Source organism: Rhodopseudomonas sp. WA056, assembly GCF_010906995.1.
Taxonomy (GTDB): Bacteria; Pseudomonadota; Alphaproteobacteria; order Rhizobiales; family Xanthobacteraceae; genus Rhodopseudomonas; species Rhodopseudomonas palustris_G.
Genome location: NZ_QPFS01000016.1, coordinates 1 through 55844 on the forward strand (window position 1 = coordinate 1; position 55844 = coordinate 55844).

General features: G+C 66.0%; 49 protein-coding genes, 1 tRNA gene and 1 riboswitch. Of the genes, 31 read left to right on the top strand and 19 right to left on the bottom strand.

Features of this window, described 5'->3' with window-relative positions; all coding sequences use genetic code 11:
* A partial coding sequence (locus tag DU475_RS05430; RefSeq protein WP_246700245.1) for a stimulus-sensing domain-containing protein occupies positions 1-793 on the bottom strand: 793 nt, incomplete at its 3' end.
* A gap of 135 nt (positions 794-928) precedes the next feature.
* On the bottom strand, positions 929-1630 hold the full coding sequence (locus DU475_RS05435; protein WP_011155926.1) for a response regulator transcription factor: 702 nt from the start codon (positions 1628-1630) through the stop codon (positions 929-931).
* 233 nt (positions 1631-1863) lie between these two features.
* Between DU475_RS05435 and DU475_RS05440 the strand changes: the two genes are divergently transcribed.
* The gene (locus tag DU475_RS05440; RefSeq protein WP_164631108.1) at positions 1864-2598 is read left to right on the top strand and encodes a HugZ family pyridoxamine 5'-phosphate oxidase; all 735 of its coding nucleotides are present in this window, start codon (positions 1864-1866) and stop codon (positions 2596-2598) included.
* A 191-nt stretch (positions 2599-2789) separates the two neighbouring features.
* A complete protein-coding gene (locus DU475_RS05445) occupies positions 2790-4403 on the top strand; it encodes a phosphoenolpyruvate carboxykinase (protein ID WP_047308269.1) in 1614 nt (537 codons plus the stop codon).
* A gap of 351 nt (positions 4404-4754) precedes the next feature.
* On the opposite strand, the gene fabI is transcribed toward DU475_RS05445, so the two are convergent.
* From fabI to fabA, 3 genes are all read right to left on the bottom strand, one after another.
* Positions 4755-5567 (bottom strand): enoyl-ACP reductase FabI, encoded by an 813-nt coding sequence (gene fabI / locus DU475_RS05450; protein WP_164631110.1) that lies wholly within the window; start codon positions 5565-5567, stop codon positions 4755-4757.
* A gap of 174 nt (positions 5568-5741) precedes the next feature.
* Positions 5742-6968, bottom strand: a complete 1227-nt coding sequence (gene fabB, locus DU475_RS05455) for a beta-ketoacyl-ACP synthase I (protein ID WP_047307993.1) — start codon at positions 6966-6968, stop codon at positions 5742-5744.
* Between the two features lie 66 nt (positions 6969-7034).
* On the bottom strand, positions 7035-7562 hold the full coding sequence (gene fabA, locus DU475_RS05460) for a bifunctional 3-hydroxydecanoyl-ACP dehydratase/trans-2-decenoyl-ACP isomerase (RefSeq protein WP_013500106.1): 528 nt from the start codon (positions 7560-7562) through the stop codon (positions 7035-7037).
* 285 nt (positions 7563-7847) lie between these two features.
* Between fabA and irrA the strand changes: the two genes are divergently transcribed.
* Positions 7848-8312 carry an iron response transcriptional regulator IrrA gene (gene irrA, locus DU475_RS05465; RefSeq protein WP_283805243.1) on the top strand — a complete coding sequence of 155 codons (465 nt, stop codon included), beginning with the start codon at positions 7848-7850 and terminating at the stop codon, positions 8310-8312.
* Between the two features lie 103 nt (positions 8313-8415).
* Here irrA and DU475_RS05470 read toward each other — a convergent pair whose 3' ends face one another.
* Positions 8416-8940: an SH3 domain-containing protein gene (locus tag DU475_RS05470; RefSeq protein ID WP_164631112.1), complete on the bottom strand. Its 525-nt coding sequence runs from the start codon at positions 8938-8940 to the stop codon at positions 8416-8418.
* Between the two features lie 234 nt (positions 8941-9174).
* Here DU475_RS05470 and DU475_RS05475 point away from each other — a divergent pair, with 234 nt between their 5' ends.
* The 6 genes from DU475_RS05475 to DU475_RS05500 all read left to right on the top strand — a co-directional run bounded on the left by DU475_RS05475 (position 9175) and on the right by DU475_RS05500 (position 14803).
* A complete protein-coding gene (locus tag DU475_RS05475) occupies positions 9175-10176 on the top strand; it encodes a 2-hydroxyacid dehydrogenase (protein WP_013500103.1) in 1002 nt (333 codons plus the stop codon).
* Positions 10177-10295: 119 nt separating this feature from the next.
* Positions 10296-11681, top strand: coding sequence for a cytochrome P450 (locus DU475_RS05480; protein WP_164631114.1), 1386 nt, complete (start codon positions 10296-10298; stop codon positions 11679-11681).
* A gap of 136 nt (positions 11682-11817) precedes the next feature.
* Positions 11818-12312 carry a tellurite resistance TerB family protein gene (locus DU475_RS05485; protein ID WP_013500101.1) on the top strand — a complete coding sequence of 165 codons (495 nt, stop codon included), beginning with the start codon at positions 11818-11820 and terminating at the stop codon, positions 12310-12312.
* Between the two features lie 169 nt (positions 12313-12481).
* The gene (locus DU475_RS05490; protein ID WP_041807618.1) at positions 12482-13261 is read left to right on the top strand and encodes an SDR family NAD(P)-dependent oxidoreductase; all 780 of its coding nucleotides are present in this window, start codon (positions 12482-12484) and stop codon (positions 13259-13261) included.
* A gap of 151 nt (positions 13262-13412) precedes the next feature.
* Complete coding sequence (locus DU475_RS05495; protein WP_164631115.1) at positions 13413-13913, top strand: nuclear transport factor 2 family protein; 501 nt, start codon at positions 13413-13415, stop codon at positions 13911-13913.
* Positions 13914-13990: 77 nt separating this feature from the next.
* Positions 13991-14803 (top strand): enoyl-CoA hydratase, encoded by an 813-nt coding sequence (locus DU475_RS05500; RefSeq protein WP_164631117.1) that lies wholly within the window; start codon positions 13991-13993, stop codon positions 14801-14803.
* 309 nt (positions 14804-15112) lie between these two features.
* Here the strand turns inward: DU475_RS05500 and DU475_RS05505 are convergent.
* Positions 15113-15188: transfer RNA gene (locus DU475_RS05505), tRNA-Ala, on the bottom strand.
* Between the two features lie 202 nt (positions 15189-15390).
* Between DU475_RS05505 and DU475_RS05510 the strand changes: the two genes are divergently transcribed.
* The 3 genes from DU475_RS05510 (at position 15391) to folD (ending at position 17011) form a co-directional block, all read left to right on the top strand.
* A complete protein-coding gene (locus DU475_RS05510) occupies positions 15391-15681 on the top strand; it encodes a YggT family protein (RefSeq protein WP_041806937.1) in 291 nt (96 codons plus the stop codon).
* Positions 15682-15690: 9 nt separating this feature from the next.
* Complete coding sequence (locus DU475_RS05515) at positions 15691-16017, top strand: DUF167 domain-containing protein (protein ID WP_013500096.1); 327 nt, start codon at positions 15691-15693, stop codon at positions 16015-16017.
* A gap of 106 nt (positions 16018-16123) precedes the next feature.
* On the top strand, positions 16124-17011 hold the full coding sequence (folD, locus tag DU475_RS05520; protein WP_047307998.1) for a bifunctional methylenetetrahydrofolate dehydrogenase/methenyltetrahydrofolate cyclohydrolase FolD: 888 nt from the start codon (positions 16124-16126) through the stop codon (positions 17009-17011).
* Positions 17012-17185: 174 nt separating this feature from the next.
* Here folD and DU475_RS05525 read toward each other — a convergent pair whose 3' ends face one another.
* The 5 genes from DU475_RS05525 to typA form a co-directional block, all read right to left on the bottom strand.
* On the bottom strand, positions 17186-18706 hold the full coding sequence (locus DU475_RS05525; RefSeq protein WP_283812063.1) for a M20 family peptidase: 1521 nt from the start codon (positions 18704-18706) through the stop codon (positions 17186-17188).
* On the bottom strand, positions 18703-19239 hold the full coding sequence (gene ppa, locus DU475_RS05530) for an inorganic diphosphatase (protein WP_013500093.1): 537 nt from the start codon (positions 19237-19239) through the stop codon (positions 18703-18705). Before ppa ends, DU475_RS05525 begins: the two co-directional genes overlap by 4 nt.
* Positions 19240-19317: 78 nt before the next feature.
* Positions 19318-19827: a GNAT family N-acetyltransferase gene (locus tag DU475_RS05535; RefSeq protein WP_013500092.1), complete on the bottom strand. Its 510-nt coding sequence runs from the start codon at positions 19825-19827 to the stop codon at positions 19318-19320.
* 173 nt (positions 19828-20000) lie between these two features.
* Positions 20001-21269: a flavin monoamine oxidase family protein gene (locus DU475_RS05540; RefSeq protein ID WP_164631121.1), complete on the bottom strand. Its 1269-nt coding sequence runs from the start codon at positions 21267-21269 to the stop codon at positions 20001-20003.
* 106 nt (positions 21270-21375) lie between these two features.
* Positions 21376-23199, bottom strand: coding sequence for a translational GTPase TypA (gene typA / locus DU475_RS05545; protein WP_164631123.1), 1824 nt, complete (start codon positions 23197-23199; stop codon positions 21376-21378).
* A gap of 426 nt (positions 23200-23625) precedes the next feature.
* A riboswitch (cobalamin riboswitch) is annotated at positions 23626-23822 on the top strand.
* Between the two features lie 109 nt (positions 23823-23931).
* Between typA and DU475_RS05550 the strand changes: the two genes are divergently transcribed.
* On the top strand, positions 23932-26211 hold the full coding sequence (locus DU475_RS05550) for a TonB-dependent receptor (RefSeq protein WP_164631124.1): 2280 nt from the start codon (positions 23932-23934) through the stop codon (positions 26209-26211).
* A 4-nt stretch (positions 26212-26215) separates the two neighbouring features.
* Complete coding sequence (locus DU475_RS05555) at positions 26216-27661, top strand: PepSY domain-containing protein (RefSeq protein WP_164631126.1); 1446 nt, start codon at positions 26216-26218, stop codon at positions 27659-27661.
* Positions 27662-27670: 9 nt separating this feature from the next.
* On the opposite strand, the gene DU475_RS05560 is transcribed toward DU475_RS05555, so the two are convergent.
* Positions 27671-29116, bottom strand: coding sequence for a TAXI family TRAP transporter solute-binding subunit (locus tag DU475_RS05560; RefSeq protein WP_164631129.1), 1446 nt, complete (start codon positions 29114-29116; stop codon positions 27671-27673).
* 201 nt (positions 29117-29317) lie between these two features.
* Between DU475_RS05560 and DU475_RS05565 the strand changes: the two genes are divergently transcribed.
* Entirely contained in the window at positions 29318-29620 is a 303-nt protein-coding gene (locus DU475_RS05565; RefSeq protein WP_349644158.1) for a 4a-hydroxytetrahydrobiopterin dehydratase, read from the top strand.
* Between the two features lie 79 nt (positions 29621-29699).
* A complete protein-coding gene (locus DU475_RS05570; RefSeq protein ID WP_013500085.1) occupies positions 29700-30074 on the top strand; it encodes a YkvA family protein in 375 nt (124 codons plus the stop codon).
* Between the two features lie 15 nt (positions 30075-30089).
* Here DU475_RS05570 and DU475_RS05575 read toward each other — a convergent pair whose 3' ends face one another.
* Complete coding sequence (locus DU475_RS05575; protein ID WP_164631133.1) at positions 30090-30710, bottom strand: TetR/AcrR family transcriptional regulator; 621 nt, start codon at positions 30708-30710, stop codon at positions 30090-30092.
* A 143-nt stretch (positions 30711-30853) separates the two neighbouring features.
* Between DU475_RS05575 and DU475_RS05580 the strand changes: the two genes are divergently transcribed.
* Positions 30854-32992, top strand: a complete 2139-nt coding sequence (locus tag DU475_RS05580; RefSeq protein ID WP_164631135.1) for a phytoene desaturase family protein — start codon at positions 30854-30856, stop codon at positions 32990-32992.
* 115 nt (positions 32993-33107) lie between these two features.
* On the opposite strand, the gene DU475_RS05585 is transcribed toward DU475_RS05580, so the two are convergent.
* Positions 33108-34082: an NADPH:quinone oxidoreductase family protein gene (locus tag DU475_RS05585; RefSeq protein ID WP_164631137.1), complete on the bottom strand. Its 975-nt coding sequence runs from the start codon at positions 34080-34082 to the stop codon at positions 33108-33110.
* A gap of 231 nt (positions 34083-34313) precedes the next feature.
* Between DU475_RS05585 and DU475_RS05590 the strand changes: the two genes are divergently transcribed.
* The 10 genes from DU475_RS05590 to DU475_RS05635 all read left to right on the top strand — a co-directional run bounded on the left by DU475_RS05590 (position 34314) and on the right by DU475_RS05635 (position 46406).
* Complete coding sequence (locus tag DU475_RS05590; RefSeq protein WP_047308007.1) at positions 34314-35150, top strand: SDR family oxidoreductase; 837 nt, start codon at positions 34314-34316, stop codon at positions 35148-35150.
* A 152-nt stretch (positions 35151-35302) separates the two neighbouring features.
* Positions 35303-35878, top strand: a complete 576-nt coding sequence (locus DU475_RS05595; protein WP_041806933.1) for an invasion associated locus B family protein — start codon at positions 35303-35305, stop codon at positions 35876-35878.
* Positions 35879-36061: 183 nt separating this feature from the next.
* Positions 36062-37261 (top strand): dual-specificity RNA methyltransferase RlmN, encoded by a 1200-nt coding sequence (rlmN, locus tag DU475_RS05600; RefSeq protein WP_164631145.1) that lies wholly within the window; start codon positions 36062-36064, stop codon positions 37259-37261.
* A 3-nt stretch (positions 37262-37264) separates the two neighbouring features.
* On the top strand, positions 37265-37858 hold the full coding sequence (locus DU475_RS05605) for an HD domain-containing protein (protein WP_164631147.1): 594 nt from the start codon (positions 37265-37267) through the stop codon (positions 37856-37858).
* A complete protein-coding gene (locus tag DU475_RS05610) occupies positions 37858-38358 on the top strand; it encodes a hypothetical protein (RefSeq protein ID WP_164631149.1) in 501 nt (166 codons plus the stop codon). The genes DU475_RS05605 and DU475_RS05610 overlap by 1 nt, the downstream gene beginning before the upstream one ends.
* Positions 38355-39134 (top strand): phosphatase PAP2 family protein, encoded by a 780-nt coding sequence (locus DU475_RS05615; RefSeq protein ID WP_013500076.1) that lies wholly within the window; start codon positions 38355-38357, stop codon positions 39132-39134. The genes DU475_RS05610 and DU475_RS05615 overlap by 4 nt, the downstream gene beginning before the upstream one ends.
* A gap of 96 nt (positions 39135-39230) precedes the next feature.
* Positions 39231-40568 (top strand): argininosuccinate synthase, encoded by a 1338-nt coding sequence (argG, locus tag DU475_RS05620; RefSeq protein ID WP_164631151.1) that lies wholly within the window; start codon positions 39231-39233, stop codon positions 40566-40568.
* A 141-nt stretch (positions 40569-40709) separates the two neighbouring features.
* Positions 40710-41897 carry a hypothetical protein gene (locus tag DU475_RS05625; protein ID WP_164631154.1) on the top strand — a complete coding sequence of 396 codons (1188 nt, stop codon included), beginning with the start codon at positions 40710-40712 and terminating at the stop codon, positions 41895-41897.
* Between the two features lie 4 nt (positions 41898-41901).
* Positions 41902-44487 (top strand): hypothetical protein, encoded by a 2586-nt coding sequence (locus tag DU475_RS05630; protein WP_164631156.1) that lies wholly within the window; start codon positions 41902-41904, stop codon positions 44485-44487.
* 161 nt (positions 44488-44648) lie between these two features.
* Positions 44649-46406, top strand: coding sequence for an alkaline phosphatase (locus tag DU475_RS05635; protein ID WP_164631158.1), 1758 nt, complete (start codon positions 44649-44651; stop codon positions 46404-46406).
* 24 nt (positions 46407-46430) lie between these two features.
* Here the strand turns inward: DU475_RS05635 and DU475_RS05640 are convergent, their stop codons facing one another.
* Positions 46431-48668, bottom strand: a complete 2238-nt coding sequence (locus tag DU475_RS05640) for a putative bifunctional diguanylate cyclase/phosphodiesterase (protein WP_164631160.1) — start codon at positions 48666-48668, stop codon at positions 46431-46433.
* A 365-nt stretch (positions 48669-49033) separates the two neighbouring features.
* On the opposite strand from DU475_RS05640, the gene mepA reads away from it, so the two are divergent.
* The gene (gene mepA, locus DU475_RS05645) at positions 49034-49996 is read left to right on the top strand and encodes a penicillin-insensitive murein endopeptidase (protein WP_047308178.1); all 963 of its coding nucleotides are present in this window, start codon (positions 49034-49036) and stop codon (positions 49994-49996) included.
* Between the two features lie 21 nt (positions 49997-50017).
* Here the strand turns inward: mepA and DU475_RS05650 are convergent, their stop codons facing one another.
* On the bottom strand, positions 50018-51814 hold the full coding sequence (locus DU475_RS05650; protein ID WP_142883983.1) for a potassium/proton antiporter: 1797 nt from the start codon (positions 51812-51814) through the stop codon (positions 50018-50020).
* A 204-nt stretch (positions 51815-52018) separates the two neighbouring features.
* On the opposite strand from DU475_RS05650, the gene map reads away from it, so the two are divergent.
* Positions 52019-52843 carry a type I methionyl aminopeptidase gene (gene map / locus DU475_RS05655; protein ID WP_047308176.1) on the top strand — a complete coding sequence of 275 codons (825 nt, stop codon included), beginning with the start codon at positions 52019-52021 and terminating at the stop codon, positions 52841-52843.
* Positions 52844-53067: 224 nt separating this feature from the next.
* Here the strand turns inward: map and ku are convergent, their stop codons facing one another.
* Positions 53068-54060 carry a non-homologous end joining protein Ku gene (ku, locus tag DU475_RS05660; protein ID WP_013500067.1) on the bottom strand — a complete coding sequence of 331 codons (993 nt, stop codon included), beginning with the start codon at positions 54058-54060 and terminating at the stop codon, positions 53068-53070.
* Between the two features lie 106 nt (positions 54061-54166).
* On the opposite strand from ku, the gene DU475_RS05665 reads away from it, so the two are divergent.
* Both DU475_RS05665 and radC read left to right on the top strand, forming a co-directional pair.
* Positions 54167-54409, top strand: a complete 243-nt coding sequence (locus DU475_RS05665) for a hypothetical protein (protein ID WP_142883985.1) — start codon at positions 54167-54169, stop codon at positions 54407-54409.
* 111 nt (positions 54410-54520) lie between these two features.
* Positions 54521-55234, top strand: a complete 714-nt coding sequence (radC, locus tag DU475_RS05670) for a RadC family protein (protein WP_164631162.1) — start codon at positions 54521-54523, stop codon at positions 55232-55234.
* Positions 55235-55416: 182 nt separating this feature from the next.
* Here radC and DU475_RS05675 read toward each other — a convergent pair.
* Positions 55417-55844: enoyl-CoA hydratase-related protein (locus DU475_RS05675; protein WP_246700246.1), on the bottom strand; the 428-nt coding region annotated here is incomplete at its 5' end.

A 55844-nucleotide genomic window follows, 5' to 3' on the forward strand; every position in this document is an offset into this window, starting at 1 on the left:
GGGTCGACAGCATCAGCGAGCCGTAGATCGCCCGGAAGCGCTGCACCGGCACCGACACCGAGACGATCACCTCGCCGCGGTCGTTGATCCGCACCATGCTGCTCTTGTGGCCTTTGAGCGATTGCGCGACCTCCTGATAGCCGTTGCCGTTCTCCGGCCCGAGCTCGCGATACAGCGGCAGGTCGCCGCGATTGAACCAGGTTCGGATCGCGATCATCGCCCGCTCGACGATGCCGGGCTTCTCCGCCGTCGGCGGCGGCAAATCGAACCGCATCACGTCGCCGCGGCCGTACAGGCTGCGGCTGTCGAGGATCAGCACACCGTCGCGGTCGTAGATCCGGGCGCGGGTCTTGGTCGGCGAGATCAGCCGCCGCAGCACCGGCGCGACGCGCTCGGGATTGATCGGAAAGTCCAGCAGCGCGTACTCGTCCGGCGGGCCGTAGCTTTCGCCGGTCTTGAGGTCGAGCAGCCGGTCGGGATCGATGGTGATGGTGTTGGTTTCGACCGTGGCCGACGCGGCGATCGCGCCGGCGATGATCTCGGCCTGCACCAGCAGGCTCTGGGCGCGGGCGTCGATCAGGCCGGCGCGGAATTGCGACAGATACAGGATGCTCGTCGACAGCGCGAGCAGGCCGGCGAGGTTCAGCGACAGAATTCGCCGCGTCAGGCTGGAGAAGCTGAGCGTGAAGAAGAACTGCCCGGTGCGGCGCACCCAGTCGAGCGGCCGCGGCCAGCGTCGGCCGCGCGCCGGAGTCTCGTCGCGCGACGAGGAGGCGTCCTCGGTGTCGCGCATATCTGGATCAGGCGAGGTGCGATCTAGCAATGGCCATCAGCCCGATGGTTGCCGACACGCGCATGGCGCGCGTCGCGGAGTGTAGCGCAATGCGGCGACATCGTCAGCCGCAGCGCCGGCGGCACGCCGCCCCGATCAGATTTCCTTGAAACGATAGCCGACGCCGTACAGCGTCTCGATCATCTCGAACTCGTCGTCGACCGCCTTGAACTTCTTGCGCAGCCGCTTGATGTGGCTGTCGATGGTGCGGTCGTCGACATAGACCTGATCGTCGTAGGCGGCGTCCATCAGCGCGTTGCGGCTCTTCACCACGCCGGGCCGGGTCGCGAGCGCCTGCAGGATCAGGAATTCGGTGACGGTGAGGGTCACCGGCTCGTTCTTCCAGGTGCAGGTATGCCGCTCCGGGTCCATCCGCAGCGGACCGCGGTCGAGCGCCTTAGCGTCGTTTTCCTTCGGGGCGGCGGCCGGATCCTTCGGCGCCGAACGCCGCAGTACCGCTTTGACGCGCTCCACCAGCAGCCGCTGCGAGAACGGTTTGCGGATGAAATCGTCGGCGCCCATCTTCAGGCCGAACAGCTCGTCGATCTCCTCGTCCTTGGAGGTCAGGAAGATCACCGGCAGGTCGGATTTCTGGCGCAACCGCCGCAGCGTCTCCATGCCGTCCATCCGCGGCATCTTGATATCGAGGATGGCGAGGTCGGGCGGCGTGGTGCGGAAGCCGTCGAGCGCCGAGGCGCCGTCGGTGTAGGTCATGATCCGGTAGCCTTCGGCTTCCAGCGCGATCGACACCGAAGTCAGAATGTTGCGGTCGTCGTCGACCAAAGCGATTGTAGGCATGAAGCTTCTTTCCGAAACGGCGTGGCGAGACAGCGAAACGATTCGGCGATCCGCGGTGTGAGGTGGCCCAGAAAGCACAGTCAACCAGCAATGCAAGCTGGGCTGAAATGTGGCCGGTTCCGAATTCGCGCGATCGGCCCATGCGGGGGCTGATATATGCCGCATTTTCAGACCGCAAAGGGGCCTGAAGCCAATCATTGGCAGAAACTGAGCCCCAGCAGACAGGTGTTTCGATGCAGCCGACCGCCGAATTCAGCGCCCCGAAGCTCGCCAAATCGCTGTTGCGCCGCCGCCGCGAGGGAGCGCTGGCGACGCTGATGCAGTCCGGCGGTGCGCCGTATTGCTCGCTGGTCAATCTCGCCAGCCATCCCGATGGCTCGCCATTGCTGCTGATCTCGCGGCTGGCGGTTCACACCCGAAACCTGTTGGCGGACCCGCGGGTGTCGCTGATGCTGGACGAGCGCGCCGCCGGCGATCCGCTGGAGGGCGCACGGATCATGTTGCTCGGCACCGCCGTCGAGGCCGGGGCCGACGACGGCCCGCTATGGCGGCGGCGCTACCTCGCGGCGCATCCGGCGGCGGAGGGCTACATCGACTTCGCCGACTTTTCGCTGTTCAAAATCGAAACCTCGGGTCTTCATCTGGTCGCCGGGTTCGGCCGGATCCTCGACCTCGCGCCGGACCGCTACCTGACCGACCTGCGCGGTGCCGAAGCGCTGCTCGACGTGGAGGCCTCCGCGGTCGCGCACATCAACGCGGATCATTCGGGTACGATGAAGTTGTATGCCACCGAGCTACTCGGCGCCGCCGAAGCCGACTGGCGGTGCACCGGAATCGATCCCGAAGGCCTCGATCTGCAATGCGGCCGTGCGACGCTGCGGCTCGACTTTCCGGACCGCGTCGAAAATCCTGTTGCACTGCGGGACATGCTGAAACGCATGGCTGACATTGCCCGCAAAGCGGAATGACTTGAGCCAGCGCAATGTCGACCGGCGGTAAACGAAATACTGCCGGCCGGGTTGGCAAAGCCCTCGTTCGCCACTATTCAGTCGCCCCACCGGAGCCGGCAGGTATATACTGATGTGTACCGCGGCCGGTGATGCGCGTTGGCGGCAATCGCGCGATCGAGACAACGCGGATTCTTCAGGAGGGTCTATTCGTGCAAGAGACGGGCGTGCATAACGGTGCCTACGGCGCCGACAAATTCGGCCTCAAAAATCTCACAGGCGTGTACTGGAACTTCGGTGCACCCCAGCTCTATGAGCACGCGCTGAAGAACGGCGAGGCGGTGTTGTCGTCGGACGGCGCGCTTGTCGCGGACACCGGCGTGTTCACCGGCCGCAGCCCCAAGGACAAGTTCACGGTCCGCGACGCTACCACCGAAAATACCATGTGGTGGGGTGGTAATCAGTCGATTACCGCCGACCAGTTCGAGACGCTGTACCAGGACTTCCTCAAGCACGCCGAAGGCATGACGCTGTTCGCGCAGGACCTGTACGGCGGCGCCGATCCGACCTTCCGCATCAAGACCCGCGTTTACACCGAGCTCGCCTGGCACTCGCTGTTCATCCGCACGCTGCTGCGCCGTCCCGAGCGCGCCGAGCTGGAGAACTTCGTTCCCGAGCTGACGCTGATCGATTTGCCGAGCTTCCGCGCCGACCCGGCGCGCCACGGCTGCCGCTCCGAGAACGTCGTCGCGATCGACTTCGCCCGTAAGATCGTGCTGATCGGCGGCACTCAGTACGCCGGCGAGATGAAGAAGAGCGTGTTCACCACGCTGAACTACTACCTGCCCGAGAAGGGTGTGCTGCCGATGCACTGCTCGGCCAATGTCGGCCCGAGCGGCGACACCGCGATCTTCTTCGGCCTGTCCGGCACCGGCAAGACCACGCTGTCGGCCGATCCGAACCGCACGCTGATCGGCGACGACGAGCACGGCTGGGGCAAGGACGGCGTCTTCAACTTCGAAGGCGGCTGCTACGCCAAGTGCATCAAGCTGTCGGCCGAGAACGAGCCGGAAATCTACGCCGCCTCGACCCGCTTCGGCGCCGTGCTCGAGAACGTCGTGCTCGGCGAGATCGATCGCAAGCCGGACTTCGACGACGGCTCCAAGACCGAGAACACCCGCTCGGCCTATCCGCTGGAGTCGATCCCGAATGCGTCGCTGACCGGCCGCGCCGGCCAGCCGAAGAACGTGGTGATGCTCGCCGCCGACGCGTTCGGCGTGATGCCGCCGATCGCCAAGCTGACCCCGGCGCAGGCGATGTATCACTTCCTGTCCGGCTACACCGCCAAGGTCGCCGGCACCGAGCGCGGCGTCACCGAGCCGACCCCGGAATTCTCGACCTGCTTCGGTTCGCCGTTCCTGCCGCGCGATCCGTCGGTGTACGGCAACATGCTGCGCGAGCTGATCGCCAAGCACAATGTCGACTGCTGGCTGGTCAACACCGGCTGGACCGGCGGCATCTACGGCACCGGCCACCGCATGCCGATCAAGGTCACCCGCGCGCTGCTGACCGCGGCGCTGGACGGTTCGCTGCGTAATGTCGAGTTCCGCACCGATCCGTATTTCGGCTTCGCGGTGCCGACCGCGCTGCCGGGCGTGCCGAGCGAGATCCTCGACCCGGTCAAGACCTGGGCCGACAAGGCGGCGTTCGACACCACCGCGCGCAAGCTGGTCGGCATGTTCCAGAAGAACTTCGCCAAGTTCGAAGCGCAGGTCGACGCAGAAGTCCGCGCCGCCGCGCCGGACGTCAAGATCGCCGCCGAGTAAGCTCGACGACGATCGCTTCAAATACAAAGGGCGGCCCCTGGCAGGCCGTGTGAAAAGTCGCAGGCTCCGGTTTTTCCGGGGCCTCAGACCGCTGACAAACCCCGTCGATTTTCGGCGGGGTTTTGTTTTTGGCGAGTGGCGCAGCGCCGGCTGTGTCAGCCTGGCACTGGAATCGGCCCGGGGGGCAGTGCGAGGGCAATCTTCTTGATGTTCTGGGCGGCGGCTGCCAGCAGGCATTTCCAGCCGGCGCGCCGATGCGGCCCAGCCTAACCGACGCGTTCAGTTCTCACACAGCCTGCCAGGGGTGCCCTTTCGCATTCGCGCGCGGGACTGCAGCGATAGGCGAGGAAGCTACTCGCCCGCCTTGTCGCCGCCCTTCAGCGCGTCGGGCTTCGGCATCAGCACGATGTTGTAGCCGGAATCGACGTAGTGGGTTTCGCCGGTGACGCCGCCCGAAAGATCGGAGAGCAGATACAGCGCCGAGCCGCCGAGTTCTTCCAGCGTGACGCCGCGGCCGAGCGGCGAGTGCTTTTCCATAAAACCGAACATCGCGCGTGAGTCGCCGATGCCGGCGCCGGCCAGCGTCCGCACCGGACCGGCCGACACCGCATTGACGCGGATGCCCTTGGGGCCGAGGTCGCAGGCGAGATAGCGCACGCTGGCTTCCAGCGCCGCCTTGGCGAGACCCATCACATTGTAGTTCGGCATCGCCCGCTCGGACGCGCCGAAGGTCAGCGTGATCATCGCGCCGCCGTCCGGCATCAGCGCCGCGGCGCGCTTGGCGACCTCGGTGAACGAGAAGCAGGAGATCACCATGGTGCGCGAAAAATTGGCGCGGCTGGTGTCGATGTACTGGCCGCGCAGCTCGTTCTTGTCGGAGAAGCCGATCGCGTGGATCACGAAGTCGAGCTTGCCCCACTTCTCCTTCAGCGTCTCGAATACCGCGTCGACGCTGGCGATGTCCTCGACGTCGCAGGGCAGCACCAGGTCGGAATTCAGCGACTGCGCCAGCGGCTTGACCCGGCGCGCCAGCGCCTCGCCCTGATAGGTGAAGGCGAGCTCGGCGCCGTGCGCCGCCAGCGTCTTCGCCATGCCCCAGGCGATCGAATGGTCGTTGGCGACGCCCATGATCAGCCCGCGCTTGCCCTGCATCAGTCCTTGCATTGTCGTCGCTCTCTGGTTCGGACCTCATCCTGAGGAGCGCGCGCCAGCGCGCGTCTCGAAGGATGAAGCGGTCAACAACTCATGGTTCGAGACGGCGCCAACAGGCGCCTCCTCACCATGAGGGGCGTAGCACATGGATATGGCATCTCGCCGGGCCGGCGAGAGCCGCAGAAATCACGCATCCAGCCGTTTGAACACCAGCGTCGCGTTGGTGCCGCCGAAGCCGAACGAATTCGACAGCACGGTACCGAGCTTGGCGTTGTCGACCCGCTTGCGCACGATCGGCATGTCGGCGAACACCGGGTCGAGCTCGGTGATGTTGGCGCTTTCGCAGATGAAGCCGTTCTGCATCATCAGCAGCGAGTAGATCGCCTCCTGCACGCCGGTGGCGCCGAGCGAATGTCCGGTCAGCGCCTTGGTGGCCGAGATCGGCGGGCACTTGTCGCCGGCGCCGAACACGTTGCGGAGCGCGTTGATCTCCGGCGGGTCGCCGGCCGGCGTCGAGGTCGCGTGCGGGTTGATGTAGTCGATCTTGATGCCGCCGGTGGTCGCCAGCGCCATCTTCATGCAGCGCTCGGCGCCCTCGCCCGACGGCGCCACCATGTCGTAGCCGTCCGAGGTCGCACCGTAGCCAATGATCTCGCCGTAGATCTTGGCACCGCGCGCCTTGGCGTGCTCGAGCTCTTCCAGCACCAGCACGCCGGCGCCGCCGGCGATCACGAAGCCGTCGCGGCTGATATCGTACGGACGCGACGCGGTGGCCGGAGTATCGTTGTACTTCGACGACATCGCCCCCATCGCGTCGAACAGCACCGACAGCGACCAGTCGAGCTCCTCGCAGCCGCCGGCGAACATCACGTCCTGCTTGCCCCACTGGATCAGCTCGTAGGCGTTGCCGATGCAATGGTTCGACGTCGCACAGGCCGACGAGATCGAGTAGTTGACGCCCTTGATCTTGAACCAGGTCGCCAGCGTCGCCGACGCGGTCGAGCTCATCGCCTTCGGCACCGCGAACGGCCCGACGCGCTTGGGGCCCTTGGTGCGGGTGATGTCGGCGGCTTCGACGATGGTGCGCGCCGACGGGCCGCCCGAGCCCATCACGATGCCGGTCCGCTCGTTCGAGATCTCGGACTCTTCCAGCCCGGAATCGGCGATCGCCTGCTCCATCGCGACGTGGTTCCACGCCGCACCTTCGCCGAGAAACCGCATCGCGCGACGATCGACCACATCGGCCGGATTTAGCGTCGGTGCGCCCTGCACCTGCGAACGGAATCCGAGCTCGGCGTGCTTCTCGGCACGAGAGATACCCGGCTTGGCGTCGTACAGGCTCGCCAGAACTTCCTGCGTGTTGTTACCAATCGACGAGACGATCCCCATCCCCGTCACAACAACTCGTCTCATGTGATCGCCTCGTTCATTCCAGGGTCGTTCGCGGCTGGCGCGACGGCGCGCGACCAGCCCAACTCGCTAGCCACCAACCGGCTGCGCCGTCTGCTTGAACAGACCGACTTTCAGATCCTTTGCGCGGTAGATGATCTCGTCGTCGGCCGAAAGCCAGCCATCGGCAATGCCGAGCCACAGCTTCGAGCGCATCACCCGCTTGATGTCGACATTGTAAACGATCTTGCTGATGTGCGGCAGCACCTGACCGGTGAACTTTAGTTCGCCGAGACCGAGCGCGCGGCCCGGCCCTTCGCCGCCGACCCAGCCGAGAAAGAAACCGACCATCTGCCACATCGCATCGAGGCCGAGGCAACCCGGCATCACCGGATCGTTCTTGAAGTGACAGGCGAAAAACCACAGGTCCGGATTGACGTCGAGCTCGGCGCGAATGTGGCCCTTGCCGAATTCGCCGCCGTCCTCCGTGATGGTGGTGATCCGGTCGAACATCAGCATCGGCGGCAACGGCAATTGGGCGTTGCCGGCCCCGAACAATTCGCCGCGGCCGCAGGCCAGCAAGTCTTCATATTCGTAGCTGGAGCGACGGTCCCGCATGCGACGATGCCTTTTCTTGGTTCGATCGAGAGGATTTGGCCACCTCACGCGACCGGTTTTGAGTGCGTGCGCGAGGCGCGCCCGGTGAATGCGCGGGTCTGTAACATAGGCATATTGCCCCGCCTAGCGGCACCTCCGGGATCCTCCTTAAGCAAAACGACCGAGCCCCGCCAGTTGCGAGACGCTTGCACGACTGAGGAATGCTTCCTATAATCACAGGATGCAGTGCAAATAGTAGCGCAGCAGGGGTACGCAATCGTGGACATTGGTGAGCACGTAGCTTTTCTGCGAGAGGAACCGGCTCAGGAGGCTCATTCGCATGCCGAGCCCCGCCTGAACGGCTGTCCTTGGCACGATGTCAACGAGATGCTGCAATCTGTGGGATTGCGGCCGACCCGGCAGCGGATGGCGCTGGGATGGCTGCTGTTCGGTAAGGGCGACCGCCATCTCACGGCTGAAATGCTGTACGAAGAGGCCAGCCAGGCCAAGGTTCCGGTGTCGTTGGCGACGGTTTACAACACCCTGAACCAGCTCACTGAAGTCGGTCTGCTGCGGCAGGTCAGCGTCGACGGCACCAAGACTTATTTCGACACCAATGTGTCGGCGCACCAGCACTTCTATCTCGAGAACAATCACGAGCTGATCGACATTCCGAATGCCGATCTCGAGCTGAAGGCGACGCCGGAAGTTCCGGACGGCTACGAGATCGCGCGGGTCGACGTCGTGGTGCGGCTGCGTAAGCGCGGCTGAAGCCCCGGCTTGGAGCTATTCTTGGTGACGGTTTGGCCCGAGAGCGGTGAGCTCCCGGGCTTTTTCGTGTCAGCCGCAGGCGCCGTCCGCTGCACGGCCGCGATCAGTTGACCTGCTCGTCGGCGTACACGCCCCACAATTGCCGCTTCTCGATCCAGCCGTCGAAGCCGCTGCCGACGATCCTGCACCACTTCATGTCGCAACGCCTGACCTGCGCCACGACGCCGGCCTGCAACCGGGCCACCACGGCGCTGCCCGCAGTGGCGCGCTCGTAGAGCGGCGCCAGCTCGTCCTTGTCCTTCATGATTACCACCGCGGTGCGACGGCCCGACAGCAGGGAGTGATAGACCCAGCCTTCGGCCCCCTCGGAATCCCGCACCCGGCGCCAGTTCTCGAACTCGGCCGTGACCTCGACCGGCAGCCCGGCCCGGGTATAGACCCAGGCGACATCGTTGTCCTTGGTCGGGCCGACGCGGACATTGACGTGATCCGACTTAAGGCTGACGTATCGCGGCACCGGCAGTCCACTCGCAGACAACGGCGAGTCCTTGCCGGCCTGCGCGAAGCTGGCAGCACAAATCATCGCACCTGCGAACGCCGTTACCGCCATCAGGTATTTCATCGTCATCGACACGCCTCTTGTCGCGGGATTTGCGGCGCGGCCGTCTCCGGCGAAACCCAGGGGTCCTTGTCTTGGCGCGGTCTTCTGCTAGAGAAGGCCGGAAGGCATCCGGTAACCCAAGGAACGGGAAGGGACCTCACGGTCGGACCGGCCCCTGTGGTCACGCTGCTGCGGGAGTGTCGAACAGACTGAGTTAACGGGGGCTAAACGATCTCGTTGAGCTCGTCAGAGAGCGTTGGAATGTCGGTTAAGAAAAAGCCTCTGGTCGTCGTCACCCGCAAGCTTCCGGACTCGATCGAAACCCGGATGCGCGAGCTGTTCGACGCCCGGCTGAATCTCGACGACGTGCCGATGACCGCCGAACAACTCGCCGAGGCGGCCCGCACCGCCGACGTGCTGGTGCCGACCGTGACCGATACCATCACGGCCGAGATGCTGAACCAGCCGGATTGTCAGCTCAAGCTGATCGCGCATTTCGGCAACGGTATCGACAATCTCGACGTCGCTGCGGCGCATGCGCGCGGCATCACCGTCACCAACACCCCGAAAGTTCTGACCGAAGATACCGCCGACATGACCATGGCGCTGATCCTGGCGGTGCCGCGCCGGCTGATCGAGGGCGCCGCGCTCTTGACCGATGGCGGCGACTGGCCCGGCTGGTCGCCGACCTGGATGCTCGGCCGCCGGCTCGGCGGCAAGCGGCTCGGCATCATCGGCATGGGGCGGATCGGCCAGGCGGTGGCCCGGCGCGCCCGCGCCTTCGGCCTGCAGATCCATTACCACAACCGCAAGCCGGTGGCGCCGCGGATCGCCGACGAACTCGGGGCGACCTACTGGGATTCGCTCGACCAGATGCTGGCCCGGATGGACATCATCTCGGTCAACTGCCCGCACACGCCGGCGACCTTCCATCTGCTGTCGGCGCGGCGGCTGAAGCTGATCCGCAAGGACGCCTTCATCGTCAACACCGCGCGCGGCGAGGTGATCGACGAGGAGACGCTGACCCGGCTGATCGAGAGCGGCGACATCGCCGGCGCCGGGCTCGACGTCTACGAGCACGAGCCCGCGGTCAACCCGAAGCTGGTCCGCCTCGCCAAGCACGGCAAGGTCGTGCTGCTGCCGCACATGGGGTCGGCCACCATCGAAGGCCGGGTCGAGATGGGCGAGAAGGTGATCATCAATATCCGCACCTTCCTGGATAATCACAAGCCGCCGGATCGCGTCCTGCCCGGGATGCTCTGAAGCGTTCCCGGCCGCCTTGCTGCGGCCGAACGCCTCGCGCGTCGGTTTCGCGCAACGCCTTCTCGCCGCCCGTTTCGCACACTACCTTCGTCGGATGACGATCAGGGAGTGTGCGCCAAGTGAGCATCGCCGTCATCGACGACAGGCCGGCGTCCCGTGCGCCGCTGATCCCGCCGACGCCGCCGCGCGCGCCGGACGACATCTCGGCGCTCGGTCGTCTCGCGGCGATTCGTCACAATGCGATCGCGAGCTGGGGCGACCGCGCCTACCAGGACGATATCGTCAAAGGCCGGTTCTTCACCCACGCCAGCTACATCCTCAACGCGCCGGACGCGATCCGGCACGTGCTGATCGACAACGCCGACAATTATCGCCGCACCGCGACCGGAATCCGCGTGCTGCGACCGATGCTTGGTGACGGGCTGCTGCTCGCCGAAGGGCGCGCCTGGAAGCATCAGCGCCGGACCCTGGCGCCCGCTTTCACGCCGCGCGCGGTCGCCACGCTGGTGCCGCACATGCTGTCCGCGACCGAGGAGGCGATCGCCGGGCTGCACCGCAATGCCGGCGCGCCGGTGGATCTGCGCGAGGCAATGCAGCATCTGGCGCTGGAGATCGCCGGGCGGACGATGTTCTCGTTCGAGATGGGCACCCACGGCCGGGCGTTGCGCAGCTTCGTGATCGACTACGGCACCCGGCTGGCGAGCCCGCGGTTTCTCGATCTGCTGCTGCCGCTCGGCTGGCCGACCCCGCAGGACATCGCGCGGGCACGGTTTCGCCGGCGCTGGACCCGGTTCGTCGGCGAGCTGATCGCCGCGCGGCGCGCCTCGGGCAAGACGGCAGACGCGCCGCCGCGCGACCTGTTCGAACTGATGCTGGCGGCGCGCGACCCGGAGACCGGCGAGGCGTTCAGCGACGCCCAGCTCGGCGATCAGGTCGCCACCATGATTCTGGCCGGGCACGAGACCACCGCGACCGCGCTGTTCTGGGCCTTGTATCTGCTGGCGATGGACCGCGAAGCGCAGGACCGGCTCGCGGCGGAAGTCCGCCGGCTCGGCCCCGGCGCGGTGGAGATCGAGCGCCTGCCGTTCACCCGCGCGGTGCTCGACGAAACGCTGCGGCTGTATCCGCCGGCGTTCCTGATCGTGCGGGAAGCAGCCGGTGCGGATCAGGTCGCCGGCTTCGCCGTCCGCAAGCACGACGTGATGCTGATCGCGCCGTGGCTGCTGCATCGGCATGAAAAACTCTGGCACGAGCCCGATGCCTTCGTTCCGGCGCGGTTCCTGCCGGGCGCCGCGCCGCCGGACCGGTTCGCCTATCTGCCGTTCGGCCTCGGTCCCCGGGTCTGCATCGGCGCCCATTTCGCGCTGGTCGAAGCGACGCTGGCGCTGGCGAAGATCGTCGGCACGTTCCGGATCGAGCTGATCGATACTACCCCGGTGATGCCGATCGGGGTCGTCACTACCCAGCCGGATCGATCGCCGTCGTTCCGGCTGACCCCACGCTGAGCATGGCGACGGCTCCAGGCCGGTCGTTCATTACCCAACCGTCATGGAACTCCCCGGAACCGCGTCAGCATTGCGGGCGTTCCCTTTCCACGCCATAGAGCGACGAGCCGTCGCCCCCATCGAGAGACGAGAGACGATGCTGGACAAACTGCGCCAATTCATCACCGACGTCGTCGCCCCGAGCGCACCGGAAGAACTGACGCTCGACGAAGGCGGCTACCGCCTCGCCGCAACCGCTCTGCTGATTCATGTCATCTCGATCGACGGCGATCCGTCCGAGGTGGAAAAGCAGAAGCTGCATTCACTGCTCGAACAGCGCTTCGGTCTCGATGCGGCGACCGCAACCCGGTTGATCGCGTCGGCGACGCTGATCGAAGGCGAGGCCGTCGACCTTTACCATTTCACCAGCGTGATCATGCGTTCGGTCAACGAGCAGGGCCGGCTGCGGATCGTCGAAATGATGTGGGAGCTGGTCTATGCCGACGGCGCCGTGACCGAGTTCGAGGAAAACGTAGTGTGGCGCGCGGCGGATCTGCTTGCCGTCTCGACCCGTGACCGCGTCAATCTGCGTCAGAAGGTCGCCGCGGCGCACGACATGCAGACGGTCTCCGAAGTCGATCCCGCCAACTAACCGGGCGTCCGGTTCCGCGCAGTAACAGTCGAACCCGTCCCACTGCCGGCTACGGCCGGTAGAGGAGGCGCTGACGAGCATGGGTCTTGCACGCTGCTTGCTTCCCGCCTAAGGCCTTGGTTGTTCCGCGGAGGGCCGTTTGGCCAATCTGAAACATGAGTTTCCTGTCGTGACTGAACGAGTGACTTTGATTACAGGCGCCTCGGCCGGAATCGGTGCCGAACTGGCGCAAATTTTTGCAGACAATGCTCATCGCGTGGTCCTGGTGGCGCGGCGCGGCGAGCGGCTCGAGACCCTCGCGGCGGACATCCGCGCCAAGGGCGGCCCGGACCCGATCGTGATTGCCTGCGATCTGGGCAAGCCGGACGCCGCCGAGCAGATCGCCTCGACGCTCGCAGCAGCCGGCGTCGAGGTCGAGTACCTCGTCAACAATGCCGGCTACGGACTGTTCGGCCGCGCCGTCGAGCTCGATCGCGAAGACCAGCTCGGGATGATCGACCTCAACATCCGGATGCTGACCGATCTGTCGTTCCGCTTTGCCGACAGCATTGCCGGGCTGCGCGGCGGCATCCTCAACGTCGCCTCGATCGCCGGCTTCATGCCCGGCCCCGGCATGGCCGTGTACTACGCGTCCAAGGCCTATGTGCTGTCGCTCACCGAGGCGCTGCATCAGGAGCTCGGGCCGAAAGGCGTGCGGGTGACCGCATTGTGCCCCGGCCCGGTGCCGACCGAGTTTCAGCAGCGGGCGGGATTCGAGCCGGGCTTCGACAGCGCCGTGCTCAATGTTTCGCCGGCGGAAGTCGCGCGCCAGGCGTATCACGGGCTGATGCACAACAAGCGGATCGTGTTGCCCGGCCTCGGCGTCAAGATCGTGCCGTTCCTGCTGCGGTTCTTCCCGCGCGGCTTCATCGCCACCGCGGTCGGCCGCTTCCAGTTGCGTCGACGCTAGATGAACTCCGGTTCTGACACAGCCAGAACCGGCGAGCCGGCTGTCCTGTCCGGCGCGTTTTCTTCGACCAACGGGTTTCCAACCCGCTCGAAAACACTCTAGTCTCTCCGCCAAGTCTCGGCGCTCACGACCGAGGCAGCCAGGGGGATGCATGACGAGCGAGGAGTTCGCGCGGCTGCTGGAGAGCTTGACCCGCGCGGCGGAATCCGGCGACGGCGCAGCGTTCGCCGGCCATTTCACCGAAGACGCGACGTATCACGACTACATCTACGGCCCGCACAGCGGCCGCGCCGAGATCGCCTCGATGATGCAGGATCTGTTTCATCGCGACGCGACCGATTATCGCTGGGAAATGTTCGATCCGGTCTGCTACCACGACCTCGGCTACGCTTGGTCGCTGTCGAGCTTCACCTCGACGGTGCCCGACTTTGCAGGCCGACGCGTGGTGATCGACGGCATGAGCCGGTTCGTCCTGCGCGGCGGCCTGATCGCGGAATATCACGAATCGGTCAATGGCGGCGTGGCGATGGCGCAGCTCGGCGTCGCACCTGAGCGGATGGCCAAGGTCTTCCGCAAATGGAGCGGCTGGCTGCAGCAGCGCCCCGAAACCCAGGACTATCTGGCCCGGCCCAAGGGCTCGCGCCGCGCCTGAGATCTATCGCCCACGGCGGGCGACGCGCACTACGCTGGTCGTGCGCCCAACAACAATCAACAAAGGGAGAAATGCCGTTGAGCTACCAGGACATCCTCTATGAGGTCGCGGACCGGATCGCGACCATCACGCTGAACCGGCCGGACCGCATGAATGCGTGGACGCCGGTGATGGAGCGCGAGGTGCGGGCCGCGATGCAGCAGGCGGCCGAGGACGGCGGGGTCCGTGTCATCGTGCTGACCGGCGCCGGTCGCGGCTTCTGCGCCGGCGCCGACATGCAGGTGCTGCAGAACATCGATCCCTCCGACGTCCGCCGCGCCGCCGACCTGCCGCCGTTCGACATGAACCGCCGCGCCGACTGGCAGACCCGCTACGCGTTCTATCCGTCGATCGGTAAGCCGATCATCGGCATGCTTAACGGCGCCACCGCCGGCATCGGTCTCGTCCACGCGCTGTATTGCGACGTCCGCTTCGCCGCCGACACTGCGGTGTTCACCACCGCCTTCGCGCGCCGCGGCCTGATTGCCGAGCACGGCATCTCCTGGATGCTGCCGCAGATCGTCGGCCACGCCAACGCGCTCGACCTGCTGCTGTCGGCCCGCCGGGTCTCGGCCGACGAGGCGCTGCGAATGGGGCTGGTCAACCGGCTGTATCCGGCCGATCAGCTCCGCGAACAGACCTACGCCTATGCCCGCGACCTCGCCGACAATGTCGCGCCGGCATCGATGCGGGTGATCAAGCGCCAGCTCTACGAGGTGCCGTTCCAGACGCTGGCGGAAGCGACGATCGAGGCCAATCGCGAGATGGCGATCTCGCTCGCCAGCGACGACTTCAAGGAAGGCGTCGCCAGCTTTGTCGAAAAGCGCCCGCCGCAGTTTAAGAGCGCGTGAGCGGTACGGCGAAATCGGCGGCTAAGATCAGAACTGCCCTCACCACGCGTCAGGCCCGGGCTCGTCCCGGGCATCCACGCCTTCCTGCGGTCGAGCTCGGTAAAGACGTGGATGGCCGGGACAAGCCCGGCCACGACGAACGATATGGTCCGCTCGTGCGGATCGGCATTGAAGAACTTCGTGCTGGGATTGTTGCTGCGCGCGGCCGGCTTGATCAGACGGCCCGTCTTCGCCCTTCGGGCTACGCCGCGGCAGCTTTCGCCACGATGGCGGGTTTGCCGGGCCGAAGCTGGCGAAGCCAGCGAAGGCTGGTGGAGCCAGGCGGGATCGAACCGCCGACCTCGTCATTGCGAACGACGCGCTCTCCCAGCTGAGCTATGGCCCCTCCGCGGTCGGTGCGCGGGGCACCGATCAGCGAACGCCGCCATTTACAGTGCCGGCGAACGCCAAGTCAAGGACGTGACGGCGGGTTGTGACACGTCATCGTCATCGGGCTTTATTGCCCCGAGTTCCCTTGTTTGGACGGGGGTGAACCGATATTTACGGCACAGCCCTTCCGCGACCGAAACCGCGAGTTTTCCCCCGCCATGCGCGCCATTCTCGACATCGTTCTCATCATCCTCGATCTCTACATCTGGCTGCTGATCGCCTCGGCGATCCTGTCCTGGCTGATCGCCTTCAACGTCGTGAACACCCGCAACCAGTTCGTCGGCGCGGTGTCCGATTTCCTGTACCGAATCACCGAGCCGCTGCTGGCGCCGATCCGCAATCTGCTGCCCTCGCTCGGCGGTCTCGACATCTCGCCGATCATCCTGATCCTTCTGATTATGTTCCTGCAGCGTGTGATCACCTATTACATCTACCCGGCGGTGTTCTGAGCCCCGGGCATGGCGGAGGCTTGGCGGTATTCGGCTCAGGGCGTCGCGGTAGCGGTGCGGGTGACCCCGCGTGGCGGCCGCGACGACATCGACGGGCTGGAGACGCTGTCCGACGGCCGGCCGGTGCTGAAAGTGCGGGTCCGGGCGATCGCCGATGGCGGCGAAGCCAACCGGGCGGTGACGGAGTTGCTGGCCAAAGCGGTCGGCGTGCCGAAGCGCAATGTCAGGCTGCTGTCGGGCGCGACCTCGCGGCAGAAGCAGATCGCGATCGACGGCGATCCAAAACAGCTCGGCGAGGTGTTGCGCCGCCTGGTGGCGGCCAAGCCCGCCGAATAATCACCCGGGAGGCCCGCGAGGGCGATCCACCGTTCGCCTCTCCGCTCCGGAGAGGCTTTTTCATTTCGATGCGGACGCATCGGCTGGACCAGTCAAAGAGGACGACATGACCGCCCGGATCATCGATGGAAAAATCATCTCGGCCGAGCTGCGCGCCCGCGTCGCCGCCGAGGTCGCGCGGCTGAAGACCGACCACGGCATCACGCCGGGCCTCGCGGTGGTGCTGGTCGGCAACGACCCCGCTTCCGAGGTCTATGTCCGCTCCAAGCACAAGCAGACCCAGGAGGCCGGCATGGCCTCGTTCGAGCACCGGCTGCCCGCCGACGTGCCGCAGGCCGAGCTGATGGCGTTGATCGCAAAGCTCAATGCCGATCCGGCGGTGCACGGCATCCTGGTGCAATTGCCGCTGCCGAAGGGACTCGACAGCAACGCGGTGATCGACGCCATCGATCCGGCCAAGGATGTCGACGGCCTCAACCCGACCAATGCCGGCCGGCTCGCCTCCGGCCTGTTCGCGCTGACGCCGTGCACGCCGCTCGGCAGCATCATCATGGCCAAGACCGTCCACGCTTCGCTCGAGGGCATGAACGCGCTGGTGATCGGCCGCTCCAATCTGGTCGGCAAGCCGCTGGTGCAATTGCTGCTCAACGAGAACGCCACCGTGACGATCGCACATTCGCGCACCCGCGACCTGCCGGCGCTGTGCCGCCAGGCCGATCTGGTGTTCGCCGCGGTCGGCAAGGCCGAAATGGTGAAAGGCGACTGGATCAAGCCGGGCGCTACCGTGATCGACGTCGGCATCAACCGGACGCCGGGCAAGGACGGCGGCAAGGACAAACTGCTCGGCGACGTCGCGTTCGACGAGGCCAAGGAGGTCGCCGGCGCGATTACGCCGGTCCCCGGCGGCGTCGGCCTGATGACGGTGGCGTGCCTGCTGGTCAACACCGTCCGCGCCGCCTGCGCGATCCACGGCCTGCCGAAGCCAGCGGTGTGATGTCGCGCGTCTAATTCTCCAGCCGTCATCGCCCGGCTTGACCGGGCGAACCAGTATTCCGCGCGCAGATGGTTTTCGAGACGTCTCGGCGTACTGGGTCACCCGCCTTCGCGGGTGACGACAGTTATTGGTGCTGCCATGCGGTGCGCCTGATCCAGGGCGCGCGACCGCGCACTAACCCGCCGTGCTCTGCATCAGCCGCACGTAGAACCGGATCATGTCGGCGTAGTTCTTGATGCTGATGCGCTCGTTGGTGCCGTGGAAGCGCTTCAGGTCTTCGGGGGTGGCGCGGACCGGCGAGAACCGGAAGATGTTGTCGGCGACCTGCGCGTAGTGCCTCGAGTCGGTCGCGGCGATCATCAGGCCGGGAGCGACAATGACGTCCGGAAACACCTCGCGAATAGTGCGATTCAGCGCCAGATAGGACGCGCTCTTGGTGCCGGTCACCGGCGGCGGATCGAAATTGCCGTCGAACCCCTGGATCGCGATCTTGTCGTTGGCGACCACGCTGCGGACGTGGTCGGTGACGCTGGTCTGGGTGTCGCCCGGCAGCAGGCGGAAATTGACGGAGGCCTCGGCGACGCCGGGCAGCACATTGTCCTTGTCGCCGGCGTTGAACACGGTCAGCGCCGTCGTCGTCTGCACCATCGCGGCGGTGGTGCCGCTCTTGGCGAATTCGCGCAGCAGCAGCGGCCGGAACAGCCACAGGTTGGACAGCGCCACGCGGCTGAAGCCGCTCATCTCCGGCGCCAGGGTATCGAACATCTCGGCCACCGAGCCGCGGATCCGCATCGGCAGCCGGTTGTCTTCCAAATGGGTCAGCGCCGCCGCCAGCATCCCGATCGCGGTGTCGCGCGGCGGCATCGACGAATGCCCCGGGGTGCCGCGGGCCGTCAGCACCAGCGTGGCGTAGCCCTTCTCGGAGACGCCGATCAGCGCTGCCGGCTTGTCGAGCCCCTTCAGCACCCCGTCGGTGATCAACAGCCCCTCGTCGAGCACGAAATCCAGCCGCACGTTGCGCGAGGCGAGCAGCTCGGCGATCTTGGCGGCGCCGCGCAGGCCGGAGACCTCCTCGTCATGACCGAACGCGAAATAGATCGTGCGTTTCGGCCGGAAGCCCTGCTTGGCCATCAGCTCGGCGGCCTCCAGCATGGCGTAGAGGTTGCCCTTGTCGTCCCACGAGCCGCGGCCCCAGACGTAGCCGCCTTCGATCGCGCCGCTGAACGGCGGCTGCTGCCAGTCGGCTTCCGTCTTGGGCGCGATCGGCACGACGTCCTGATGCGCCAATAGCCCGATCGGCTTGGCCTGCGGATCGCTGCCTTCCCAAGTGTAGAGCAGGCTGTGGCCGCCGACGATTTCGCGCTTCGCCGCGGCATGGAACGCCGGGAAGCTGGATTCGATATGCGCGCGCAAGTCCCGCAGCGCGTCGGCGCCCTGCTCGGGATTGAGGAAATTGGAGATGGTCGGAAAGCGGATCGACTGCGACAGCCGCTGCGCGGCACCCTGCTCGTCGATCGCGATCGGCGGCACCGCGGCGACGTCGATCTGCCGCGAGCCGTGCCGCAAGGTGTTGTAGGCCAGCACGCCGGCCAGAGCCGCGACCGCCAGGACAGCGATCGCGACTAGGTTACGAATCCATCGAAGCAGCCGGCGCATCGGAACTCCTGTTCGCCGGCGCTTCTCCCGGCCGCTCAGCCCTTGGCCTGCTTGGCCCGATCCAGGCCCTCGAGGATCAGCTTGTGGGCCTCTTCGGCGCCGCCCCAACGCAGCACCTTGACCCACTTGCCGGGCTCGAGGTCCTTGTAATGCTCGAAGAAGTGCTGGAACTGCGCCAGCGTGATCTCCGGCAGATCCGAGTAGGTCTTGATGCGGTCGTAGCGCTGGGTCAGCTTCGACGACGGTACTGCGATGATCTTCTCGTCGTGACCGGCTTCGTCGCTCATATACAGCACGCCGACCGGGCGAACGCTCATCACCGCGCCCGGCACGATGCCGCGGGTGTTGGCGACCAGCACGTCGCAGGGGTCGCCGTCGTCCGACAGGGTGTGGGGGATGAAGCCGTAATTCCCCGGATAGTGCATCGAGGTATAGAGGAACCGATCCACCACCAAAGTACCGGCGGCCTTGTCCATTTCGTACTTGATCGGCTCACCGCCGACCGGCACCTCGATGATGACGTTGACGTCATAGGGAGGGTTTACGCCGACGGGGATTGCGTCGATGCGCATCAAGAGCTCCAGAGTGAGTTGATTTCAGGAACTACCCGAATAGCCTGCGCTCGCGGTGTTCGCCAGCGCAAAAAAGGCTCAGTTGCTCCAGGCAAACGCAACCTTGTCGAGCGACTTCGGCCCGAACCGCTCCGAGGAGCGCGCCACCATCCGGCCGCCCAGAGCCCGATAGAACTCGGTCGCCGGCTCGTTGTCCGACAGCGCCCAGATCACCATGCTCTTCAGGCCGCTCTGCACCAGATCGCGGCGGGCGGCGGCGAACAGGCGGCGACCGAAGCCGAGCCCCTGGAACTCGGGACGCAGATACAATTCGTAGATCTCGCCTTCGAACTGCAGGCTGCGGGCGCGGTTACGACCGTAATTGGCGTAGCCGGCGATCTTGTCGCCGAAGCACAGCACGCTGATTCGGCTGCCCTTGCGGATCGCCGAATCCCACCAGGTCGGGCCGCGGCGGTTGATCAGCTTTTCCAGCTCCGCGCCGGGGATGATGCCCTGATAAGCGGACCGCCAGGCTTCGTCATGGGTGGCCGCGACCGCGGACGCATCCGCTGCCTTTGCCGCTCGTACCTCGATCAGGGTCGTGCTCATAGGCAGATCAAAGCAAGTCGCGGCGCCGGCTTCAAGCTCCAACGTTAATTATCGGTTAACGTGTGGATTTTCTGCACCAGCCACGGCAGGAATGTGCCGAAATCGGACAAACGCCGGTCCGAGCTGCGGGTTTTCGCACCGAATTGCTGCACGCGCGACAGGTGTCATCACGGTTAGTTCGCCGCGAAACCGACATCGCTGCGACAATCGATCGCTTGCCGCGCTGCACGCTCGCCCGAATCACGCGCGCCGTGGGCTGTCGAGAAGAACTGCGGCGAGGTCGCTTCTCCGGCGAAGAACAAACGGCCGTCGACCGGCGCGGCCAGCAGGGCGCGGGCGCCGGCGTGGCCGGGCAGCGCGTGCGAATAGGCGCCGCGCGCGAACGGATCGTGAGCCCAACGCGACTCCGCCAGCGGCGACAGCTTGCGGCGGATGTCGTTGCCGAGCAGATCGGCGATCTCGTCGATCGCCTGCGCGGCGAACGCGCCGTCGCCGGCGTCTTCCAATTCGCGCGCGTAGCGGCCGCCGAAGAAGCCCTCGATACAATCATGACCGAACGGGCGCAGGTGATACGTCCCCATCGCACTCCGCATGGTGGCGGCGCGCAGATTGCCGTCGGCAGGAAAGTCGTTGGGGTCCGACAGCTTCAGCATTACCTTGTCGTCGACACCGAGCGGCAGATTTCGCGCGGCCTCGACCTTGTCCGGCAACGCCGGCGCAAACCGGATCGCCTCACTTGCGATCAGGTTGGTCGGCACCGAGACGATGACCTGACCGGCGACCAGCGTTCCGAGCGACGTCTCCAGCTTGATCTGGCGGCCGGAGTGATCGATCCGCTCGACCACGCAGCTCAGCGCCACCGGGCAGGGCGCACCGTAGGCCGCGACCAGCGTGCCGTAGCCCTCGCGGACCCGCCAGTTGATTCCGGTGTCGCGATAGGATTCGAGATCGTGCACCGAGATCCGATCGAGCTCGGCGCCGTTGACGTAGGTCGACACCGCATCGATCATCGGATTCCAGCGGTTGCCCGGCTCCAGCAAGGTGGCGGCAGCGACGTCGGTCTTGTGTTTCGCCGCGCGCCAGACCCGTTCGTAGAACGCATCGAGCGCCTTGCCGAAGGCGGCGCGGTCGCGCTTCGGAAACACATCGCCGAAGCTCGCCTCGCTCCACGGCGGATGGGTCTTGTCGATGCCGATGCCGAGCAGGCCGGCGATGCCGACGAAGGAATTCTCGTCGGCCGAATGCAGCCAGCCGCAGCCGACGTCGAACGCGATCTCCGGCGTCACCATCCGGGTCCAGGCCCGGCCGCCGATCCGGTCCCGCGCTTCGAGCACGAGCACCGAGACACCCGCCCCCTCCAGCGCCCGCGCCGCGCCGAGGCCGGCCGCACCGGCGCCGATGATCGCGATGTCGACCGAGGACGGAAAGCTGGATGACGGCATGCGCGATCCTACCACGGGTCTGACGGCGGTTCGATCTCAGGGCCCCTGAAACGACGATGCCCGGCACGAAGGCCGGGCATCGGAAATCAGAGAATGAGGCAGACGATCAGGCGACCGCCTGCTTGCTCTTTTCGGCGCGCTTGCGCTCGTTGGGATCGAGCAGGCGCTTGCGCAGCCGGATCGACTTCGGGGTGATCTCGACCAGCTCGTCGTCCTCGATATAGGCCAGCGCCTTTTCCAGCGTCATCCGGATCGGCGGCGTCAGGCGCACCGCTTCGTCCTTCGAGGTGGTGCGGATGTTGGTGAGCTGCTTGCCCTTGAGCACGTTGATCTCGAGATCGTTGTCGCGGGTGTGCTCGCCGACGATCATGCCCTTGTAGACCTTCCAGCCCGGCTCGATCATCATCGGGCCGCGATCTTCCAGCTTGAACATCGCGTAGGCGACCGCCTCGCCCTGATCGTTGGAGATCAGCACGCCGTTGCGGCGGCCCTGGATCTCGCCGCGATACGGCAGGTAGTCGTGGAACAGCCGGTTCATGATCGCGGTGCCCTTGGTGTCGGTCATCAGTTCGCCCTGGTAACCGATCAGGCCGCGGGTCGGCGCGTAGAACACCAGGCGCAGACGATTGCCGCCCGAGGGCCGCATCTCGATCATCTCGGCCTTGCGCTCGCTCATCTTCTGCACGACGACGCCGGAGAACTCCTCGTCGACGTCGATGACGACTTCCTCGACCGGCTCGAGGAGCTGGCCGTTCTCGTCGCGGGTCAGCACCACGCGCGGACGCGACACGCTGAGTTCGAAGCCTTCACGGCGCATGTTCTCGATCAGGATCGCGAGCTGCAATTCGCCGCGGCCCGACACTTCCATCGCGTCCTTGTCGGCGGATTCGACGACGCGCAGCGCGACGTTGCCCTCGGCCTCGCGGAGCAGGCGGTCGCGGATCAGGCGGCTGGTGACCTTGTCGCCTTCGGTGCCGGCGAGCGGCGAGTTGTTGACGATGAACGACATCGACACGGTCGGCGGATCGATCGCCTGGGCCTGGATCGGGGTATCGACCGCCGGATCGCAGAAGGTGTCGGCGACGGTACCCTTGGTCAGGCCGGCGATCGCCACGATGTCACCGGCTTCGGCGATATCGAGCGGCACGCGCTCGAGGCCGCGAAACGCCAGGATCTTGCTGATGCGGCCCTGCTCGACCAGCTTGCCGTCGCGCGACAGCACCTTGACGGCCTGGTTCGGCTTCACCGTGCCCGACGCGATGCGGCCGGTGATGATGCGGCCGAGATAGGGGTTGGCTTCCAGGATGGTGCCGAGCAGCCGGAACGGGCCTTCCTCGACCACCGGGGCGTGGACATGCTTGAGCACCAGCTCGAACAGCGGCTTCATGCCTTCCGAGTGGTCGCCGTCCGGCTTGTCGGACATCCAGCCGTTCTTGCCGGAGCCGTACAGGATCGGGAAGTCGAGCTGTTCGTCGGTGGCGTCGAGCGCGGCGAACAGGTCGAACACCTCGTTGACCACTTCGGTGACGCGGGCGTCGGAGCGGTCGACCTTGTTGATCGCGACGATCGGCTTGAGGCCGAGCTTCAGCGCCTTGCCGACCACGAATTTGGTCTGCGGCATCGGGCCTTCGGCGGCGTCGACCAGCACGATCACGCCGTCGACCATCGACAGGATGCGCTCGACTTCGCCGCCGAAGTCGGCGTGTCCGGGCGTGTCGACGATGTTGATGTGAGTGTCGCCCCAGACCACCGAGGTGCACTTCGCCAGAATGGTGATGCCGCGCTCGCGTTCGAGATCGTTCGAATCCATCGCCCGTTCGACCTGGCGCTGGTTGTCGCGATAGGTACCGGACTGCTGCAGCAGCTTGTCGACCAGGGTGGTCTTGCCGTGGTCAACGTGGGCGATAATGGCGATATTACGGAGTGTCATGGCTCTCTGTCGGTCCTGCGGGCGTTGCCTGAATTCAGCGCGATACAGGCACACTGCGGAATGCGCCAAAGGACGCGCCGCAACCAGCCTGTGTCTGAAACGCGCCGGGCAATCGCAATCTGAAATCGCAACAAACAGGCCCGGTCGAACAGGACCGGGCACCAGCACGCGTTGCGACGCAATATACGCAGAAATCGCGAAATCACAATGACGGTTGCGGCCGCACAGACCGTCTTTGATGCGGGCGTGGTCGAGGACCAGCGCGTCGGCTGACTGACCAGCAGCCGGGAGGGCTTGACCCAGAATGGTAATGTTATAACGTTACCTTCATCGTCGCTCTGACAGGTAAATCCATAGTGCAGCCGCTAACCCTCGGATCGATTGGATTTTTCTCTCCCCGTTCGTTGACAGCGTTGCCCGATGTCTTCTACCGTGCCCAGCGACGGTTCCCGAAAGGGATCAATAGGGAACGCGGTGCGGGTCTTCGGGCCCTATTCCGCGGCTGCCCCCGCAACTGTAAGCGGCGAGCCATTCGCCACACGCCACTGGGGCTTTGGTCCTGGGAAGGCGGTGAATGGCGGCGACCCGCGAGCCAGGAGACCTGCCGTCAGTCGTGGTCACACGCGAACACATTGGGCGGGGTGTCCTGGTGCGTGTCGAACCGTAGCCCGCAAGAAGGCTGCGGCAGACCTGTTTCGCGGTGACGTGCCACGTTAGCCGCGAGCCAAGAAAATGACTCCCGCCGTTCTGCCTCTCGGGCGCAATCGTCGCCTGCTGTCGTCTGTCGCCCTCGTCCCTCTGCTCTGGCCGGTCGACGGTCTTGCGCAAACCGCCTCGGCCAATCCGCGCGGTCTCGACCCGATCGTGGTCGAGGGCCAGACCGTACGGCCGTCGAAGCCGCGGCAGGCGGCCAATGCCGGATCGTCGCGCCAGCGCCGCGCAGCGTCGCGTCCCGCCGCCGCCCCGGCCCCCGCGCCGGTCGAGACCGCGGCGAACCGCGCGGCGACTTCGCCCACCTTCAATCTCGGCACCCCGGCCTCGACCGGCAGCCGGCTCGGCCTGACGCCGCTGCAAACGCCGGCCAGCGTCGAGGTGATTCGCGCCGAAACCATCGCCGAGCGCGGCCAGCACAACGTCATCGATGCGGTGACGCAGAACGCCACCGGCTTCACCGCGAGCCCGGCCCCGGGCAATGGCGGCCTGTCCTTCGCCACCCGCGGCTTCACCGGCAACGGCACCGTGATGTCGCTGTACGACGGCACCCGGATGTATGTCGGCTCGGGCACCATGACGTTCCCGTTCGACACCTGGACGGCACAGCGCATCGAGGTGCTGCGCGGCCCGGCCTCGGTGATGTACGGCGAAGGCGCGATCGGCGGCGCGGTCAACGTGATCTCGAAGAAGCCGCTCGACGTGCAGCGCAACGAGGCCGAGATCTCGCTGGACACCAATCTGCTGCGGCGCCTCGCCGTCGACTCAGGCGGCCCGATCAATTCGAACGTGACCTATCGGCTGGCGGCGATCGGCAACATGTCGGACGGTTGGGTGGATCGTGACACAATGTCGAACGTCGCGGTGTCGGGCTCGGTGCGGGTGCAGGCCGCCGACAATCTCGCCTTCACACTGAGCGAAGATTATGCCGACCGCAGCCCGTCGCGTTATTTCGGCACGCCGCTGGTGAACGGCCGGATCGACGAGTCGCTGCGTTTCAAGAACTACAATGTCGGCGACTCCAGCATCCGCTATCGCGACAACTGGACCCAGTTCAAGACCGAGTGGGACGTCGCCGAAGGCGTCTCGGTCAAGAACGTCACCTATTATCTCAGCAGCCACCGCCACTGGAAGGACGTCGAGAGCTACGCCTACAGCCCGACCACCGGCAACATCAACCGCAGCTCCTATATCGAGATCTTCCACGACCAGGAGCAGGTCGGCAATCGCTTCGACACCACCTTCAAGGGCCACCTGTTCGGCCTCGCCAACCAGTTCGTCGCCGGCTTCGACGTCAACCGCATCACCTTCACCCACACCAACAACTCGCCTTATGCCGGCAATTCGTCGGTGAACCCCTACAGCTTCGATCCGGGCAACTTCCTGTGGGTCAGCTCGACCCGGCCGAGCTTCCACACCCAGACGACGCAATACGGTCTGTTCGCCGAGAACCGCCTCAGCCTGACCGATCAGCTCGCGGTGATCGGCGGCGTCCGCTCCGATCACCCGACGGTCGAGCGCACCGATTTCCTCACCCCGGCGAACAGCTTCGAGAAGACCTACTCGGCGCCGAGCTGGCGGGTCGGTGTGGTGTACAACCCGATTCCGGATCTGTCGCTGTACGGCCAGTATGCGACCGCGGTCGATCCCGTCACCAACCTGATCACCATGACCGGGGTAAACCGCGACTTCGCGCTGTCGACCGGCAAGCAAATCGAGGTCGGCATCAAGCAGCAGCTCGCCGGCGGCCGCGCCGAATGGACGCTGTCGGCGTATCAGATCGTCAAGAACAACCTGCTGGCGCGCGATCCGCAGAATCCCGCCAACACCAACCCGCTGCAGATCGGCCAGCAATCGTCGCGCGGCATCGAAGCCTCGGCTGGCCTCAAGGTCACCGACACGCTGCGGCTCGACGCCAACGTCGCGTGGCTGCGGGCCAAATACGACGACTTCACCCAGGTGGTCGGCGGCCAGGTGGTAAACTACGCCGGCAACGTTCCGGCCAACGTGCCGCAGGTGGTCAGCAACATCTGGGCGACCTGGGCGTTCGCGCCGGGCTGGTCGGCCAATGCCGGCGTGCAGCTCGTCGGCGACACCTGGGCCGACAACGCCAACACCCTGGTGCGGCCCGCCTATAACGTCGTCAATGCCGGCCTGATGTGGAAGCCGGATGCTCGGCAGACGCTGGCACTCCGGGTCTACAATCTGTTCGACACCGTCTACGCAACCTCCGGCGGCACGTCGCAGTGGATCCTCGGCATGCCGCGCACCGCGGAACTGTCCTACAACGTGAAGTTCTAAAGCGATGCAAAGCGTCGTCAGGCGCGGCAAGCGGTGGCTGTATCTCGGCCACCGCTGGCTCGGCATCGCCGGGTGTCTGCTGTTCGCGATGTGGTTCATCTCCGGCGTGGTGATGATGTACGTCGCGTTTCCGCATCTCGACAAACAGGAGCGCTGGGCGGCTCTGCCCGATCTCGCCTGGCAGCGCGTCACGCTGTCGCCCGATCAGGCGATGCAGGTGGCCGGCGCCAAGGCCTATCCGCGCGAGCTGCGGCTGGTGATGCTCGATACCGAACCGGTGTACCGGCTGCTCGACTGGAGCGGCCGGCGCACCACTGTGTCGGCGATCGATGGCCGCAAGATCGATCAGGTCAGCGCCGATCAGGCGCTGGGAATCGCGCGGCATCATCCGGCCGCCGCCGCACCGCGACTGATCGAGACGGTCGATCGCGACCAATGGAGCGTGACGTCGCGCTACGATCCGTTCAGGCCGCTGTATCTGATCGGTCTCGGCGATGCTGCCGGGACCGATCTCTATGTCGGGTCGCGCGGCGGCGAGATCGTGCTCGACACCACGCGGGGCGAGCGGGTCTGGAACTGGCTCGGCGCGATCCCGCACTGGATCTACTTCACGGTGCTGCGCCAGGACGGGCCGCTGTGGCGGCAGGTGGTGCTGTGGGTTTCGGGCGTGCTGATGCTGGTGGCGATCAGCGGCATCTGGATCGGCCTGCTGCGCGCCGGCCTGCGGCGGCGCTATGCGTCGGGCCGGGTCACGCCGTATCGCGGCTGGATGGCATGGCACCACATCGCCGGCCTGATCGGCGGCGTAGTGGTACTGACCTGGATGTTCTCCGGCTGGCTGTCGATGAATCCGGGCGAGGCCTTCGCCCGCCGCGGCGAGAGCCGCGACATGCTGCAGCGCTATGCCGGCCACGACGCTCCGACGATCGCGGACAGGCTGCCGGCGACCGCGATGCCGGGCGTCGTCGAAGCCCGCTTCGTCTGGATCGGCGGCACACCGCTGATGCTGGTAGCGCATCGCGACGGCCGCCAGACGCTGATCGATCCGCAATCCGGCGCCCCGACGCGCCTGCCGGAGGATGCGGTCGTGGCCGCCGCGGCGCGGCTGCTGCCGGATGCGGCGATCGTCCTGCGCCAGCGGCTCGATCGCTACGATGTCTATTGGTATCAGCACCATCGCCAGCGCGTGCTGCCGGTGCTGCGGGTCGGGTTCGACGATCCGGCCGCGACCTGGGTTCACCTCGATCCGGCCACCGGCGAACTGCTCGGACGCAGCGATACCAGCGCGCGCAGCTATCGCTGGCTGTTCAATGCGCTGCACAGTTTCGATTTCCCGGTGCTGCTGGCCTGGCGGCCGGCATGGGATCTGCTGGTGATCGCGCTGTCGCTGGCCGGCCTGGTGATCTCGATCAGCGGCGTGGTGATCGGCTGGAGGCGGCTGCTGCGCTGAACCCTACACTCACACCGCCTGGGGCCGGACGCCGCGCACCGGCGGCAGCGGCGAAGCGTCGGACAGCAGCAGCTTGCGATCGGCGACGGCGTTGTGGAACTGCTCCAGCGCGATGCTGAAGGCAGTGAGCGCGGCGCTGTCGATCGCGCCGTTCTCATAGGCGTCGAGCGTGTCGCGCAGGATCGCGTCGGCCTCGGTCTGCATGGTGTCGAGCTCCTCGGCGGAGCTGCACCGCCGCGCCGTCGCCAGCATGTCGAGCAGCCGCTGGCGCTGCGCCGCCGTGCTGGTGCGCTCGTCCTTGCGCAGATAGCTGGCGAACCAGGCGCCGGCCGAGCCGATCAGCGACAGCCCCATCAGCGAGAACCAGATCAGGTCGCTGTAGCGATCGAGAAAACTCCGCTCCTCGCCGTCCACATAGGCGGCGGCGCCCGGCTGCACCGGGATCACGGCGTCCTTGTCGGTATCCGGGGTTTCGATCTTCGCCGCCAGCGGCACTTCCGACATCACGATCTGCCGCGCGGTGAAGAGCTGCTCGGTGAAGGTCGCGATCGTGGTGTCCGAGGCGCCGTCGCGCGCCACGATGTAGTGGGAGAAGCTGACAGTCTTGATCTCGTTGTCCGGGCGCACCGGAGCACCGCCAAACGCACCGGCCGGAATCGAGGTGGCCTCGTAGGACGGATGGTTGGCGGCCAGCGCCTCGGCGGAGTCGACCGACAGGAACACAGGTTCACGGCCGGTATGCGCGGTCGCCAGCACGGCATCGGCGATCGTCTTGCTGTTGAGCGGGCCGGCGGCGAGCAGCGCATCGACCTTGCGGCTGCGGACCGCTTCGGCGACCTCGCCGGCCGGCAGCGCAATGCTCTGCACTTTCGCCGGATCGACACCGTATTGCTGCAGGATCACGCCGAGCAGCCCGGCGTTGGCCTCGGTGCGGCCGACCACGCCGACGCGCTTGCCGGCCAGATCCGTGATCCCGGCAATCGCGCTGCTCTTGCCGGACTTGCGCTTGGCTTTCTGCTCGGCGCTCGCCGGCGCCCCCAGCACCGCGACGTTCTTGTGCAGCACCGCAACCGACTGAGCCACTTTCGGCACCGGCAGATCACCGCGGATCACCGCGAGATCGACGGTGCCCGACTTCAAGGCGACCGCGCTGGCGGCCGGGCCGTCGGTCACCACCGGCCGCAGCCGGACGGTGTTGCGCTCGCGCGCGAACACCTGGGCGAGCGCCTGGATCAGCTTGTAGTCGTCGCCGGTCTGCGGCCCGACGGCGATTTTCAGGGTCACCGGGCGCATCGCGAAGTAATAGCCTGCACTGACGGCCCCGATCAGCGCCAGAATCGTCGCCAGCAGGATCAGCGTCATTCTCCGCCGCGGCGAACGCGGAGATGGTTGCAGCACGGCCTCCCCCGGATCGGGTCCGTCCATTGACCGGGACAATAGCCGCGCGCTGTTCATCCGTGATCCGGACCCATCGGGTTTGGCCGTTCCATCGAAGCTGTGTAGTTCCGCCGACGAGACGGCTGGGGAACTGATGGCTATCGCAGCGGTTTGGCCGCATTATGGTCGGCGGAGCGCGCTTGGCGGCGCGGACGCCGGTTGCGGGACCGAGGCGCAGGACAGAGGCGCAGGACAGACAAGGCAGGAACAGCACGCATGGTGGAACCGTTGTCGGCCGGGGAACTACGATCCGCATTGCAGGATTTGCCGGGTTGGAGCGCATGCACCGACCGGGCGGCGATCGGCCGCAGCTTCGTGTTCGCGGATTTCAGCGAGGCGTTCGGTTTCATGGCGCGGGTCGCGCTCGCCGCCGAGAAGGCCGATCACCATCCGGACTGGCGCAACGTCTATAAAACCGTGGACGTGACGCTGACGACTCACGACGCCGGCGGCGTGACGGCTCGCGATGTCGCACTGGCGAAAGTCATCGATGCGATCGCAGGGCCGCTCGGCGCCGGATGACGGAGAACCTTGCGGGCGGAGCGACAAATTCCCAGATCTGACGAATGATGAACCGCCGCGGTTCGCCGGAGTGCTGACGATGACGAGCGATTACAGCGTAGGGTTCGAGCCCGCCGACAGGCTGGCGCAGGATCCCGAACAGGTGCGCCGCCGGTTCTGGCGCAAGCTCAAGGGCGTCGCCGCCAGATTGCCGTTCGCCGAGGACATCCTGGCGGCTTACTACTGCGCGTTTGACCGGCAGACCCCTCGACATGTGCAGATCGCGCTGCTCGGCGCGATCGCTTACTTCGTCCTGCCGTTCGATCTTGCGCCGGACATCCTGCCGGTACTCGGCTTTACCGACGATGCGGCGATCCTGGCGGCCGCAATCAGGATGGTGGCGGGCAACATCACGCCCGCACATCGCGAAGCCGCCCGGGTCGCGATGCAGCGCGGGTTGGAGGACGAGGCTTAACGCCGCCCCAGCGCGTCAGGCCGTCTCGCTCATCCGCGCCATCACCTGCGTGGCCAGCTTTGCCCGCTGCGCAATCGCCTCCGCGCTGAGCGGCGGCTCGCCGAGAAGCGCCTGCAATGGCGCGATGCCGATCAACACCGAGAAGAATACGCTGATCAGCGTCGCGATATCGTCGCGCCGGATGATGCCGCGCGCCGCGGCGTGCTCGAAGAAGCGCGTCGCCGCCTGCGTCACCGGCCCCCTGCCGCTGGCCTCGAGCTCGCGGGCGACCGAACCGCCGCCGCGCCCCGCCTCGGCGATCGCCAGCCGGTACATCGCGGTCCGTTCGGCGTGCAGCAGTTCGCCGAGGAAGATCCGTCCGAACTGCTCCAGCACCGCCAGGAATTGCGCTTTGTCCTGCGGCTCCGGAAGCTGGGGCGATGGCTGCATTTTGGCCGCGCCATAGCGCACCAGCGCGGTCAGAATCTCCTGCTTGCTGGCGAAGAACTCATACAGCGTGCGTTTCGAAATCCGGGCGCGGCGCACGATTTCGGCCGTCGTCGCCGCATCGAAGCCCTTCTCGACGAACACCTCGAACGCCGCCTGAAGGATCGCCGCCCGGCGCGGGTCGGCGGTGTTTTCTTGTTTTTTGTCCATTGCTTAGTGGCCGGTCCGCAGACTGCACAGATTCCGGTACCAACTGGTACCAGATGTGCTATGGTTTGGTACCGAATGGTACCGCAGTCTGGGGCGACGTCAACGCCGCAACGGCTCGCCGGACCGGAGGCCTCGGAGGCAGCATGAAGACCTTCCTGACGGTGAAGCTGGTCCTGGTCCCGTTTGCGGTGTTCTGGATCCTGCTGGCGCTCCATCAACCCGCCTGGGCAATCTGGCTCGGCCTCGGTCTGTCGCTCGCGGGCAATGCCTGGCGCGGCCACCGGCGCGAATTGTTCGTGCTCGAGGCCGGCGGGCTGGTGCTGTTCGCCGGCCTCGCGGCGCTGCATCTGGTCGCACCGGCGATCGCAGTCGCCAACGCGCTGTGGCTGTCGTTCGCGGGGCTGTCGACCATCAGCGTGCTCAGCCTCGCGGCGCGGCGGCCGTGGACCGCAGACTATTCGCGCGCCGCCCATCCGGACAACGCCGGCACGCCGCAATTCTTCATGATCAACGCAGCGATCACGGCGCTGTGGGCGGTGCTGTTCGCGGTGATCGCCGCCGGCCGCCATCTGGGCGCACCGGCGGAAGTGATCGGCGCGATCGTCACGGTCGGCGCGCTGGTCTCGATCTTCGGGCCGAAGCTGGCGATCCGTTTCGTGATGCAGCGACTAGCTGATGCGCCGGAGAGCTATCGCTGGCCCGCACCGTCGTTTGCCGCCGACCAGACAGAGGATTGCGACGTCGTGGTGATCGGCGCCGGAATCGGCGGCCTCACTGCCGCCGCACTGCTGGCCGACGCCGGGCTGAAAGTGAAGGTGTTCGACCAGCACGTCGTGCCCGGCGGCTACTGCCACAGTTACTTGCGCAAGGCGCATCATCTGAACGAGCCGGTGCTGTACCGGTTCGACGCCGGCCCGCACGATTTCTCCGGCGTGCAGCCGGGCGGGCCGTTCGCTACGCTGCTGCGGCGGCTCGGCGTCGCCGACCGCATCGTCTGGGAGCGGGTGACCCAGAGCTTCCATACCGAGCACGGAATGATCGGCGTCCCACCCGACTGGCGTGACTACGTCCGGCTGCTCGGTGAGCGGTTTCCGGGCAGCGCCACAGGTATTCAGGCGCTGTTCGAGGAGATCAAGGCAATCTTCGACGACATGTTCGCCACTGCCGCCGGCCGCGGCGGAATTCCCGGCCCGCCGGCGACGATCGAGGAATTGCTGGCGTTTCCGCGCGCCCATCCGCACGCCTACAAATGGATGAACCGTCCGTTCGCCGAACTGGTCGCGGCGCATGTCGACGATCCGGCCGTGGTGGCGGTGATCGACGGGCTGTCCGGCTATATCGGCGACGGCAGCGAGCGGCCGAGCTGCGCCAGGATGGTGCCGATCTTCGGTTATTACTTCCACGGCGGCTACTATCCACGCGGCGGTTCGGGCGTCGTCGCCGAGGCGATGGTTGCGGCGATCGAGGCTCGCGGCGGCGAGGTGCGGGTGAAGACGGCGGTGCAACGGATCCTGGTCGAGAACGGCTGCGCCGCCGGCGTGATACTCGCCAGCGGCGAGACGGTGCGAGCCCGCGCGGTGGTGTCGAACGCCGACTTCAAGCGCACGATGCTCGAACTGGTGCCGCCCGACGCGCTGCCGCGGCGGTTCCGCAGCCAGGTGGCGGACGCGGCCCCGGCAAATTCGTGCTTCAGCGTTCATCTCGGGGTCGATTGCGTGCCGGACCTCGGCCCGTCGACGCATCTGCAGGCGCCGATCAAGCTCGGCATCGCGATGATGTCGAAGCTCGATCCCTCCGCGGCGCCGCCGGGCCATGCGATCCTGTCGCTGATCGCGCTGGTGCCGCACGCCGAGGCGCGGAGCTGGTTTCCGCACGACCACGACGGCAACGATTACAAGGTCTGGCGACGTTCGGACGACTATCTGCGGCGCAAGCGGGAATTCGGCGACCGGATGATCGCCGCCGCCGAGACCGTGATCCCGAACCTGGCGCGGCACATCGTGTATCGCACCGACGCCAGCCCGGTGACCTACGCGCGCTACGACTGGGCGAGCTTCGGTTCGATCTACGGGATGTCGACCGCGGGACAGCTTCGAGGCTCGAAAACGCCGCTGCGCAATCTGGTTATCGCCGGCGGCGGCAATATCGGTGCCGGCATCGAGGCGGTGGTGATCTCCGGCGCCAACGCCGCCGAGGCGCTGCTGCCCGGCGTGCTGGCGAGGGCGCAACCGGCCGCAAGCGAGCCCGCCGCGGCTACGAGGCCGGAGTTGATGCCGGCGTAACGCGATCACCGCGTAGCTTGCTGATACAAGGGTGAGTTAGGCGCTGTTGCGCCGTAACCCACCCACTTCGCGCGGCGACGAGAAACGGTGGGTTACGCGCTGCGATTCAGCATTCTCACGGATGCAGGATCACCTTGCCCATAGCCTGCCGGCCGGCGAGCACTTTCAGCGCGTCTGCGGTCTGCGCCAGCGGGAAGGTGCGGTCGACATGCGAGGAGATCTTGCCCTCGGCGGCCCACTTGACCAGCTTCTCGAGATTGGCGCGGTTCTTCTCCGGATTGATCCGCGTCCACGCACCCCAGAACACACCGCGGATATCGCAGCCCTTCAGCAGCGCGAGGTTGAGCGGCATCTTCGGAATGTCGCCGGCGGCGAAGCCGATCACCAGGAAGCGGCCCTCCCAGGCGATCGAACGCAGCGCTGCTTCGGCGTAAGCGCCGCCGACCGGATCGAACACGATATCGACGCCCTTGCCGCCGGTGAGCTTCTTCAGCCCCTCTTTCAGATCTTCGGTCGCATAGTTCAGCGTCAGCTCGGCGCCGTGCTGTTTGGCGAATTCGAGCTTCTCGTCCGAGGAGGCGCAGGCGATGACTTTGAACCCCATCAGCTTGCCGAGCTCGCACGCCGCAAGGCCGGTGCCACCGGCAGCGCCGAGCACCGCGAGTGTCTCGCCCGGCTTCGGGCTGGCACGGTCTTCCAGCGCATGCAGCGCAGTGCCGTAGATGATGAAGATGCCGGCGGCGCGGTCGTAATCGAGACTGTCGGGGATCTTGACGATCGACGCGGCCGGCAGCGCGATCTTTTCGCGCGCGCCATTGTGGCCGCAGGACGCGGCGACGCGGTCGCCGGGCTTGAGGTCGGTGACGCCTTCACCGACGCTCTCGATCACGCCCGCGACTTCCGCGCCTGGCGAGAACGGGAACGGCGGCTTGATCTGGTACTTGCCCTGGATCATCAGGATGTCGAAGAAATTCAGCGCCGCCGCCTTGATGGCGATCACCGCCTCGCCGGGGCCGGCGACCGGATCGGGCACGTCGGCGTAAACGAGATCGTCGGGACCGCAATATTGCTGGCAGAGAATGGCCTTCATGTATCCACCCGGGTGCGAGGTTTGTGATTGCCTGCCGTTCTGCCGGATTTGCACGGCAGGGACAATCGGATTCGGGCCGAGCGTTCTGCCGCGTTGTCATTGCCGGGCTTGACCCGGCAATCCATCCGTTCTCGAAAGATGATGGATGCCCGGATCAGGTCCGGGCATGACGCCGCGTGCGGGACTACGCCCGCGTGAATTCCGCTACGCGGTCAATCAAGGAGCCGTGCGATGTTCGAGGCTGGTCTGCTCGCGAACAAACGAATTCTGATTACAGGCGGCGGTTCCGGATTGGGCGCCGCGATGGCGGCACGCTTCGCCGAACTCGGCGCGTCGCTGGTACTGTGCGGGCGACGCGCCGAGGTGCTGCAGCACACCGCAGAGCGAATTCGGTCGCATGGCGGCGAAGTCGACGCCATCGTTTGCGACGTGCGCGATCCGCAAGCGGTGGAAGGCATGCTCGACGCCATCTGGCGTGATGCGCCGCTCGATGTCTTGATCAACAACGCCGCCGCGACCTTCATCGCGCAGACCGAACGGCTGTCGGCGCGCGCCGCCGACGCGATCCTGGCGCCGACGCTGCACGGCGCGATGTACTGCACGCTCGGTGCCGGCCGGCGCTGGATCGACGGCGGACGCGCCGGCGTGGTGGTCAGCATCCTGTCGACCTCGACGATCACCGGCCGCGCCTTCACGGTGCCGTCGGCGATGGCGAAGTCGGCGGTGCTGGCGATGACCAAGAGCCTCGCGGTCGAGTGGGGTCCAAAACAGATCCGCCTGGTGGCGATCGCGCCCGGCGCATTTCCGACTGCGGGCGCGACCGCACAACTGCAGCCGGACGGCCGAGCCGCCGATCCGGCCGCGCGCGTGCCGCTCGGTCGCGTCGGCAATCACGACGAGCTTGCCAATCTCGCCAGCTTCCTGATTTCGGATCACGCCGGCTACATCAACGGCGAGATGGTGGTGCAGGACGGTGGCGCGCATCTGCGCAGTTCCGGTGCCGAAGACCTGCTGCATTGGAGCGATCAGCAATGGACCGCGCATCGCGCGGCCCGCGCCAAATCCTGATTGTACAGCAGATACATGCGGCACCCGGAAGGTGCCCGCCGGGTGCTTTGACGCCTTCACAGAATCGGCCATCCCGGCTATTCCGGGCAGCGTGAACAGGCGAGCCGCGCAAGCCATGTTGCAGTCACAATGATGAGGGACCAGACTTGCCCATGATCTTGAGGCGAATGCTGATGACCGCGTTGGCGGGTTCATTGCTGGTTGCGGCGGGCAACGCTGCGGTGGCGCGCGAGGCCAAGGGCAAGGCGGGCGCGACGCCGGCGGCCGCATCCGGCGGCGCGGAGCCGACGCTGATCGGCCAGTTCGGCAGTTGGGGCGCCTATACGGCTGCGCCCGGGGGCAAGAAAGTGTGCTTCGCCCTTGCCAAGCCGTCGTCGTCCAAGACCAACCCGCCAAACCGGCCGCGCGATCCGGCCTATGCGTTCATCTCCACCCGTCCGGCCGAAAAGGTCGTGAACGAGGTCTCGGTGATGGTCGGCTACCCGCTGAAGCCGGGCTCGGAATCCACCATCGACGTCGGCAGCGCCTCGTTCGCGATGTACTCTCAGGGCGACGGCATCTGGATCAAGAACGCCGCCGAGGAGGATCGCCTGGTCGAGGCGATGCGCAAAGGCGCCGAGATCACCGTGAAAGGCGTGTCCTCCAGGGGAACCGCCAGCACCGACGTGTTCTCGCTGAAGGGCCTGTCGCAAGCGCTCGACAAGGTGGCGCAGGCCTGCGGCAGCTAAGGAGCTCTCCACCGGCCGCCGCTATTGAGGACGGCCGCTCCGTTAGGTAAAGCAATCCGCCAGACACGACCCGCCGGCCGGCGACAACCGGGTGGCGGGTTCCTATATGCACGGCGACCTGCGACTTTCGCCCGCCCTGCATGCCCGGCGCTGAACGGCCGGCCGCCAACCTGACGTGATGCGATGACGCCTTCTGCAGCCTCGGCCCTGGTCGAGAAGACACCGCTGGAAACCTATGTGCCGCCGGCCAAGCCGTCGCTGATCGGCCTGTCGCGGGCGCAATTGTGCGACCGGCTCGGCGAAATCGGCGTGGCGCCGCCCCAGCGCAAGATGCGGGCGCAGCAGCTCTGGCACTGGATGTATGTCCGGGGCGCTCGCGATTTTTCCGAAATGACCAATGTGTCCAAAGAGATGCGCGCGACGCTGGCGGAGCATTTCACGGTCGACCGGCCCGAAGTGGTGGCCGAGCAGATTTCTGCCGACGGCACCCGCAAATGGCTGCTGCGGCTGCCGAGCGGCGGCGACGGCCAGAAGGCTCACGAGGTCGAGTGCGTCTACATTCCGGAAACCGATCGCGGCACGCTGTGCGTCTCGAGCCAGGTCGGCTGCACCCTGAACTGCGCGTTCTGCCACACCGGCACGCAGCGGCTGGTGCGCAACCTGACCGCCGGCGAGATCGTCGGCCAGGTGATGGTGGCGCGCGACCGTCTGAACGACTGGATCGACCGCGAGACGCCGAACGGCAACCGCCTGATCACCAACATCGTGATGATGGGGATGGGCGAGCCCTTGTACAATTTCGACGCGGTGCGCGACGCGCTGCTGATCGTCTCCGACAACGAGGGCATCGGCATTTCGCGGCGGCGGATCACGTTGTCGACCTCCGGCGTGGTGCCGAACATCAAGCGCACCGGCGACGAGATCGGCGTCATGCTGGCGATCTCGTTGCACGCGGTCCGCGACGACCTGCGCGACGAGCTGGTGCCCCTGAACCGGAAATATCCGCTGAAGGAGCTGCTGCAGGCCTGCCGCGACTATCCGGGCGCATCCAACGCACGCCGCATCACCTTCGAATATGTGATGCTGAAGGGCGTCAACGACACGATCGACGATGCACGCAAGCTGGTGCAACTGCTCAAGGGGATTCCGGCCAAGATCAATCTGATCCCGTTCAATCCCTGGCCCGGCTCGAAATACGAGTGCTCGGATTGGGACCAGATCGAGAAGTTCTCGGAGTACATCTTCAATGCCGGCTACTCATCGCCAGTGCGCACCCCGCGCGGCCGCGACATTCTGGCCGCCTGCGGCCAGCTCAAATCCGAAACCGAAAAGCTCTCGGTGCGCGAACGCGACGCGCTGCGCGCGATGGCAATGACGGACTGATCCATGCTGCCCGCCGACGAGATCAAGGGTGTGCTCGCCTTCCTGCGGGAAGCCGAGCGACTCAAGAGCGTGATCCGCAGCGGGTACACGTCCACCGGCCGGCCCGAGAGCACCGCCGAGCACACTTGGCGTCTGTGCCTGATGGCGATGCTGCTCGCCGACGGGCTCGGCGATATCGATGTCGCGCGCCTGTTGAAGATCTGCATCGTCCACGATCTCGGCGAAGCCCTGCACGGCGACGTTCCGGCGGTCGCACAAGTCGAGGGCGACGACAGAGCCGCACGGGAGCGCGCCGATATCGAAACTCTGACGCAGCCGCTCGACGATAAGCGCCGCGCCGAGCTTCTGGGTCTGTGGCACGACTACGAGACCGGAGCCTCGCCGGAAGGGCGGCTCGCCAAGGGGCTCGATAAGCTAGAGACCATCCTACAGCACACCCAGGGCCTCAACCCGGCCGAGTTCGATTACGCGTTCAATCTCGACTACGGCACCAAGCAGACCGCGGTGCACCCGCTGATCGGTGCGATCCGTGCTGAGCTCGACACCGACACCCGCGCGCGGATGGCGGCACAGCAAGCTTCCGGAGCAACCCGCTGATGGCGCTGCTTGTCCGCCTGTTCGCGATTGCGATCGGCTTTCTGCTCGCCTCGATCGCCGCCGGTCTGGTGGTGGTCGGGATGCTGCTGTTTCCGGAACTCACTGAGATCGCCGACGGGCCGATCGACCCCGACGCGCTGAACATCATGATGGGCTTCGGCTTCATCTTCGTATCCGGTTTCGCGCTGCTGCCGGCGCTGGTGGTGGTGCTGATCACCGAGGCGTTCTCGATCCGCAGCGCGCTGGCCTATGCGATCGGCGGAGCGCTGGTCGGGGTTGCCTGCTATCTCGGGCTGGTGCCATTCGACCCCGGGACGCTGCATTTCGACGGCATCATCCGCCGCCATCTCGAAATCATGACCGGTGCCGGCATCGTCGGCGGCATGGTGTATTGGCTGATTGCCGGGCGCAACGCCGGCGCCTGGCGCGATCCGCCGCGCCCGCGCGCGCCGTTGCCGCCTTCCCAACCCGCACCGCCTCCGGTAAACCGCGCCCCATGAACCGCAACGGACTTCTCATCGCGCTGGCGCTGTTCGCCGGCATCGGACTGACGTTCGGGCTGTTCCCGGAGCTCGATCTGTGGCTGGCGGGGCTGTTCTACGATTCCGCCACCAAGACCTTCCCGCTGCGCTCGGTCGACGATCTGGAGTTCGTGCGCGATCTGGCGATGTGGATCGCCTGGGCGATCGCGGCGCCGTCGATTTTCGCGCTGGTGTACAAGATGATCCGCCCCGACCTTCCGCTGGTGATGCCGGGCCGCACCGTGGCGTTCCTGCTGATCAGCATCACGCTGTCGGCCGGCGTCCTCACCAACATGACCTTCAAGAGCCATTGGGGCCGGCCGCGGCCGGCCGCGGTGACCGAATTCAATGGCCCGTGGCAGTTCAAGGCGTGGTGGGACAATTCCGGCGCCTGCCCGAAGAACTGCTCGTTCTTCTCCGGCGAGGGCGCGACCGCCTATTGGACCTTCGCGCCGGCGGCGCTGACGCCGCCCACGGTGCGGCCTTACGCCTACGCGGCGGCCTTCGTGTTCGGCACCGTCACCAGCGGGCTGCGGATGGCGTTCGGCGGGCATTTCTTCACCGACGTGGTGATCGCCGGCCTCGTCACCTTCCTGGTGATCTGGCTGCTCTACGCACTGATCTACCGCTGGGCCTGGAGCCGGACCTCGGACGCCGCGATCGACGCCGCGCTGACCCGGGCGTTCTGGCCGGGATACCGCTGGCGCTCGAAATGGCGCGGCCGCGATGTCGGCCCCGCGCCGGCCACCACCTGACCGGCAATCGAGCTTCGGCCCGCGATTAAACGCGTGCCCGGGCGCGCGAAGTTTGCTATTCGCCCAGCCGAACCGCTTCAACCGATTGGGATTTCCATGACTACGATCTTGAAAAGCCTGCCCAAGGGCGAAAACGTCGGCATCGCTTTCTCAGGGGGTCTCGATACCAGCGCGGCGCTGCTATGGATGAAGCAGAAGGGCGCCAAGGTGTTCGCCTATACGGCAAATCTCGGCCAACCCGACGAGGCCGATTACGACGCGATCCCGCGCAAGGCGATGGAGTTCGGCGCCGAGAAGGCCCGGCTGGTCGATTGCCGCACCCAGCTGGTGCACGAGGGCATCGCGGCGATCCAGGCCGGCGCCTTCCACGTCTCGACCGGCGGCATCGCGTATTTCAACACCACCCCGCTCGGCCGCGCCGTCACCGGCACCATGCTGGTGTCGGCCATGAAGGAAGACGGCGTCAACATCTGGGGCGACGGCTCGACCTACAAGGGCAACGACATCGAGCGGTTCTACCGCTACGGCCTGCTCACCAATCCGGCGTTGCGGATCTACAAGCCCTGGCTCGACCAGCAGTTCATCGACGAACTCGGCGGCCGCGCCGAGATGTCGGCGTTCATGACCGCGCACGGCTTCGCCTACAAGATGAGCGCCGAGAAGGCGTATTCGACCGACAGCAATCTGCTCGGCGCCACCCACGAGGCCAAGGATCTCGAACACCTCGACTCGGGCATCAAGATCGTCGTCCCGATCATGGGCGTGCCGTTCTGGCGCGACGACTGCGCGGTGAAGGCAGAGGCCGTCACGGTGCGGTTCGAGGAAGGCCAGCCGGTCGCGCTCAATGGCCAGACCTTCACCGATCCGGTCGCGCTGTTTGACGAAGCCAATGCGATCGGCGGTCGCCATGGGCTCGGCATGAGCGACCAGATCGAGAACCGCATCATCGAGGCCAAGAGCCGCGGCATCTACGAGGCGCCCGGCATGGCGCTGCTGCACATCGCCTATGAGCGGCTGGTCACCGGCATCCACAACGAGGACACCATCGAGCAGTACCGCATCAACGGCATGAAGCTCGGCCGGCTGCTGTATCAGGGCCGCTGGTTCGATTCGCAGGCCCTGATGCTGCGCGAGACCGCGCAGCGCTGGGTCGCCCGTGCCGTCACCGGCGAGGTGACGCTGGAGCTGCGCCGCGGCAACGACTACTCGATCCTCAACACCGTCAGCCCGAACCTGACCTATGCGCCGGAGCGGCTGAGCATGGAGAAGGTCGAGGACGCGCCGTTCACGCCGGCCGACCGCATCGGTCAGCTGACCATGCGCAACCTCGACATCACAGACACCCGCGCCAAGCTCGGCCTCTACGCCAAGACCGGCCTGCTGTCGTCCGGCGAAGGCACCCCGATTCCGAAGCTGGAAAACGACAAGGGCTGAGGGCTCGGATCGGGTGCGCATCTTTGCCGGTAACGCATCGAGTATCTTAACCGAAGGATATCTTAGAAAAGATATCTTGCTCTGAGATCGTCCCTGACGTATCTTCCTCACAAGATATCTTGTCGAGAGGATACTTCTCCAATGAGCCCCGACAAACTGAAGCGCCACTACGGAAGCCCGGTGACGGGTGCCCATTATTGGCCGCGTCCCGACATCACGGAACCGATCGTTGCATCGCTCCGGGCCGGCGAAAGCGTGAAGCTGTTCGGGCTGCGGCGCGCCGGCAAATCCAGCGTCATGCTGGCGGTCGAAGAAGCGCTCGCGGGGCACGGGCTGAAGCCCGTCTATGTCGATGTTCAGGGCCACGATCGCATCGACAAGCTACTCTCCGCGCTGCTGGCGGCGCTGCCGGACTCCGACGCGGTTCGCCAGATTTCCCGCGCATTATCGCCCGCTCGTCTCAACCAAGCCGTTGAGTTCTTCAATATGGTCCGCGGCAAGGCGGCGGATGCCCCGGCATCGCCGACCGCCGTCCTCCACCAGGTCGAACTGGTCAGCGGGGACCTCACCAAGGTATTGGCGCAGCAGAACGGTTCGGTGGTGCTGCTGATCGACGAACTGCCTTTCCTGATCGACAACATGCTGAAGCGTGGCGTCAAGGAGGCCGATGTCAACGGCTTCCTGGCAACGCTGCGGTCCTGGCGTCAGGACGGCCGGGTGCCGATGCTGTTATCGGGCTCGATGGGGCTGTCCTGGCTGATCCGCGAGCGCGGCATCGCGCGTGAGCATTTCAACGATCTGATCAAGGGGCTGACGCCTCCGCCGCTCGAAGCCGATGACGCCCGCGCCATGCTCGAGGCGCTGGCGACTGAGGAGGGCTGCACGTGGTTGACGGACGAACTGCTCAATGTCGTCCTTCAGGAACTCGCCGTCACTTATCCCAGCTTCATCCAGTTCGCGTTCGGCCGCCTCAAGGACAACAAGGCACACACGCCCGACGACGTGCGCCGGGTCTTCACCACTCACATCCGCCCGAGCCTGGACGAGGATTTCTATGCCCAGTTCGACACCCGGATGAACCGCTTCGAGGCGAACGACAAGGCGATGGCGCGCGATGTCCTGCGCTGCATCGACAAGGCCGGCGAGGCCGCCGCTGCACTCCCCGAGATCGATCGCGTGCTCGGCAGCCACGCCGCGTCGGACCGCGATGAAATCCTCACCATTCTCATCGAGGACGGTTTTCTCAGCGTCGACACCCGTGCACAGACCGCCAGCTTCTCCTCGCCGCTGGTCCGCACCTGGTGGCAGTCCAAACCGTATCGGCGGTGATCGCGTGGCCCTGCTCAAAGCCTTTAATCCGCACGAACTCTCCGCCGGCACAGTGCTCAGTGTCGCTACCGGCCGCGAAGACCCGCTCGACCGGATCCTTTCGATCGTTCGCGACAACCTGACCGCGCCCACGCCACAGCATGTCATCGTCAGTGCGCCGCGCGGCTACGGCAAGAGCTTCTTTCTGCGCTACGTGCAGATCAAGCTCGACGAGATCGCCAAGGCCGAAAATCTTCCAGTTGCGATGGCGCTGCTGCCGGAAGAACTTCCGCATGTGAAGGAGCCCGAGACGCTGTTGGCAGAAATCCGCCGCACGTTTCTCGGGCAGCCGGCCGATACCATTGGCGTGAGCTGGGTCGAAGACGACGGGCAGGCATGGGATGAGCAGGTCGCCCGCCTCGACGCGGCCATTGACGACCGGTTCAACGGCCGACCAGGGCTATTGGTGGCGGCAGTCGAGAACTTCGATCTGTTGTTGAAGAAGGCGTTTGCCAAGCAGGTGCAGGCGACGCGGCTTCGCGGGCTACTGACGCGGCGAGGCAGCCGCCTGATGCTGATCGCGGCGAGCGCCCGTGGCGCATTCGATCGCAATTACGATCGTCCGTTGTTCAAGGCGTTCGAAGAGATTTCGTTCGAGCCGTGGTCGATCGAGCAGTCGCTCGCCTTCTTCCGGCTGCAGCGCGCCGCAGCCCGCAAGCCGGCGCTCACCGAAGTGCAGGAAGCCAAGGCCAGAGCCGTTGCCACCTTCATCGGCGGCACGCCGCGGCTGGCGACGCTGATCGGCGAAGCGCTGCTGGAGGACGATCCGCTCCGCGCCGCCGACCTGCTGGAGAAACTGGTCGACGAACTGACGCCCTACTACAAAGAGCGTATCGAGGTGCTGCCCTCACGCTCGCAGACGCTGCTCGATGCACTGCTGCGCGGCGGCGAAAACTGTTCGGCGACGGACCTCGCGCGCCGGGTCGGCGCGCCGAGCCAGCCGGCGATCGCCGCGGCGCTCGACGAGTTGAAGAAAGACCTGGTGGTGACCGGCGAGAAGGCACCGGACAGCGCCGAAGTGCTGCTGAGAGTCACCGACCGCGTCTTCGCGCATTACTATCGCAAGCGCATCCTCAGCCACGGCCTCGAAACCTGCCCGCTCGAGGCATTGGTCGACCTGTTGGCGGTGATCTATTCGCCTGAGGAGAAAAAGCGGGAGGCCGACAAATTTGCAGCGCTGGGTTTCGCACGCGAGGCACAAGTGTTCGAACGGCTATGGGCTGCAGATCGAGCGCGGTCGCATCAGGCCCCGGCCGAGAGTTTACAGAATGAACAAGCCTCAGAGTTTGACCAGATCATGGTGGCATGGGATCGCGTTACTGACAAAGGGCTTCACTCGGAGGGGTTAGCCCTTCTGGACCGAGCCTTGGAAGTGGTCCCCGTCGACGCAGCGAAACAAGCGATGATCCTTTTCAATCGTGCTTGGACTCTTGGTCAACTGGGACGCCACGACGAGGCGATTGCGACCGCACGCGAGGCCGCGGCCAAGGCGGCCATCAGCGGCAACATACGTCGGCAGGTTAGGGCGCTCCGTATTGCTGCACTAAGTCTCGGTCAACTCGGGAGGCACGAAGAGGCAATTGCGACAGCGCGAGAGGCGGCGGCCAGGGCCGAGAGCATCGCCGATTTCAACCAGCAGCTTCATGCGCTGCGGACTGCGGTATGGAGCTTCGGCGACCTCGGACGTTACGAGGAAGCTGTTGCACTTGCGCGGGAGGCAGCAGCTATCGCTGCTCGCGCCGGAGATACTGTCGGACAGTCTGAAGCCATTGAAGATGTTGCATGGAGTCTCCTTGGATTGGACTGCAGAGACGAAGCTATTGCAGCCGCGCGCATGGCTGCAGATCTGGTCCAGAAGACTGCTGGTGAAGTGCTATCGGTTTCGATGGCGGAGACTATCCTAGCTGTGCGCCCGGGCTTTGTCGATGTGGAGCTTGCACACCAATCCTATGAAGTCTTGGTGCAGGAGGCCGAATCCAGAGGCAGCGGCAGTCCAGAGTTGTATTTTGATGACATTGCATCCATCGCAACCACTTGTTTTGGTTGGCTACGACTAATTGCGACACTGGCAAGGCATCCTGATGTTGCAGAAAGGATTGCCGAATCGACCGCCGGCCTCGATGAGCCAGGTTTGGCAGTTGCACAGTCATTCCTCGGTGGCGATCGGGATACTGCGCTACGGATGGTCCGCCACGTTGTACCAGCGCTCGTCCAAGCGGTAGAAGACGCATCCGATCCACGCCTTGCAAGGCTTTGGGCTGCCGTGCTCGCGACATCGGCGGAAAGGATCGTCGCCAGCGTCGAAGACCATGCGTTTCTGAACGACGTCGCCGACATCTTCACTGCGCAGACCTCGGTTCCGACGCGCACGACCGCGCTGCTGAGGGCGTCAGCGACCTATCATGCCGCAGGTCGCGATCCTGCGGCGCTGGCGCGGCTCGATCCCGATCTCGCGACGACGCTAAAGGCCGTTTTCCCGCCGAAGGAAAGCGAGACGAAGGCGCAGCGCAAGCCGCGAAAGCGCAGGACTGTGAAGAAAGGCAAGGGATGAGGGCAAGCGACGTCAAATGGGTTAACGTCCCGAAGCCCGTCATTGCCGGCCCAACAGAGTGCGATGGGTTGCGGCGCAACAGCGCATAACCGATCTACAGACCTCCGTCATCCAACCGTCATTTGCCGCTCATACGGTCCCGCGCATCAATCAGGACCGTGATGATGATCAGGCATGTTGTCGCGGCGGCGTTGGCGTCGCTGATGTTCGTTTCGGCTGCTTCGGCTCAGACCATTTATCCGATCGATCGCGCCGAGCTTCTGGCCGGCGCCAAGTTCGATCTCAAGGTCGAGTTCGCCGGCGAGGTCGCCGCCGACACAGCGAGCCTCACCATCAACGGAGCCGACGCCGCGAGCGTGTTTGGCAAGGCCCCGGAGCTGATCGCGCGCGAGGCCGGTCAGCCGCGATCGGCGCTGCTGCTGCGCGACGTGACGCTGAATAGGCCCGGCCGCTACACCATCGAGGCCGGCGATGGCGCAGAGCGTCGCAGCGTGAGCTGGACGGTGTACGACACCGGTCCGCGGCGGGCCAGGAACGTCATCCTGTTCATCGGCGACGGCATGTCGCCGGCGCACCGCGTCGCCGCCCGCATCCTGTCCAAGGGCATCGACCAAGGCCGCGCCCGCGGCAAGCTGGCGATCGACGACATGCCGCAGATGGCGCTGGTGTCGACCGCCGGCAGCGACTCGATCATCACCGATTCCGCCAACGCCGCCAGCGCCTACGCGACCGGCCACAAAGCGGCGGTCAATGCGATGGGGGTCTATGCCGACCGCACCCCCGACCCGCTCGACGATCCCAAGGTCGAGACCCTGGCGTCGCTGGCCAAGCGCAAGCTCGGGCTGGCGGTCGGCATTGTCACCAACACCGAGGTCCAGGACGCGACCCCGGCCGCGGTGATCGCCCACACCCGCCGCCGCGCCGCCTACGATGCCATCGTGGCGCAGTTCTATGCGGCGCAGCCGGACGTATTGATGGGCGGCGGTGCCGCTTACTTCCTGCCGAAGAGCGCCGGCGGCAGACGCAAGGACGATGTCGACTACCTGGCGAAGTTTCGCGACGCCGGCTATTCGGTCGCGGCCACCGCGACGGAGCTCGAAGCTGTCGGCCGGCAAAGCCCGGCAAAACTGCTCGGCCTGTTCGCGCCGGGCAACATGGACGGCGTGCTCGACCGCCGCTTCCTGAAAGGCGGTGGCGTCGCCAAGAACCCGGACCAGCCCGACCTGACCCGGCAGGTCGCGGTCGCGCTCGAGGTGCTGGCGAAAAACGACGCCGGCTTCTTCCTGATGGTCGAATCCGGCCTGATCGACAAATATGCCCATGCGCTCGACATGGAGCGCGCGGTCTACGACACCATCATGCTCGACAACGCGGTGCGCCAGACCCGCGACTGGGCCAAGGCGCGCGGCGACGACACGCTGATCCTGGTGGTGGCCGATCACAATCATCCCAACGCGCTGGTCGGCACGGTGCGCGACGATCTGGCCGAGGGCGACGACGTGCCGCTGCGCGAACGGATCGGCGTGTACGACCGCGCCGGCTTCCCGAACTATCCGGCGCCCGACCAGGACGGCTATCCGGACCGCGTCGATGTCAGCCGGCGTCTCGCGATTTTCTCGGCCAGCCTGCCGGATCACTACGAAACGCTGCGGCCGAAGCTGGACGGCCCCAACCAGCCGACCGAGGCCGGCGACAAGCCCGGCACCTTCAAGGCCAACGACAAGTACAAGGGCGTTCCCGGCGCGGTGCTCAGAATCGGCAATCTGCCGGCGATGATGAACGCCAGCGTGCATTCCGGCGAGGACGTGATCCTCACCGCCGCCGGCCCCGGCAGCGACCGCGTCCACGGCGCGCTGGAGAATTCCGACCTGTTCCGGGTGATGGCCGATGCGCTGGGGCTCGGCGCCGACGCCAAGTAGCAGGCGGCCGCGGCGGCACGGAGCCTACGCCACCCGCGCCGACCCCATCGCGAATGGCGTGCCGACCGAGGCGCCGCTTTGCTGCAGCTCGAGCAGCCCGGTGATTTCGGCGTTCGGCCGCGCGTGGCTGAACAGGAAGCCCTGCGCCTCCTGGCAGCCTTCGGCCCGCAGCCAGCTCAGCTCCGCCTCGCTCTCGACGCCCTCGGCCGTGATGGTGACGCCGAGGCCGTTGCCGAGGCTGATGATGGCGCGGACGATCGCCTGGGATTCGCGATTGTCGCACAGCCCGCGCACGAACGACTGATCGATCTTGATCTTGTCGAACGGGAAGCTGCGCAGATAACTCAGCGACGAATAGCCGGTGCCGAAATCGTCCATCGAAATCCGCACCCCGAGCGCGCGCAGCGCATGCAGCGTCGCCAGCACCTGGCTGCTCTTTTCCAGCAGCAGCGTCTCGGTGATCTCCAGCTCCAGCCGGCGCGGCGGCAGGCCGGATTGCTTCAGCGCATCCATCACCACCGACAAGAGGTTGCCGACCCGGAACTGCAGCGGCGACAGGTTGACGGCGACGCGAACGTCGTCGGGCCAGCGCGCCGCGTCCATGCAGGCCGAGCGCAGGATCTGCGCGCCGATGGCATTGATCAGGCCGGTGTCCTCGGCCACCGGAATGAACTCGGCCGGCGAGATCATGCCGCGCTCCGGGTGCGGCCAGCGCACCAGCGCTTCGCTGCCGGTGATGCGGCCGTCGGCGAGCCGCACCAGCGGTTGATAATAAGGACGCAGCACTTCGTGCTGCAGCGCCGCGCGCAGATCTGTCTCGATCTTGCGCCTCGCCTGGGCGCGCGCGTCCATCCCGACCTCGAAGAAGCTGAAGGTGCCGCGGGTGTCCTTCTTGGCCCGCGACAGCGCCATGTCGGCGTTCATCAGCAGCTTCTCGGAATCGTCGCCGTCACCCGGCGCCACCGCGATGCCGATGCTGGCGCCGATCACCACCGAATGGCCCTGCAGCAGATAGGGCTCGGCGACCGCGTGCAGCAGCCGCTTGGCGAGCAGCACGATATCCTCGGGGCGCTTGATGCCGGTCTGGATCACCGCGAATTCGTCGGAGTTGAGCCGCGCCAGCGGATCCTCCTCGCGCAGCGTCGAACGCAGCCGGCGGGCGACGCCGCGCAGCAGCTTGTCGCCGACGGCGTGGCCGAGCGTGTCGTTGACGGCCTTGAAATTGTCGATGCCGAGGAACAGCACGGCGATCTTCTCGCCGGTGCGGCGGGTCTGGATCAACAGATCGTCCAGCCGCTTGCGCAACGAGTTGCGGTTCGGCAGCCCGGTCAGCCCGTCGTGATGCGCCATGAAGGCGAGCCGCATCTCGGCGCGCTTGCGCTCGGTGATGTCCATCAGCGCCAGCAGCACCGCCGGCTCGCCGTTGTAGGTGAGCTGGCGCGAGTAGATCGCCAGATCGATCAGCGAGCCGTCGGCCTTGACGTGCTTCCAGGTGCGCGCGGTGCGCTCCTCGTGGGTCTGATCGCCGGACCACGGCAGTTCGGTGTCGAACGCCTGCAGCCGGCGGATGGTCAGCGAGGCGAATTCCGACGGCGAATAGCCGTAATGTTCGACCGCAGCGTCGTTGACCGCGAGAATCCGTTCGTCGTTCAGCTCGCAAACGATCATCGGCACAGGATTGCTGTCGAACATCAGCCGGAACGACGCCTCGCGCTGCTTCAGCTCGGTGATGTCGACGCGCAGGCCGATGATGCCGCCATCGGACGTGGTGCGCTCCTCGATCTGGATGCAGCGGCCGTCCGCCAGCACCTGTTCGTGGCTGTGACCGGGATTGAACATCCGCTGCAGCCGCTCGGCGATCCACTCTTCCTCGCGGCCGATCGCTTCCGGATAGTCGCCGCGCGCGATGCCGATCCGCATCGTGTCCTGGATCCGCGCGCCGGCTCTGAACTGATCGGCCGTGGCTTTGTAGATCTCGGCGTAGCGCTTGTTCCAGAGGATGTAGCGGCCGTCGGCATCGAGAAACACGATGCCTTGCGGAATCAGGTCGATCGCTTCGCGCAACCGCTCGTGCGACCGCCTGGCTTCTTCGAGCGCGGCTTCGACGGCGCGTTCTCCGGCCACGACCTCCGCGGCGTTGGCGCGGCGACGCGGCTTCGACGCCAGCCTCGGCGCGGTCCAGCCGCATCGGTGCATCCTGCCGCTGCCGGCCCCGGGACGGTTTCGCGCCGTCTTCTTTTTCTTCAGCCGAACTTGCGGCATCCACCACGCCTCATCACGCAAATGACGCCCTGGTTGTGCAATAAGTGTCTGAAAAAATTGTATAACCGCACGGTTCCAGCAGCCTGCCTCAGACTTGGCCGACGCCCTCGTCTGCCTGCGGGAAAGGCATTCGCCGCAGGCCCCGCGGTGTCGAATGACCGTCTTGCGGGTGGAGTCGGGGATTCGCGGAGGATTCTGACGGCTGCTGCCCAAGTGCTGAGCGATTCGGCCCAAGGCGCATCAAATTGCGCCAGAATCCGGTAGAGTTAGCAGGGTCTTAAGGAGTCGGGTCGCGGTAACCGGCAGGCCGTGAACGACCGGTGAAGACCATCGAGCCGATCGCCGGCGTAAGGTATAGTCACCAGATGCACCACACGATCCTCGCCGCCCCGATGTGGTTCGCCGCTTTGCTGGCGACCACGGTGTCGTCCCTGGCCGTAGCCCAGGCGCAGGACAAGGGCCGGCTCGATCCCAAGCCACTGCCGCCGCTGGCCAACCCGAACGACCCGGCGCTCGCGGCCCGCGAGCTGTTCGCCCGCAAGCTGCGGCCGGCAGCGTTGCCGCCGCAGCCGGTCGGGTTTTACGCCAAGGGCTGCATGGCCGGCGGCCTGGCGCTGCCGATCGACGGCCCGACCTGGCAGGTGATGCGGCTGTCCCGCAATCGGAATTGGGCACTGCCGGACACCGTCAGGCTGATCCAGATCCTGGCCGACAAGGCCCACGCCCAGGCCGGCTGGCCGGGCATTCTGGTCGGCGATATGTCGCAGCCGCGCGGCGGGCCGATGCTGACCGGCCATGCCAGCCATCAGGTCGGGCTCGACGCCGACATCTGGCTGACGCCGATGCCGGACCGCCGCTTGTCGCGCAACGAGCGCGAGGAGATGTCGGCGGTGATGATGGTTCGCAAGGACCGGCTGGATATCGAGCCATCGGCCTGGACGCCATCGCATTGGAAGGTGATCCGCGCCGCGGCGTTGGAGCCGGCGGTTGACCGGATTTTCGTCAACGCCGCGATCAAGAAGGCGCTGTGCCGCGAAGCCAGAGGCGATCGTGGCTGGCTGCAGAAGGTGCGGCCGATGTACGGCCATGACTATCACTTTCACATCCGGCTGCGCTGCCCGCCGGGCGTCGACGGCTGCGTATCGCAACCAGAGCCGCCTTCCGGCGAGGGCTGTAGCGCGTCCGACTTCGCCTATTGGTTCAGCGACGCGGTGCTGCATCCGAAGCCGCCGACCAAGCCCCCGCCGCCACGGCACCAGCTCACGCTGGCGGAACTGCCGGGCGAGTGCCGAGCCGTGCTGAACGCGCCCGACAAGAAGCCGGACTGACCGTTTCCCAAAGGGTCTGGGCTAGACGCCTGCGAGCAGCGACCAGATTTCCGACAGCTTGGCCTTCAGCTTGGCGAACCGGGTCGGCGGCGGCGCGTCATCCTCGTCCTCCGGCAACCGCAGGCCGACTACATTGACGCGGCCACCGCCGAGGCTGCGCGCCACCAACACGATCGAGTCCAGCGGCAGCGTTGCGCCGACCACCGGCGCCTGATCGAGATGGATATCGAAGTAATCGGCCAGTGTCAGCGCCTCCTGGCCGGGCGGCACGCCGACGCCGTAGGCGGCGGCAAGATCGCCCAGCGACGTCTCGCCCGGGACGATGAAATCGCCGAGCAGATGCGGGTCGGGCGCGGTCGAGGGCGGCATGTCGACGAAGAAGCGGTCGAGCGCCGCGGCCTTTTCGGGCGGCGCCAGCAGATAGACATAGTCGCCGGGCGCGACCGGCTCGGCCTCCTCGGGCGTCAGGATACGCTCGTCACGGATCACCAGCGTCGGCTTCGACCATGACGGAATCAGGCCGCGCTTCAGATACAGGCTCTTCGGTCGCACCGCATAGCCGACGAGCTGCTGCTCGAGCTGGCCGGGCAGATCCAGCTCGATCCGGCGCGGGCCGCGGTCGGTTCGGGGCAGCGCCACGTGCAGCTTGCGGGCTGCCGGCCCCAGCGTCCAGCCTTGCAGCATCAGCGAGATCAGCACCACCACGAAGGCGACGTCGAAATATTGGTAAGCGTTCGACAGCCCGACCAGCATCGGGATCGAGGCGAGGAAGATCGCGACTGCACCGCGCAGGCCGACCCAGGCGATGAACAGCCGCTCCCGCCAATTGAACCGGAACGGCGCCAGACAGATGAACACCGCGAGCGGCCGCGCCACCAGCATCAGGGCCAGCGCGATCACCACGGCGGGGCCGATGCTGCTCATCAGCCGCTGCGGCGACACCAGCAGGCCGAGCAGCACGAACATCACGATCTGCGCCAGCCAGGTCGCGGCGTCGAGAAACGCCACCACCGAATTGTGCGCGCGGGTCGGCTGATTGCCGATGATCATGCCGGCGAGATAGACCGCCAGGAAGCCGGACGCATGCGAGATCTGCGCCGCACCGAATACCACCAGCGCGGCGGTGGTGACGAACGGCGCATGCAGGCCCTGCGGCAACGCCACCCGGTTCAGCGCCATCACCACGATGCGACCACCGACCACGCCGATCAGGGCGCCGAGCACGCCCTGCTGCAGCAATTCGAGCACGACGTCCCAGATCGAGCCCTGACCGCCATGGGTGATCAGCTCGACCAGCATCAGCGTCAGGAACACCGCGAACGGATCGTTGGTGCCGGATTCGACCTCCAGCGTGGCGCCGACGCGCGGGCGCAGCCGCAGGCCCTGGGAATGCACCAGCAGGAACACTGCGGCAGCGTCGGTGGAGGCGACCACGGCGCCGGCCAGCAGCGCCTCGACCCAGCTCAGATCGAGCATGTATTTCGCCACCGGCGCGGTGATCAGCGCCGTCAGCAGCACGCCGACGGTCGCCAGCCCCATCGACGGCGCCAGCACCGCCTTGATGCTGGAGAACCGGGTCTTCAGGCCACCGTCGAACAGGATCAGCGCCAGCGCCACCGACCCGACCAGATAGGTGGTGCCGAGATCGTTGAAGGCGAGACCGCCAGGGCCGGACTCGCCGGCCAGAATGCCGACGACCAGAAACACCAGCAGCAGCGGCGCGCCGAACCGCAGCGCCAGCAGGCTCGACAGGATCCCCGCCATCACCAGGACCGAGCCGAGCAGAATGGCGATGCTGACCGAGTCGAGGGACTCCATTGCCTCTCTGCGATTTGGTGAAGGTGCGCTTGCCGCATCCTTAACGTCGCCGGATTGCGTCGCCAAGAGAGCATTCCGGCCGATGGCCTTCGCGGCGGCCATGTCTGGCCGGCGACCCAGACGGCCGGCCCGTGCGCTTGCTGCCGGCTGCCGCGCTCACTAGATTGGGATCAAATCACCGACATCCTGAAAAGATCGATCCTTATGAGCTACGTGGACGCCTCCGAAGCCGCCCTGCGCAAGACCGGGCAGATCAAGCTGCACGGCCCTGCCGGCTTCGCCGGGATGCGCAAGGCCGGCCAATTGGTGGCGCGCTGCCTCGACGAACTGGTCGACATCGTCAAGCCGGGGGTTCCAACCTCGCGGATCGACGACTTCGTGCGCGAGTTCGCCTTCAGCCATGGCGCCTATCCGGCGACGCTGATGTACCGCGGCTACCGCTATTCGACCTGCACCTCGCTGAACCACGTGGTCTGCCATGGCATGCCCGGCGATCGGCCGCTGAAGGAAGGCGATATCGTCAATGTCGACGTCACCTATATCGTCGACGGCTGGTACGGCGATTCCAGCCGGATGTATCCGGTCGGCCCGGTCGCCCGCAAAGCCGAGCGGCTGATCGACGTCACCTACGAGTCGCTGATGCGCGGCATCGCGGCCGTCAAGCCCGGCGCCACCACCGGCGACATCGGTCATGCGATCCAGAGCTTCGTCGAACCGCAGCAGATGAGCGTGGTGCGCGACTTCTGCGGCCACGGTCTCGGCCGGCTGTTCCACGACGAGCCGAACATCATCCACGTCGGCAGCCCGGGGCAGGGTGCGGTGCTGAAGCCCGGCATGTTCTTCACCATCGAGCCGATGATCAATCTCGGCAAACCGTACGTGAAGATCCTGTCCGACGGCTGGACCGCAGTGACCCGCGACCGCTCGCTGTCGGCGCAGTTCGAGCATTCGATCGGCGTCACCGAAGACGGCTGCGAGATCTTCACGCTGTCGCCGAAGAACCTCGACAAGCCGCCGTTCCAGAGCTGAGCGGATCAGTCGTCATTCCGGGGCGCGCCGTCAGGCGCGAACCCGGAATCCTGATGTGTCGGTGCGAAGAGAGATTCCGGGTTCGCGAGCTATGCTCGCGCCCCGGAATGACTCGCTGAGAGACCTCGCTCCGCGAAGCAAGCGTAGGGTGGGCAAAGACGCCTTGCGCCGTGCCCACGCTTGAGATTCAACTCAGTGCTCGCAGGCGCTGAGGTTGTGGTGAACTAACCGGCCTTCCGGGCCTTACTACCGGCCACGCTCCGCGCCGGCTTCTTTGCCTTTGCCGGTCCTTCCTTCGCTTTGCCGGCACCCTGGCCGGAGATCGGCAGCAGCATTTCCTTTTGGCCGGCGGCCGTCTTGCGCTTCTTGGCTTTCGCAGGCTTCGCGGCGGCGGGCTTGTCTGCAGCAGAGCTCTTGGGCGCAGCAGCCGGCGCCAACTTGCCGCTTTCGCCGAGGCTCCGGCGCAGCGCATCCATCAAGTCGACGACATTGTCGCCGCGCGGCCGGGCCTGCGGCTTGACCGGCTGGCCGGCCATCTTGCTGTTGATCAGTTCGGTCAGCGCGCTTTCGTAGTGGTCTTCGAACAGATCCGGCTGGAAGTGGCCGGACTTCTGCTCGACGATGTGCTTGGCGAGATCGAGCATGTCCTTGGTGATCTTGACGTCCTGGATGTCGTCGAAATAGTCGGCGGCGTCGCGCACCTCGTAGGGATAGCGCAGCAGCATCCCGACCAGGCCTTTGTCGCGCGCCTCCAGGGCGATGACGTGCTCGCGATTGGTCAGCACCACCCGCGCCAGCGCCACCTTGTCCATGCTGCGGATGGTCTCGCGGATCACCGCATAGGCATCGTGACCGACCTTGCCGTCCGGTACCAGGTAATACGGGCGGACCAGATACAGATCGTCGATCTCGGGTCGCGGCACGAACTGATCGATTTCGATGGTGCGGGTGGATTCCAGCGCGATGTTGTCGAGCTCGTCCCTGGTGATTTCGATGTAGCTGTCGGTATCGACCTTGTAGCCCTTCATGATTTCGTCGGCCGGCACCTCGTCGCCGGTCTCGGCATCGACCTTCAGGTATTTGATCCGATGCCCGGTGGCGCGGTTGATCTGGTTGAAGCTGATCTTCTCGGAATCCGAGGTGGCCGGGTAGAGCGCTACCGGGCAGGTCACCAGAGACAACCTGAGAAAGCCCTTCCAGTTGGCGCGAGGGGCCATGACGCATACTCCACTGCTACTCGAACCGGACTCAAAGCCGGAAGGACTCGGATTCGTTCCCCGGACCGACTATCTTGCTCACAAGGAGCGCAGCGGAGCCGCCGCCATGGTCGATCGTCCCCGGGATTTGCCACGTGATCTTGCGACGCGGATGGCGCGGCGCAGCACGCCGGCCGACGGCTTCCTGCGCGAGACCTACGTGCTGCCCCGCCCGGACGCGCGCGCCAAGGCGAAGGCGTTTCTCGAGGCGTGGCCGAAGGCGGCCTATATGAGCAGCGTCGAGAGCTGGCGCGAATTGCCCGGCGACACCATCGAATTCACGATGCGCAGGCTGCCGAGCGCCGATTGAGTCCCCTCCGGCCTGTTAACCACCGGGCGACGCGGCCGAATTCCGGTTGCAAAAGCCGCGCAGCGCGGCATGGTTGTGACAACGGGACCATGCACGGCGGTGGAATTGCCGATGGACGACGCCGAGCGATCGCCGCAACCGGGATTTGCCGAAGCGCCGCACTATCACGGCCATCGCGAGCGGCTGCGGGAACGGTTCCGCGAGGCCGGGGCCGACGCGCTGTCCGACTACGAGCTGCTCGAACTGGTGCTGTTTCGGGCGTTGCCGCGCCGGGACGTCAAACCGCTCGCCAAGGCGCTGATCGCCAGGTTCGGCTCGTTCGCCGAGGCGGTGCATGCCCCGGCCGAACGGCTGCGCGAGGTCAGCGGGCTCGGCGAGGCGGCCATCATCGAGGTCAAGCTGATTGCTGCGGCTGCCGCGCGGGTGACCAAGGGGCAGGTGAAGCAGCGCACCGTGCTGTCATCTTGGTCGGCGGTGATCGACTATTGCCGCACCACCATGGCGTTCGCCGACAAAGAGCAGTTCCGGATCCTGTTTCTCGACAAGCGCAACCAACTGATCGCCGACGAGCTGCAACAGGTCGGCACCGTCGACCACACCCCGGTGTATCCGCGCGAGATCGTCAAACGCGGGCTGGAATTGTCGGCGACCGCGGTGATCATGGTGCACAACCACCCCTCCGGCGATCCGACACCGTCGCAGGCCGACATCCAGATGACCAAGTCGATCATGACGATCGCCGAACCGCTTGGCATCGCGGTGCACGACCACATCATCGTCGGCAAGAACGGCCACGCCAGCCTGAAGGGGCTGAAGCTGATTTGAAGCGACGCCGTTTCTTCGTTGAATCGTCATCCTAAGGCGCTCGCCCGTAAGGGCGAGCCTCGAAGGATGATGCGGCTACGAGTCTCGGCGGCCCATCCTTCGGGGCAGCCGCTACGCGGCGGCGCCTCAGGATGACGAAGTGGGCGTGGAAAGTGCTTGATCCTGCCGATCGGCATCGGTTGTCAGGACGTGAACGCTCCGTGCCGCCCTTCGCCTTGCGCGAAGCGGGTCGCGCCGGACAGGGTTTCGCCGGACTGGATCACTTTCAGCCCGCCGCACATCTCGTTCATGATCGCATCTTCTTCCGGCAGATCCCATTGCTGCAGGGCCGACAGCCGGTCGGCGCGCAGGCAGGTCTGCGGGAACTGCGCGATCTGCTTGGCGAGTTCGATCGCGCGCGACAGCGCCTCGCCGCGCGGCACCAGACGGTTGGCGAGCCCGATGCGGTGCGCCTCGTCGGCCGCCACCGGACGGCCGGTGAGAATCAGATCCATCGCCTGCGAGTGACCGATCAGCCGCGGCAGCCGGATGGTGCCGAGATCGATCAGCGGCACGCCGAAGCGGCGGCAGTAAACCCCGAAGGTGGCGTCTTCGGCGACCACGCGCATAT

Coding starts and splice junctions, on each gene's coding strand:
- ku (WP_013500067.1), bottom strand. CDS start 54,060: ATGGCCCCTCGCGCCAACTGGAAGGGCTTTCTCAGGTTGTCTCTGGTG.
- DU475_RS05435 (WP_011155926.1), bottom strand. CDS start 1,630: ATGCCTACAATCGCTTTGGTCGACGACGACCGCAACATTCTGACTTCG.
- DU475_RS05540 (WP_164631121.1), bottom strand. CDS start 21,269: ATGCCGTCATCCAGCTTTCCGTCCTCGGTCGACATCGCGATCATCGGC.
- fabA (WP_013500106.1), bottom strand. CDS start 7,562: ATGCGGGACCGTCGCTCCAGCTACGAATATGAAGACTTGCTGGCCTGC.
- DU475_RS05510 (WP_041806937.1), top strand. CDS start 15,391: ATGCGCGCCATTCTCGACATCGTTCTCATCATCCTCGATCTCTACATC.
- DU475_RS05470 (WP_164631112.1), bottom strand. CDS start 8,940: ATGACGATGAAATACCTGATGGCGGTAACGGCGTTCGCAGGTGCGATG.
- DU475_RS05550 (WP_164631124.1), top strand. CDS start 23,932: ATGACTCCCGCCGTTCTGCCTCTCGGGCGCAATCGTCGCCTGCTGTCG.
- DU475_RS05615 (WP_013500076.1), top strand. CDS start 38,355: ATGAACCGCAACGGACTTCTCATCGCGCTGGCGCTGTTCGCCGGCATC.
- argG (WP_164631151.1), top strand. CDS start 39,231: ATGACTACGATCTTGAAAAGCCTGCCCAAGGGCGAAAACGTCGGCATC.
- DU475_RS05570 (WP_013500085.1), top strand. CDS start 29,700: ATGACGAGCGATTACAGCGTAGGGTTCGAGCCCGCCGACAGGCTGGCG.
- DU475_RS05495 (WP_164631115.1), top strand. CDS start 13,413: ATGACGAGCGAGGAGTTCGCGCGGCTGCTGGAGAGCTTGACCCGCGCG.
- DU475_RS05665 (WP_142883985.1), top strand. CDS start 54,167: ATGGTCGATCGTCCCCGGGATTTGCCACGTGATCTTGCGACGCGGATG.
- DU475_RS05560 (WP_164631129.1), bottom strand. CDS start 29,116: ATGAACAGCGCGCGGCTATTGTCCCGGTCAATGGACGGACCCGATCCG.
- DU475_RS05635 (WP_164631158.1), top strand. CDS start 44,649: ATGATGATCAGGCATGTTGTCGCGGCGGCGTTGGCGTCGCTGATGTTC.
- ppa (WP_013500093.1), bottom strand. CDS start 19,239: ATGCGCATCGACGCAATCCCCGTCGGCGTAAACCCTCCCTATGACGTC.
- DU475_RS05625 (WP_164631154.1), top strand. CDS start 40,710: ATGAGCCCCGACAAACTGAAGCGCCACTACGGAAGCCCGGTGACGGGT.
- fabB (WP_047307993.1), bottom strand. CDS start 6,968: ATGAGACGAGTTGTTGTGACGGGGATGGGGATCGTCTCGTCGATTGGT.
- DU475_RS05580 (WP_164631135.1), top strand. CDS start 30,854: ATGAAGACCTTCCTGACGGTGAAGCTGGTCCTGGTCCCGTTTGCGGTG.
- DU475_RS05650 (WP_142883983.1), bottom strand. CDS start 51,814: ATGGAGTCCCTCGACTCGGTCAGCATCGCCATTCTGCTCGGCTCGGTC.
- DU475_RS05440 (WP_164631108.1), top strand. CDS start 1,864: ATGCAGCCGACCGCCGAATTCAGCGCCCCGAAGCTCGCCAAATCGCTG.
- radC (WP_164631162.1), top strand. CDS start 54,521: ATGGACGACGCCGAGCGATCGCCGCAACCGGGATTTGCCGAAGCGCCG.
- typA (WP_164631123.1), bottom strand. CDS start 23,199: ATGACACTCCGTAATATCGCCATTATCGCCCACGTTGACCACGGCAAG.
- folD (WP_047307998.1), top strand. CDS start 16,124: ATGACCGCCCGGATCATCGATGGAAAAATCATCTCGGCCGAGCTGCGC.
- fabI (WP_164631110.1), bottom strand. CDS start 5,567: ATGCAAGGACTGATGCAGGGCAAGCGCGGGCTGATCATGGGCGTCGCC.
- map (WP_047308176.1), top strand. CDS start 52,019: ATGAGCTACGTGGACGCCTCCGAAGCCGCCCTGCGCAAGACCGGGCAG.
- DU475_RS05575 (WP_164631133.1), bottom strand. CDS start 30,710: ATGGACAAAAAACAAGAAAACACCGCCGACCCGCGCCGGGCGGCGATC.
- DU475_RS05595 (WP_041806933.1), top strand. CDS start 35,303: ATGATCTTGAGGCGAATGCTGATGACCGCGTTGGCGGGTTCATTGCTG.
- DU475_RS05590 (WP_047308007.1), top strand. CDS start 34,314: ATGTTCGAGGCTGGTCTGCTCGCGAACAAACGAATTCTGATTACAGGC.
- rlmN (WP_164631145.1), top strand. CDS start 36,062: ATGACGCCTTCTGCAGCCTCGGCCCTGGTCGAGAAGACACCGCTGGAA.
- DU475_RS05535 (WP_013500092.1), bottom strand. CDS start 19,827: ATGAGCACGACCCTGATCGAGGTACGAGCGGCAAAGGCAGCGGATGCG.
- DU475_RS05585 (WP_164631137.1), bottom strand. CDS start 34,082: ATGAAGGCCATTCTCTGCCAGCAATATTGCGGTCCCGACGATCTCGTT.
- DU475_RS05475 (WP_013500103.1), top strand. CDS start 9,175: ATGTCGGTTAAGAAAAAGCCTCTGGTCGTCGTCACCCGCAAGCTTCCG.
- DU475_RS05605 (WP_164631147.1), top strand. CDS start 37,265: ATGCTGCCCGCCGACGAGATCAAGGGTGTGCTCGCCTTCCTGCGGGAA.
- mepA (WP_047308178.1), top strand. CDS start 49,034: ATGCACCACACGATCCTCGCCGCCCCGATGTGGTTCGCCGCTTTGCTG.
- DU475_RS05640 (WP_164631160.1), bottom strand. CDS start 48,668: ATGCCGCAAGTTCGGCTGAAGAAAAAGAAGACGGCGCGAAACCGTCCC.
- DU475_RS05515 (WP_013500096.1), top strand. CDS start 15,691: ATGGCGGAGGCTTGGCGGTATTCGGCTCAGGGCGTCGCGGTAGCGGTG.
- DU475_RS05610 (WP_164631149.1), top strand. CDS start 37,858: ATGGCGCTGCTTGTCCGCCTGTTCGCGATTGCGATCGGCTTTCTGCTC.
- DU475_RS05555 (WP_164631126.1), top strand. CDS start 26,216: ATGCAAAGCGTCGTCAGGCGCGGCAAGCGGTGGCTGTATCTCGGCCAC.
- DU475_RS05485 (WP_013500101.1), top strand. CDS start 11,818: ATGCTGGACAAACTGCGCCAATTCATCACCGACGTCGTCGCCCCGAGC.